General features: G+C 55.1%; 40 protein-coding genes and 1 pseudogene. 14 read left to right on the top strand and 27 right to left on the bottom strand.

Annotated features, from left to right (window positions below):
- Window positions 1-171: 171 nt before the first annotated feature.
- From rpsI to P8O11_RS02535, 3 genes are all read right to left on the bottom strand, one after another.
- The gene (rpsI, locus tag P8O11_RS02525; RefSeq protein ID WP_274961036.1) at window positions 172-663 is read right to left on the bottom strand and encodes a 30S ribosomal protein S9; all 492 of its coding nucleotides are present in this window, start codon (window positions 661-663) and stop codon (window positions 172-174) included.
- Window positions 664-668: 5 nt separating this feature from the next.
- Entirely contained in the window at window positions 669-1,127 is a 459-nt protein-coding gene (gene rplM, locus P8O11_RS02530; RefSeq protein WP_089891299.1) for a 50S ribosomal protein L13, read from the bottom strand.
- 167 nt (window positions 1,128-1,294) lie between these two features.
- Entirely contained in the window at window positions 1,295-1,714 is a 420-nt protein-coding gene (locus P8O11_RS02535) for a PaaI family thioesterase (RefSeq protein ID WP_300291313.1), read from the bottom strand.
- A 56-nt stretch (window positions 1,715-1,770) separates the two neighbouring features.
- On the opposite strand from P8O11_RS02535, the gene P8O11_RS02540 reads away from it, so the two are divergent.
- Window positions 1,771-2,550: an enoyl-CoA hydratase gene (locus tag P8O11_RS02540; protein ID WP_300291315.1), complete on the top strand. Its 780-nt coding sequence runs from the start codon at window positions 1,771-1,773 to the stop codon at window positions 2,548-2,550.
- A 5-nt stretch (window positions 2,551-2,555) separates the two neighbouring features.
- Here the strand turns inward: P8O11_RS02540 and purU are convergent, their stop codons facing one another.
- Entirely contained in the window at window positions 2,556-3,440 is an 885-nt protein-coding gene (gene purU / locus P8O11_RS02545) for a formyltetrahydrofolate deformylase (protein ID WP_300291317.1), read from the bottom strand.
- A 452-nt stretch (window positions 3,441-3,892) separates the two neighbouring features.
- Here purU and P8O11_RS02550 point away from each other — a divergent pair.
- From P8O11_RS02550 to gluQRS, 4 genes and pseudogenes are all read left to right on the top strand, one after another.
- Window positions 3,893-5,146, top strand: a pseudogene (locus P8O11_RS02550) (cytochrome-c peroxidase).
- Between the two features lie 39 nt (window positions 5,147-5,185).
- Window positions 5,186-6,529 (top strand): methylenetetrahydrofolate--tRNA-(uracil(54)-C(5))-methyltransferase (FADH(2)-oxidizing) TrmFO, encoded by a 1,344-nt coding sequence (gene trmFO, locus P8O11_RS02555; protein ID WP_300291320.1) that lies wholly within the window; start codon window positions 5,186-5,188, stop codon window positions 6,527-6,529.
- A 19-nt stretch (window positions 6,530-6,548) separates the two neighbouring features.
- Complete coding sequence (locus P8O11_RS02560) at window positions 6,549-7,157, top strand: class I SAM-dependent methyltransferase (protein ID WP_300291322.1); 609 nt, start codon at window positions 6,549-6,551, stop codon at window positions 7,155-7,157.
- Window positions 7,154-8,017: a tRNA glutamyl-Q(34) synthetase GluQRS gene (gluQRS, locus tag P8O11_RS02565; RefSeq protein ID WP_300291324.1), complete on the top strand. Its 864-nt coding sequence runs from the start codon at window positions 7,154-7,156 to the stop codon at window positions 8,015-8,017. Before P8O11_RS02560 ends, gluQRS begins: the two co-directional genes overlap by 4 nt.
- Here gluQRS and hisI read toward each other — a convergent pair.
- Window positions 8,014-8,376 carry a phosphoribosyl-AMP cyclohydrolase gene (gene hisI, locus P8O11_RS02570; protein WP_300291326.1) on the bottom strand — a complete coding sequence of 121 codons (363 nt, stop codon included), beginning with the start codon at window positions 8,374-8,376 and terminating at the stop codon, window positions 8,014-8,016. The genes gluQRS and hisI overlap by 4 nt on opposite strands.
- Window positions 8,377-8,438: 62 nt before the next feature.
- On the opposite strand from hisI, the gene P8O11_RS02575 reads away from it, so the two are divergent.
- Window positions 8,439-8,879, top strand: coding sequence for an iron-sulfur cluster assembly scaffold protein (locus P8O11_RS02575; protein ID WP_300291328.1), 441 nt, complete (start codon window positions 8,439-8,441; stop codon window positions 8,877-8,879).
- A 195-nt stretch (window positions 8,880-9,074) separates the two neighbouring features.
- On the opposite strand, the gene P8O11_RS02580 is transcribed toward P8O11_RS02575, so the two are convergent.
- The 5 genes from P8O11_RS02580 to P8O11_RS02600 form a co-directional block, all read right to left on the bottom strand.
- Window positions 9,075-9,197, bottom strand: a complete 123-nt coding sequence (locus tag P8O11_RS02580) for a hypothetical protein (RefSeq protein ID WP_271437054.1) — start codon at window positions 9,195-9,197, stop codon at window positions 9,075-9,077.
- A gap of 113 nt (window positions 9,198-9,310) precedes the next feature.
- On the bottom strand, window positions 9,311-11,401 hold the full coding sequence (gene recG / locus P8O11_RS02585) for an ATP-dependent DNA helicase RecG (RefSeq protein ID WP_300291332.1): 2,091 nt from the start codon (window positions 11,399-11,401) through the stop codon (window positions 9,311-9,313).
- Complete coding sequence (ligA, locus tag P8O11_RS02590) at window positions 11,398-13,515, bottom strand: NAD-dependent DNA ligase LigA (protein WP_300291334.1); 2,118 nt, start codon at window positions 13,513-13,515, stop codon at window positions 11,398-11,400. Before ligA ends, recG begins: the two co-directional genes overlap by 4 nt.
- Before the next feature lie 174 nt (window positions 13,516-13,689).
- The gene (gene ctrA, locus P8O11_RS02595; RefSeq protein WP_300291336.1) at window positions 13,690-14,406 is read right to left on the bottom strand and encodes a response regulator transcription factor CtrA; all 717 of its coding nucleotides are present in this window, start codon (window positions 14,404-14,406) and stop codon (window positions 13,690-13,692) included.
- A 95-nt stretch (window positions 14,407-14,501) separates the two neighbouring features.
- Window positions 14,502-14,819 carry a DUF1153 domain-containing protein gene (locus P8O11_RS02600; protein WP_367186821.1) on the bottom strand — a complete coding sequence of 106 codons (318 nt, stop codon included), beginning with the start codon at window positions 14,817-14,819 and terminating at the stop codon, window positions 14,502-14,504.
- Between the two features lie 82 nt (window positions 14,820-14,901).
- Between P8O11_RS02600 and mnmA the strand changes: the two genes are divergently transcribed.
- Complete coding sequence (mnmA, locus tag P8O11_RS02605; protein WP_300291338.1) at window positions 14,902-16,056, top strand: tRNA 2-thiouridine(34) synthase MnmA; 1,155 nt, start codon at window positions 14,902-14,904, stop codon at window positions 16,054-16,056.
- Between the two features lie 257 nt (window positions 16,057-16,313).
- A complete protein-coding gene (gene lexA / locus P8O11_RS02610) occupies window positions 16,314-17,012 on the top strand; it encodes a transcriptional repressor LexA (RefSeq protein WP_300291340.1) in 699 nt (232 codons plus the stop codon).
- Here lexA and P8O11_RS02615 read toward each other — a convergent pair.
- Window positions 17,006-18,319 (bottom strand): ComEC/Rec2 family competence protein, encoded by a 1,314-nt coding sequence (locus P8O11_RS02615; protein ID WP_367186822.1) that lies wholly within the window; start codon window positions 18,317-18,319, stop codon window positions 17,006-17,008. The genes lexA and P8O11_RS02615 overlap by 7 nt on opposite strands.
- 66 nt (window positions 18,320-18,385) lie before the next feature.
- The gene (locus P8O11_RS13760) at window positions 18,386-19,024 is read right to left on the bottom strand and encodes a DUF4131 domain-containing protein (RefSeq protein ID WP_367186823.1); all 639 of its coding nucleotides are present in this window, start codon (window positions 19,022-19,024) and stop codon (window positions 18,386-18,388) included.
- Between the two features lie 75 nt (window positions 19,025-19,099).
- Here P8O11_RS13760 and gltX point away from each other — a divergent pair, with 75 nt between their 5' ends.
- Both gltX and P8O11_RS02625 read left to right on the top strand, forming a co-directional pair.
- Window positions 19,100-20,512 (top strand): glutamate--tRNA ligase, encoded by a 1,413-nt coding sequence (gene gltX / locus P8O11_RS02620; protein ID WP_300291343.1) that lies wholly within the window; start codon window positions 19,100-19,102, stop codon window positions 20,510-20,512.
- Window positions 20,513-20,595: 83 nt separating this feature from the next.
- Window positions 20,596-21,894 carry a citrate synthase gene (locus P8O11_RS02625; RefSeq protein ID WP_300291345.1) on the top strand — a complete coding sequence of 433 codons (1,299 nt, stop codon included), beginning with the start codon at window positions 20,596-20,598 and terminating at the stop codon, window positions 21,892-21,894.
- 157 nt (window positions 21,895-22,051) lie between these two features.
- Here the strand turns inward: P8O11_RS02625 and P8O11_RS02630 are convergent, their stop codons facing one another.
- The 10 genes from P8O11_RS02630 to P8O11_RS02675 all read right to left on the bottom strand — a co-directional run bounded on the left by P8O11_RS02630 (window position 22,052) and on the right by P8O11_RS02675 (window position 33,396).
- Window positions 22,052-22,834, bottom strand: coding sequence for an enoyl-CoA hydratase-related protein (locus P8O11_RS02630; protein ID WP_300291347.1), 783 nt, complete (start codon window positions 22,832-22,834; stop codon window positions 22,052-22,054).
- 69 nt (window positions 22,835-22,903) lie between these two features.
- Window positions 22,904-23,356 carry a cytochrome c-type biogenesis protein gene (locus P8O11_RS02635; RefSeq protein WP_300291349.1) on the bottom strand — a complete coding sequence of 151 codons (453 nt, stop codon included), beginning with the start codon at window positions 23,354-23,356 and terminating at the stop codon, window positions 22,904-22,906.
- Entirely contained in the window at window positions 23,353-25,323 is a 1,971-nt protein-coding gene (locus tag P8O11_RS02640; RefSeq protein WP_300291351.1) for a heme lyase CcmF/NrfE family subunit, read from the bottom strand. The genes P8O11_RS02635 and P8O11_RS02640 overlap by 4 nt, the downstream gene beginning before the upstream one ends.
- Before the next feature lie 73 nt (window positions 25,324-25,396).
- Window positions 25,397-25,981 carry a holin family protein gene (locus tag P8O11_RS02645; RefSeq protein ID WP_300291353.1) on the bottom strand — a complete coding sequence of 195 codons (585 nt, stop codon included), beginning with the start codon at window positions 25,979-25,981 and terminating at the stop codon, window positions 25,397-25,399.
- Window positions 25,972-26,586: a holin-associated N-acetylmuramidase gene (locus P8O11_RS02650; protein ID WP_300291356.1), complete on the bottom strand. Its 615-nt coding sequence runs from the start codon at window positions 26,584-26,586 to the stop codon at window positions 25,972-25,974. The genes P8O11_RS02645 and P8O11_RS02650 overlap by 10 nt, the downstream gene beginning before the upstream one ends.
- A 56-nt stretch (window positions 26,587-26,642) precedes the next feature.
- Window positions 26,643-27,089 carry a cytochrome c maturation protein CcmE gene (gene ccmE / locus P8O11_RS02655; RefSeq protein ID WP_300291358.1) on the bottom strand — a complete coding sequence of 149 codons (447 nt, stop codon included), beginning with the start codon at window positions 27,087-27,089 and terminating at the stop codon, window positions 26,643-26,645.
- Window positions 27,090-27,100: 11 nt separating this feature from the next.
- Window positions 27,101-28,129 carry an N-acetyl-gamma-glutamyl-phosphate reductase gene (gene argC, locus P8O11_RS02660; protein WP_300291360.1) on the bottom strand — a complete coding sequence of 343 codons (1,029 nt, stop codon included), beginning with the start codon at window positions 28,127-28,129 and terminating at the stop codon, window positions 27,101-27,103.
- Between the two features lie 52 nt (window positions 28,130-28,181).
- The gene (locus P8O11_RS02665; RefSeq protein ID WP_300291362.1) at window positions 28,182-28,994 is read right to left on the bottom strand and encodes a glutamate racemase; all 813 of its coding nucleotides are present in this window, start codon (window positions 28,992-28,994) and stop codon (window positions 28,182-28,184) included.
- Between the two features lie 11 nt (window positions 28,995-29,005).
- Window positions 29,006-29,887: a lysophospholipid acyltransferase family protein gene (locus P8O11_RS02670; RefSeq protein WP_300291364.1), complete on the bottom strand. Its 882-nt coding sequence runs from the start codon at window positions 29,885-29,887 to the stop codon at window positions 29,006-29,008.
- 89 nt (window positions 29,888-29,976) lie between these two features.
- Window positions 29,977-33,396: an indolepyruvate ferredoxin oxidoreductase family protein gene (locus P8O11_RS02675; protein ID WP_300291366.1), complete on the bottom strand. Its 3,420-nt coding sequence runs from the start codon at window positions 33,394-33,396 to the stop codon at window positions 29,977-29,979.
- 177 nt (window positions 33,397-33,573) lie between these two features.
- Between P8O11_RS02675 and P8O11_RS02680 the strand changes: the two genes are divergently transcribed.
- A complete protein-coding gene (locus P8O11_RS02680; protein WP_300291368.1) occupies window positions 33,574-34,479 on the top strand; it encodes a LysR family transcriptional regulator in 906 nt (301 codons plus the stop codon).
- A gap of 171 nt (window positions 34,480-34,650) precedes the next feature.
- Here P8O11_RS02680 and P8O11_RS02685 read toward each other — a convergent pair whose 3' ends face one another.
- Entirely contained in the window at window positions 34,651-35,784 is a 1,134-nt protein-coding gene (locus P8O11_RS02685; RefSeq protein WP_300291370.1) for a Xaa-Pro peptidase family protein, read from the bottom strand.
- Complete coding sequence (locus P8O11_RS02690; RefSeq protein ID WP_300291384.1) at window positions 35,781-36,800, bottom strand: pyridoxal-phosphate dependent enzyme; 1,020 nt, start codon at window positions 36,798-36,800, stop codon at window positions 35,781-35,783. The genes P8O11_RS02685 and P8O11_RS02690 overlap by 4 nt, the downstream gene beginning before the upstream one ends.
- 176 nt (window positions 36,801-36,976) lie before the next feature.
- On the opposite strand from P8O11_RS02690, the gene purL reads away from it, so the two are divergent.
- The 3 genes from purL to grxD all read left to right on the top strand — a co-directional run bounded on the left by purL (window position 36,977) and on the right by grxD (window position 39,817).
- Window positions 36,977-39,142 carry a phosphoribosylformylglycinamidine synthase subunit PurL gene (gene purL, locus P8O11_RS02695; RefSeq protein WP_300291372.1) on the top strand — a complete coding sequence of 722 codons (2,166 nt, stop codon included), beginning with the start codon at window positions 36,977-36,979 and terminating at the stop codon, window positions 39,140-39,142.
- A 64-nt stretch (window positions 39,143-39,206) separates the two neighbouring features.
- The gene (locus tag P8O11_RS02700) at window positions 39,207-39,443 is read left to right on the top strand and encodes a BolA/IbaG family iron-sulfur metabolism protein (protein ID WP_273515347.1); all 237 of its coding nucleotides are present in this window, start codon (window positions 39,207-39,209) and stop codon (window positions 39,441-39,443) included.
- A gap of 11 nt (window positions 39,444-39,454) precedes the next feature.
- Complete coding sequence (gene grxD, locus P8O11_RS02705; RefSeq protein ID WP_300291376.1) at window positions 39,455-39,817, top strand: Grx4 family monothiol glutaredoxin; 363 nt, start codon at window positions 39,455-39,457, stop codon at window positions 39,815-39,817.
- A 57-nt stretch (window positions 39,818-39,874) separates the two neighbouring features.
- Here grxD and P8O11_RS02710 read toward each other — a convergent pair whose 3' ends face one another.
- From P8O11_RS02710 to P8O11_RS02720, 3 genes are all read right to left on the bottom strand, one after another.
- Window positions 39,875-40,711 (bottom strand): fumarylacetoacetate hydrolase family protein, encoded by an 837-nt coding sequence (locus P8O11_RS02710; RefSeq protein ID WP_300291378.1) that lies wholly within the window; start codon window positions 40,709-40,711, stop codon window positions 39,875-39,877.
- Between the two features lie 56 nt (window positions 40,712-40,767).
- The gene (locus P8O11_RS02715; protein WP_300291380.1) at window positions 40,768-40,914 is read right to left on the bottom strand and encodes a DUF2256 domain-containing protein; all 147 of its coding nucleotides are present in this window, start codon (window positions 40,912-40,914) and stop codon (window positions 40,768-40,770) included.
- On the bottom strand, window positions 40,911-42,447 hold a 1,537-nt coding region (locus tag P8O11_RS02720; protein WP_367186824.1), incomplete at its 5' end, for a deoxyribodipyrimidine photo-lyase/cryptochrome family protein. The genes P8O11_RS02720 and P8O11_RS02715, both read right to left, overlap by 4 nt.

Below are 42,447 nucleotides of genomic sequence, written 5' to 3' on the forward strand. Positions count from 1 at the left end.
TAAAACGCCAACAGCGCACTCCAATAGCAACCTAAAACGCTACAGATATGCTAAAATCACTAAACCATAACGTCAACACACACAGCGTCTGCTACAATTCTGCTACGCACAAAAAAAGGGCTGCGAAATACGCAACCCTTTGTTTTATATGGTAAATTCGAAGGTTCGAACTTAGCGCTTTGAGAACTGGAAGCTACGACGCGCCTTGCGCTTACCGTATTTCTTACGTTCTACAACACGGCTGTCGCGCGTGAGGAAGCCAGCAGCTTTCAGAGCGCCGCGCAGGCTGGGATCATAAAGCTGGAGCGCTTTAGAAACACCGTGCTTCACAGCACCCGCTTGGCCCGAAAGACCGCCGCCTTTTACCGTTGCAACCACGTCGAACTGGTCTTCCACGCCTGCAACCTGAAATGGCTGTCGCAGGATCATTTGCAGCACGGGGCGTGCAAAATACGTGTTCAGTTCTTTGCCGTTCACAACAACCTTGCCAGAGCCTGGTTTGATCCAGACACGAGCAACAGCGTCTTTACGCTTGCCTGTAGCATAAGCGCGGCCGAGTGCGTCACGCACGGGCTCACGAGGTTCTGCCACAACAGCAGTTGCGGGGGCTGCGTCGCCAGATACGGCGCTCAGCTCTTCGAGTGAGTTCACTTGATCAGCCATGTCGCTCAGCTCCGTGTGTTTTTCTTGTTCATTGATTTTACATCAAGAACGGTTGGGTTTTGCGCTTCGTGGCCGTGCTCTGTGCCTGCATATACGCGCAGATTTGTCATCTGCTTGCGGCTCAGAGGACCACCTGGAAGCATGCGCTGAACCGCTTTGGTCACAACGCGCTCTGGGTATGCGCCTTCAAGGATCTGCTGCTTTGTGCGGCTCTTTATCCCGCCTGGGTGGCCAGTGTGCCAGTAGAAGTGCTCTTCGCGCTTCTTGCCTGTCAGCTGGATTTTTTCAGCATTGATGACAATCACGTTGTCGCCCATGTCCATATGGGGTGTGAACGAAGGCTTGTGCTTGCCGCGCAGGCGCATCGCAATGATCGAAGCAAGACGGCCAAGAACAACGCCTTCAGCGTCGATGATGATCCATTTCTTGTCGATATCTGCGGGTGTCGCAGTAAAGGTTTTCATGTTTGAAATCCTGATAATCGGGTTGGGCAAAGAGAAAACCGCTCTCTGCTTGCGGGATGCGCGGTTTATAACTCGCCCTCGCGCACAGTCAACCGTACAAAATTCTAATTATACCTTTAAAATCAGATACTTGCAAAATAGGTATTATTTTACCCCAAGCAAGGACCCTATTTTGGTGGAATAGAATAGGTCATCGTCGAACGGGCAACAGGCTTTTCTTCGCCCACTGAATACAGCAATACATCCCCCACAGCCAAAACCCGCCCTAGTTTCAGGAGCGTACATTTGGCAAGCAAGTCCCGCCCCGCAACAGGCTTGCGCATGAAATCAAGGCTACAGCTTGTCGTCACAGCCAGTGCCTTCTTGCCAATCATTGCGAGAACTGTGGCATATACAGCCACATCCGCCAGCATGAACATTGTCGGTCCAGAGACAGTCCCGCCCGGGCGCAGGTGCTTTTCAGAAATGGGGATGCGGATCTCACTGTACATTTCTTCGACATGCTCAACGACAAACTCGCCTGCCACTTGCGGAAACACCTCATCCAGAAACGCCTGCAGCGCATCCTTCTCCAGTTCCAAAGCCATCTTTACCTCCCGTTCAGTTGCGCATTAGACTGCCTATAGGATTTGGGGAGAGCAAGATGAACCTTCTGGAACGTAACGACACAAACGCAGTGGCCCATCTCAGGATGAATGCGCCGGAGCGGCTCAATGCGCTGTCCGAGGAAATGCTGACAGCCCTTCAGGCCGAGCTTGATGCGCTCAAAGAAGACCGCTCCATTCGTGCCGTGGTTCTTTCAGGGGCTGGCAAAGCCTTTTGCGCGGGTCATGATCTCAAACAAATGACAGCAGGTCGCCAAGCTGAAGATGGCGGCAAAGCCTACTTTAATGATCTATTCGCCCGATGCGCCCGCATGATGCTCAGCATTCGCGCCCTGCCACAGCCTGTCATTGCCGCCCCTCACGGGATAGCAACAGCCGCAGGCTGCCAGCTTGTTGCCACATGTGACATGGCCATCGCCCAGTCTGGCACGCGCTTCGGCGTTAATGGCGTCAACATCGGCCTCTTCTGCTCTACACCGATGGTCGCGCTCAGCCGCAACATAGGCCGCAAACAGGCCTTTGAGATGCTCACAACCGGCAGCTTCATTGAGGCGGAACGCGCAGCAGAGCTGGGCCTTATCAACCGTGTTTCAGAAGATGCTGTCGTCGATGCACTTGCCCTTGCAGAAACAGTCGCCAGCAAGCTCGCCGCCGCCGTCAAGATCGGCAAGGAAGGCTTTTATAAACAGGCCGAGATGAGCCTCGAAGAGGCCTACGCTTATACTGGTGCGGCGATGGCCGAAAATATGCTCTTTCGCGACACCGAAGAAGGCATCAGCGCCTTTCTGGAAAAGCGCACGCCCACATGGGAGCAATGAGCGGCTCAGCCCATCCGCTCTGATGCATAAGAGCCGGGCGAGGCTGGGAAGACCGCTGTCTTGTTCCCGTTGAGAAACACGCGGCGATGAATATGCGCATGGATCGCGCGCGTAAGGACCTGACTTTCGACATCGCGCCCGAGGGCGACATAATCGTTGGAGGATTGCGCATGTGTCACGCGCACAATGTCCTGCTCGATAATGGGCCCTTCGTCCAAATCCGCTGTCACATAATGTGACGTTGCCCCAATGAGTTTCACACCGCGCTGAAACGCTTGTTTATAAGGGTTCGCGCCCTTGAAGCTTGGCAAAAACGAGTGGTGGATGTTGATAATTCGCCCAGACATTTTCTGACACATCTCATCGGAGAGAATCTGCATGTAGCGCGCAAGGACGATCAGCTCGGCGCCCGCCTCTTCCACCACAGCCATAATACGCGCCTCCGCCTCTGGCTTATTGGCTGGCGTCACCTTGATGCAGTGAAACGGAATATCGTTGTTCACAACAACCTTCTGATAATCCATGTGGTTAGAGATCACCCCGACAATATCAATCGGTAGCGCGCCAATCCGTGAGCGGTACATCAAATCATTCAAACAATGCCCAAAGCGCGACACCATGATGATCACCTTCATCTTCACCGTCTCGTCGTGAAACTCATAGCTCATCCCAAAAGGCTCGGCGGTCTTGGCAAAACTGGCCTGCATGTCCTCCAGCACCACAGCCGCATCGCTCTCAAAGCTGATCCGAATAAAGAAATTACCCGTCTCTTTGTCGTCAAACTGGGCGCTGTCGGTGATATTGCAGCCGCCATCCGCAAGATAATTGGCAATCGCGGCCACGATTCCACGTGTTGATTGGCACGTCACGGTGAGGGCGTATTTGGTCATGGTCTTCCTGTAAAAGTAAGGGCGGGCTTCACCGCCACATCTCCCCACAGCACACGGCCCGTCAAGCGGTGAGACGCTTCTGAAGCTCTGTTTATGGTCCGGATCTGCTCGCGATCGGCCCGAGCGTTTCCGATAATGCACAGTGCCTCATTTTTGCTCACACTTACGGCCTTGGTAAGCCAGTCAATTCACCGCAGTTCCCGTCGGCGCAACTCTGGTGTAAGGCTTTCACAGTCTCGAGTGCCGCTGGCTTTTTATTTTTTGTGTGACCAATGCCCAAATTTTACCGTTTTTGCCATAATCTTGCCACATTTAGGGTGCATTTAAGAAATGAACCGCAGCAGCGGGTGGCTCAGCCCTCCAAGGATCGCCCCCATCTGACTGCGATGAACCTCAAGTGGGTCACCGCCTGCGTCATGTCCCTCCAGGCCACACTCTCTCTGGCCGCAGATATGCCCCCGGTGACCCACTCGGACTTCCCCCAAGATGATATTGAGCAGGTGCTCCTCGGGCGGGATCTCTTCTTTGATCCCCTGTTGTCAGGCAATCGCAACATTTCCTGCGCAAGTTGTCATCACGGGGTGCTTGGTTCTGCTGATGCGGTTGCGCTCTCTGTGGCTGAAGGCGGCAGAGGTCTTGGCAAGCGCCGCCGCGGCACAGCGGACGCCCCCGCCGAACGTCACATCCCACGCAACGCCCCGGCAATCTTCAATCTCGGCGCAAACGATTTCACCACGCTTTTCCACGATGGCCGCGTAGCGCTTGATCCCGATGCCCCCTTCGGCATCCGGATGCCCGAAGGCAATGCGCTTTAGCGCCCCGCCACGAGCCTTTTGTCTGCCCAAGCCCTTCTGCCGATTCTCAGCCATGAGGAAATGGCGGGCACAGACGGCGAAAACGATATCGCCACCGCCGTTTCTGCGGGCCAAATTCGTGGTGCTGACGGTGCATGGGCCAAGATCGCCGCACGCGTAGAGGCTGTCCCAGAATATCGCGCGCGTTTCACAGCGCTCACCCAAAGCGCCGCGCCCCTGCATATCTCAGAGATCGGAAACGCCATAGGCGCCTTCCTCGCCTTTGAATTTCGCGCCGATGAAAGCCCCTTTGACGCCTATCTTCGCGGCGAGGCAAATGCGCTCACAGCGCCTCAAGCCCGCGGCATGGCGCTCTTTTATGGCAAAGCCACCTGTTCAAGCTGTCACGCGGGCCACTTTCAGACCGACAACAGCTTTCACGCCATCGGCATTCCCCAGATCGGCCCCGGTAAGGACCATGAAACACTCGCCGACCATGGCCGCAGCGCCATCACTGGCGATAAAAAAGATGAGTACTGCTTCCGCACCCCAAGCCTGCGCAATGTCGCGCTGACGGCCCCCTATGGACACTCGGGCGCCTACGCAAGCCTTGAGGCCGTGGTGCGCCATCACCTTGCGCCGCGCGAAAGCCTCATGGCATTTGATCCGAGCACAGTCCCCCTGCCCGCGCTTGCAGGCTATGGCGCAGTAACGCCGCAAATGGCTTCGCCCGCAGAGCTTGAGCGCATCAAAGCCGCGATCACGCTCGACATCCCGCCGCTCGGTGAAGCCGAAGTGAGTGACATCATCTCCTTTCTTCACGCCCTGACAGACCCCAGCAGCATCGGCGGCAAGCTCGGCGCGCCCGCGTCTGTGCCCTCTGGCCTGCCTGTCGATTCCATTCTCGACTAAGCCCTTTTCAACGCGCCTCACTTGGCCTAAATGGCAGGCATGACAGAGAGATTACACATCATCGGCGGCGGACTCGCAGGCTCCGAAGCAGCATGGCAAGCCGCCCAAATGGGCGTGCCCGTCACCATCCATGAAATGCGCCCAAAGGTGGGCACATTTGCGCACCAGTCTGGCGATCTGGCTGAGATGGTCTGCTCCAATTCCTTCCGCTCGGACGACAGCGAGCAAAACGCAGTCGGCCTTCTGCACTGGGAGATGCGCGCCGCAGGCGGCATCATCATGGCCACAGCCGACAAGCACCGCCTCCCCGCAGGTGGCGCGCTGGCCGTGGATCGCGAGTCCTTCGCCGCGTCCGTCACAGCCGCGCTGAAAGCGCACCCGCTGATCGAAGTCTCCTATGAAGAAGTGACCGAGCTCCCCACCTCAGGCCACTGGATCATCGCAACTGGCCCGCTGACTTCGGACGCGCTCAGCGCCGCCATTGCCAAGGCCACAGGCGCAGATGCGCTCGCCTTCTTTGATGCCATCGCGCCCATCGTTTACACCGACAGCATCAATATGGATGTCGCGTGGATGCAGTCGCGCTATGACAAAGGCGAAAGCGAAGAAGAGCAAAAAGCCTATCTCAACTGCCCGATGGATGAGACCCAGTACAACGCCTTCATCGACGCGCTGCTTGCAGCCGATAAAACCGAGTTCCGCGAAGGCGAAACCGCAGGCTACTTTGACGGCTGCTTGCCAATCGAAGTTATGGCCGAGCGTGGCCGCGAAACGCTACGCTTTGGCCCGATGAAGCCCGTTGGCCTCACCAACCCCCACGCGCCCGACGTAAAAGCCCACGCGGTTGTGCAACTGCGCTATGACAATGCCCTTGGCACTCTGATGAATATGGTCGGCTTCCAAACCAAGATGAAATACGCTGCGCAAAAAGAAGTTTTCTCCATGATCCCCGGTCTGGAAGAGGCTAGCTTTGCCCGCCTTGGCGGCATTCACCGCAACTCCTTCATCAATTCGCCAACCCTGCTGGACAACCAGCTGCGCCTCAAATCGATGCCCCACATCCGCTTTGCAGGCCAGATCACTGGCGTTGAAGGCTATGTCGAAAGTGCGGGCATGGGCCTCCTTGCAGGGCGCCTCGCCGCCGCTGAAATGCTTGGCCAGAGCCTCGCTGCTCCCGCGCCCGAAACGGCCACAGGTGCGCTCGTCACTCACATCACTGGGGGCGCCGACGCCAAGACCTTCCAGCCCATGAATGTCAACTTTGGCCTCTTCCCGCTGGTCGAAGGCCTTAAGTCAGGCCGTCGTGGACGCAAAGACCGTTACCAAGCCTATACAGACCGCGCCAAGGCTCTCTGGAAAGACTGGCTAGACGCACAGGCATAAGCGTGCATAAACTTCGGCCATGACGGATCGATTTTTAGATAAGGCCTACGGCACAACCGGCGACACGCGTGATCTCTACGCTGCGTGGGCCAAATCCTATGATCAGGAGCTTGGTGAAGGCGGCTATGCCACTCCTGCCCGTTGCGCCGAAGCCCTTGCAAAACACAGCCGCGATCTCACAGCGCCCATCCTCGATTTTGGCTGTGGCACGGGCCTGTCTGGGCTGACTCTAAAGCTCGCTGGCTTTGAAGTCGTCGATGGCGTCGATGTCACGGCCGATATGCTCAGCGGCGCACGCGAGAAAAATCTTTATCGCAGCCTCGAACTGATTGAACCGAACACCCCCCTCAGCCACGTCGCAGGCACCTATGCCGCGATCACAGCCATAGGTGTGATCGGCACAGGCGCCGCGCCGATTTCGGTCTTTGATCTGATCATGAAGGGCCTTGTCTCTGGCGGCCTCACCGTCCTCAGCCTCAATGATCACGCTCTCGAAGAGCCTCTCTTTGAAGGCAAACTCAACGACTACATCGACTGCGGAGCCGCGCGCCTCCTGCACAAAGAATATGGGCCCCATATTCCAGGAATTAACCTGAACGCCAACGTCTACGTGCTTGAAAAAACGTGACATTCACAACGCGCTTCGCCCCCAGCCCGACAGGTCCTCTGCACCTGGGCCATGCCTACTCAGCGCTTCTCGCCTCCGATATGGCACGCGCTGGCGAAGGCCGCTTCCTCTTGCGCATCGAGGATATCGACAGCTCCCGCGCCCGCCCCGAATGGGAAGACGGGATCTACGATGATCTCGCATGGCTCGGCCTCACATGGGAGACGCCTGTGATGCGCCAATCGGAGCGCATCCCAGCCTACCGCGCCGCCCTCACGCGCCTCTGGGCACTTGGGTTGCTTTACCCCTGCACCTGCTCACGCCGCGATATTGTCGCAGCCGCCGAAGCGCCCCAAGAAGGCGTCCCGCCGGCCTTTGGGCCCGATGGTCTCATCTATCCAGGCACCTGCCGCCAAATACCAAACCCGGCCTCGCCTCTGCCAAACGCGGTCTTGCGCCTCAACATGGCCCGCGCATTGCGCAAGCTCCCAGATCCGCTCAATTTCACAGAAACGGGCGCAAGCCCTGTTGGCGAAACAGGCCAGATCATCCTGTCACACGCCATGCTGCGCGAGGATGTTGGCGATGTTGTCCTCGCCCGCGCCGAAATGGGCGCCTCTTATCACCTCTCGGTCGCAGTCGACGACGCAGCCCAAGGCGTCACGCGGGTGACGCGCGGCCAGGACCTCTTCACCGCAACCTATATCCACGTGGTGCTGCAAAAGCTGCTCGGCCTGCGGACACCCACCTATCATCACCACAGCCTCATTCGTGACGAAACAGGCAAGCGCCTTGCCAAGCGCGACGACGCCCGCGCTATTCGTCTTTACCGTGATGAAGGCAAAACGCCTGCCGATATCCGCGCCATGGTCGGGCTTTAGCCCTCCATTGGCCCCATCAGTTCACGCTCCTCGCCATCCCTCACAGAGGTGTAAAAGCATGTGCGCCTGTTCGTGTGGCAGGCAGGGCCAACCTGACGGATGATCATCAAAAGCGCATCGCGGTCACAATCCACGCGAAAGTCGACAAGTTCTTGTGTGTGTCCGCTGGTTTCGCCCTTGATCCAGAACTCTTTTCTTGAACGGGACCAATAGGTTACGCGTCGCGTCTCTAGCGTCTTTTCAACCGCTTCAGCGTTCATCCAAGCCATCATCAAGACCTCGCCACTGGCCTCATCCTGCGCGATCACAGGAATAAGCCCCTGCGCATTATACGTGAGTGACTGTGCATCAAAGCGCATGATCTGTCCTTTTCTTGGCCCGCCAACATGGCTATGTATGCCAAGTTAGCGGGGAAAATACCATGAGCAATGACACCGATCTGATCAAACTCTACTCTGCCCGCATTCTGGCGCTCGCAGCTGATATGCCTGGTCTTGAGCGGCTCAGCGCCCCGTCCGGGATAGCTCACCGCCGTGCGCCGCTTTGTGGCTCTAACATAACTGTCGATGTTACGCTCGAGGGCGGCAAAATCACAGGTTTTGGTCAAGATGTGAAAGCCTGCGCCCTCGGCCAAGCCGCCGCTTCTGTGGTCGCAGCAAATGCCATAGGTTGCACTCGCGCAGAGATCCAGACGGCGCATGACCAGCTCCTCGCCATGTTGCGCAGCGAAGGCCAAGCCCCCGATGCGCCCTTTGACGAGCTCAAAGTCTTGCTCCCCGCGCGCGACTATAAAAACCGTCACGCCTCGATCATGCTCTGCCTTGACGCAACGCTCGACGCGATCGACGCCGCAGCCGTCTAAACCCACCACAACTCACCAGCTGCATAAAAAAACCGCCGCTCTCTTTTTAGAGGCGGCGGATCAAGTGCGTATGCTTGCAAGCTGGCGACGAAAAAGAAAGGCAGGACTAATTCGTTGGAACGGCAGTTTGACTCTCGGCGCGCGATTGGGACAGTGCGCGCCAGAATTTCGCAAAGCATACGAGGCAGAAATCTGTTACATCAGGTTCGGAAGATGAAGAGCAACCACAAGCATCGCCATCAAAGACACAGCCCCAAGTGCATCCGCAAGCAGGCTGGAGTGTGAGCGGGCAATCACGTCTTTGACATCTTTGATCATCGGGAGGCTCCTGTTAAGGGTTTGTTCTCTTTGTTGCCTATTTGTTCTCATTTAATTCAGGTTCTGTAAAGAACTTTTTGAGAACATTTACGAAAAATATGAGAACAAACAGCCTAACCCACTGATATCAAACGGATAGCCTGATCTTGCTCCATCAGCCATAAAAGCGCCCGCGCCGCCTGCCCGCGCGGTGTTTTAAGTGTCGGGTCATCATTCAGCAGCTTGCGCGCATCGCTCTGGGCCACTTTCATGAGCGCGCTCTGGCTTTCCATATCTGCCACTCGAAACCGCGGCATGCCCGATTGTGCCGTGCCAATCAAGTCGCCCGCACCGCGCATTTCAAGGTCCACCTCAGCAATCTTGAAGCCGTCTTCCGTGTCACGCAAGGTCGTCAGACGCCGCTCTGCCCCCTCATTCATGGGCGCGCGATACATCAAAAGACAGGTCGAGGCCCCGCTTCCGCGCCCGACACGTCCGCGCAGCTGATGCAACTGCGACAGCCCAAAGCTCTCTGCACGCTCGATCACCATAATCGTCGCATTGGGGACATCCACCCCCACTTCAATCACCGTGGTCGCAACCAAAACACTCAGCGCGCCCTGCTGAAATGCGGCCATGGCGGCGTCCTTCTCCTCGGGCCGCATCTGCCCGTGTACCAGCCCGACAACACCCTCCCCAAGCCGTGCGCGCAGCGCCTTGAAGCGCTCATCAGCTGCGGCAAGATCCACACTCTCGCTCTCCTCCACCAAGGGACAGACCCAATAGGCCTGTTTCCCCTCCGCCACAGCGCCCTTAAGGTGCTCAATCACCTCATCCATACGCTGCGTGTTGATGAGAGCAGTCTTGATCGGCTGCCGACCAGCTGGCTTCTCATCAAGCACCGAAACATCCATATCGCCATATTGCGCCAACGCGAGGCTGCGCGGGATCGGCGTCGCAGTCATCACAAGCACATCTGCGCTCACCCCCTTCTTGCCCAGCTCCAGCCGCTGACGTACGCCAAACCGGTGCTGTTCATCCACAATCGCCAGCCGCAGATCGGCAAAATGCACGTCCTTTTGAAAGACAGCATGGGTTCCAACAAGAATGTTGATCTCGCCACTGGCCAGCGCCGCCAATTTCTCGGCCCGTGCGCGCCCTTTGTCCCGCCCTGTCAGAAGCTCCAGCCGGACACCCGCCGCCGCCGCCAAGGGCTGCAAGCCCTGCAAATGCTGCCGCGCCAAAATCTCGGTGGGCGCCATCATAACACCCTGCCCGCCCGCCTCGACAGCGACAAGCAAAGCCATCAAGGCCACAAGCGTTTTGCCCGCCCCCACATCCCCCTGCAACAAGCGGTTCATCCGTGCAGGCTGCGCCATATCCTTTGCAATCTCGCTCACCGCGCGACTCTGCGCACCCGTTGGCTCAAATGGAAGACTTTTCAAGACCTTAGCGCGCAGCGCGCCATCGCCCGTGCTCACCCGCCCCTTGCCCTTGCGGCGGTTCATCCGTGCCAAGGCCAGGGTAAGCTGATGCGCAAAAAATTCGTCATACGCCAAACGCTCCCGCGCAGGAGCCGTCGCAGTCAAATCTGCAAGACATGTCGGCGCATGTGCCGCCTGTGCTGAGGCCGCCCAAGTGGACCAGCCCGCTTGGCGCAGTTGTTCGGCGTCCGCCCACTCATCGAGCTCGGGCATCCGCGCCAAGGCAGCCCGCGTCGCCTTATACATCACCTTCTGGCTCACCCCTGCAGTGAGAGGATAGATAGGCTCAAATAACGGCAGATCCCCCGCCTCATCCAACGGCAGGATATGATCCGGGTGGGTCATTTGAATGACACTGTCAAACATCTCCAGCTTGCCCGAAACGACACGCCGCCCACCGACAGGTAGTATCTTCTGCAAATACTCCCCGCGCGCATGAAAGAACACGAGCTCAAATGTCGTCTCCCGATCCTCCACCTGCACCCGCGTTGGCCGTCCCCGTGCCCGCGCTGGATGATGCTGTATCACCTCGACCTCAACAGTCGCCACCGTTGGAAAATCAAGCCCCAGAACACTGGGCCGCACCGCGCGATCAATGCCACTGTACGGCAGCGTAAAAATCAGATCGCGCGGCTTTAGAACATGCAATTGCTCCAGAAGCGCAGCTGTCTTGGGGCCCACGCCCTCCAGCGTCTCAAGACCCGCAAACAGCGGAAAAAGCGCTGTCGGCCGTCCGCTCATAGCCCCGCCACCAGCGCAATCCAGCCGTCTTCATCTATCGTCTCAATTCCAAGCTCTGCCGCCTTTTTGGCCTTACTTCCCGCTCCGGGCCCCGCGATCAGCAAATCAGTCTTCGCCGAAACACTCCCCGCAACCTTTGCACCAAGGCTTTCAGCACGGGCTTTCGCCTCCGCGCGCGTCATTTTTTCAAGCGTACCCGTAAAGACAAGCGTCTTGCCTGCGACAGGGCTGTCATTCGCCACAGCCTCCGCATCCTCAATCTCAAGCTCGCCCACAAGCCGCTCAATGCTCTCGCGCTCGTGCTCCTGCGCAAAAGCCATGACCAGCGCACGCGCCATTACCTCACCAACACCATCAATACTCAAGAGCTCGGCCCAAGCTGCGCCGCTTTCGTCTTCGGCGGCGCGCACCGCGCTCACAAAGGCCTCCCAACTGAGGTAATAATTGGCAAAAAGCTTGCCCGCCTGCTCGCCAACATGACGAATGCCAAGAGCAAACAGCAGCCGTGCAAAGCCGATCTTGCGCTTCTCTTCAATCGCCTCAAACAGCTTTTCCGCAGAGCGTGCGCCCCAGCCTTCACGGTTCTTCAGCTTGGTCAGATTGGCCCCGTCCCGCGCCGCCAGCGTGAAAATGTCAGCAGGCTCGCGAATTGGGAGCTGATCATCGTGATAAAACATCTCGATCTGTTTTGCGCCCAGCCCGTCAATATCAAACGCCTTTCGGGACACAAAATGTTTCAACTTTTCAACAGCTTGCGCAGGACAAATCAGCCCACCTGTGCAGCGGCGCACCGCATCGCCCTCCTCGCGCACGGCCTCAGACCCACACTCGGGGCAAACATCTGGAAAAGCGTATGGCTGCGCACCCTCCGGGCGCTGGCTCAGATCCACATCCGCGATCTTGGGGATCACATCGCCCGCGCGATAAACCTGCACCAAGTCACCCACACGAATATCCTTACCGCCGCGAATGCCCTCGCCCTTGTTGTCGCGCCCCTGGATGTAATCCTCATTGTGCAACGTTGCGTTCGACACAACAACGCCCCCAACCGTCACAGGCACAAGCCGCGCTACAGGGCTCAGTGCGCCCGTGCGTCCAACCTGAATATCGATACCTTCAAGTCTGGTCCAAGCCAGCTCCGCAGCAAACTTATGGGCAATCGCCCAACGCGGTGTTGTGCTGCGAAAGCCGAGGCGCGCCTGCAGCTCCAGATCGTTCACCTTGTAGACGACACCATCAATATCATAAGGCAGATCCGCACGTGCCGCGCCGATCATGTCGTAATGCGCCACAAGCTCTTTGGCCCCCGCGCAAAGCGCTGTCAGCGGGTTGGTCTCAAAGCCAAGCGCCGCAAGGCGCAAAATCGCCTCCATTTGGGTCTCTGCCAAAGGCTGCGAAAGCGCGCCCCAAGCATAGGCAAAAAAAGCAAGTGGGCGTTGCCGTGTGATTTCCGGATCAAGCTGGCGCAGAGACCCCGCCGCAGCATTGCGCGGATTGGCAAAGCTCTTGGCCCCGCGCGCCTCCTGCGCCGCATTAAGCGCCGCAAAATCATCGTGGCGCATATACACCTCGCCACGCACTTCCAAAATATCTGGCGCAAAGGAAAGCTGATGCGGAATGCTCGCAATCGTGCGCGCATTTGCAGTGACATTTTCGCCTGTCGCCCCGTCGCCGCGCGTTGCTGCCTGCACGAGCTGGCCGTTTTCATACCGCAAAGACAAGCTCAAACCGTCAATCTTGGGCTCCGCGGTAAAGCTTAGGCTGGCCTCGGGAACCCCCAGAAACTTGGCCGTTCGCGCGACAAAATCGTTAACATCCGCGTCTTCAAAAGCATTGCCCAGCGAAAGCATCGCCTGCGCATGCGTCACTTTGGAAAACCCGTCAGACGGTGCAGCACCGACTTTCTCGCTCGGGCTGTCCGCGCGCTTCAACTCGGGAAAACGCGTTTCAATCGCAGCGTTACGCTGTTTCAGGCGGTCATACTCGGAATCGGATATTTCTGGCGCATCCTCGGTGTGATACGCCGTGTTGGCCGCAGCCAACGCCTCGGCCAGCCGCGCAAGCTCGTCCCGCGCTGCGGCCTCGGTCAAAGTGTTAACGTCCTGCTCTGCCACACGCGCCCCCAAGTCTCTTGCTTTGTCGCTGCTTACATGCCCCAAGTTTGCCCGTTGTGCCAGTGCGCGGCAACACAGAAAAAAACAGACAAGCACACGTCGTAAACAGCCGCCCAAACTGAAAAAGGCGCAGTGGAAAACACTGCGCCAGTCAGGAGAAACTGTCTCTAAAGCTTATGCGCCAAGCGCGATCGGTGTGCCATCCAAGGCTTCTGGCTGTGGATCACGCAAAACATAGCCACGGCCCCAGACCGTCTCGATGTAGTTCGCACCATCCGTGGCATTCGCCAGCTTTTTGCGCAACTTACAGATAAATACGTCAATAATCTTGAGTTCAGGCTCATCCATCCCGCCGTACAGGTGATTGAGGAACATCTCTTTTGTCAGCGTGGTGCCCTTGCGCAGCGAAAGCAGCTCAAGCATTTGATACTCTTTGCCCGTCAGGTGCACAGGTTTGTTGCCTGCTTCAACGGTCTTGGCGTCCAGGTTGACCAAAATCTCACCCGTTTTAGTCACAGACTGAGAATGCCCTTTCGAGCGACGAATAATGGCATGGATTCGCGCCACAAGCTCTTCACGGTGAAATGGCTTGGTCAGATAATCATCCGCCCCGAAGCCAAAGCCTTTGATCTTGTTTTCAGTGTCGTCCGAACACGACAAAATCAGGATCGGCGTGTCGACTTTGGCAAGGCGCAGCTGGCGCAGCACCTCGTGCCCGTTCATATCGGGCAGCCCCAAATCAAGCAAAATAAGGTCACAATCATAAAGTTTCGCAAGATCGATCCCCTCCTCGCCCATGTCTGTTGTGTAGACATTAAGGTTGGCGTGGGTCAGCATCATTTCGATACTTTTGCTGGTCGTCGGATCGTCTTCAACGAGAAGGACGCGCATATTAATTTCTCCGCAGTTATTCTTTCATTGAGCTTAAACCTGACCAAAATTGGTTAACCTCTGGTTACCATAGCAAAAAAAAGACAGCAAACAACCTAAGAGTGTTTCGCCGACCGCAACTGTGTGACCTTTAAGCCCGCATCCCCGTAGGCGCGGACAGCGTGTACCCATTCAAAAAACTCTTCTTCGCTTACGTCATAGATGCTCATCGCTTCGGCCTGCGTCATAAGCCCGTAAAGAACCGCCCTGACAACAAGCGCTTTGCGCGATGCAACCCAGCGTTGCGTTTTTGCGGGTGGCAAGTCTGCGCGGGTCATCACCTTCCCGTCAGGGAGACGAACAGCCCTTGGACCATCGACTTTCTTGAGATATATGGCATAAACCTTCTTTGTGTCATGGCCAAACTCGGTCAAAGCGCTTAAAGAGGCATGAAGCCAACACCCAAAAAAACATAGAATTTTCCTCATGTTTTCAGAGAAGTTTTCGGAGCCACCCATGTCTGTCGCATCCCATCCTGCGCCCCAAACGAAGCTTAACTCTCTTGGCTTTGCCAAACCCGAGAGTGAAACACGGGTTGTTGTGGCAATGTCAGGCGGCGTTGATAGCTCTGTTGTCGCAGCTATGTTGGCCGAAGAGGGCTATGACGTGATCGGCGTCACGCTTCAGCTCTATGATCACGGCGCAGCTCTGGCCAAGTCGGGCGCTTGCTGTGCAGGTATCGACATCCACGACGCGCGCCGCGTTGCCGAAGAGATGGGCTTCCCGCATTATGTCCTCGATTATGAGAACATTTTTAAAGATGCCGTTATTGATGAATTTGCGGACAGCTATCTTGGGGGTGCAACGCCCGTGCCCTGCATACGCTGCAACGAACGGGTGAAATTCAAAGACCTGCTCGCCACAGCCCGCGATCTTGATGCCGACTGTATGGCCACTGGCCACTACATTCAGCGCATGATGGGCACACAAGGCCCCGAGCTGCACTCCGCCGCCGATGCCAATCGCGACCAAAGCTATTTCCTCTTCTCAACAACGCCAGAGCAGCTTGAGTATCTGCGCTTCCCGTTGGGTCACCTCCCCTCCAAAGACGCAACCCGCGCTTTGGCCGAGAAATACGGCCTCAAAGTCGCCAACAAGCCCGACAGCCAGGACATCTGCTTTGTGCCAAATGGTGATTATGCCGCCGTGATCGAAAAACTGCGCCCTGGTGCGGCCGAGCCTGGCGAAATCGTCGACATGAACGGCAACGTCCTTGGCGCGCACACAGGTGTCATTCACTACACAATCGGCCAGCGCCGCGGCCTTGGGATCGGCGGCCTGGCCGATCCACTCTATGTTGTAAAGCTTGATGTGGACAACAAACGCGTCGTCGTTGGCCCAAAAGAAGCCCTCGCAACGCGCATCGTGCCCCTCGCCGAAATCAACTGGCTGGGCGATGAACCATTCGAGGCCACACCTGAGCGCCGGATCGCCGTGCGGGTCCGCTCGACGCGCGCCCCCCGCGAAGCGATCCTGCGCGCCACTGACCCGAACACAGGCGAAGTCGAGCTTCTCACCCCAGAAGAAGGCGTCAGCCCCGGACAGGCCTGCGTCTTTTATGATCCCGAGGGCAGCCGTATCTATGGCGGCGGCTGGATCGTAAAGGGTTAAGCCCGCCTCACGGCAGCGCACGGCACGTTCAGTTAATTTCGCTTAACACTTCGCGTTTCAGGCGGTGCACGCATTGTGCACGGGGTGTGCACGCATATCACCCCCCTAGAATCAGCCGTTTTAGGCCTCATTAATATTGCGGGGCGCAGCTTTAAGGCTTTGGTGTTCTCGTTGTGCCGCTCAAAAACAGAACAGTTGACACAAAAAGAGAACATGAGTAGAACAAAAATAAGTTTAACTCATAAGAGGGCCAGCGGATGCTCACCAAGAAACAGCTCGATCTGCTCGATTTTATCAACAAAAGGGTGCAACGCGACGGCGTACCACCCAGCTTTGACGAGATGAAAGAGGCCCTTGATCTGCGCTCCAAGTCTGGCATCCACCGCCTCATCACAGCACTTGAAGAACGCGGCTTTATCCGCCGCCTTGCGCACCGTGCCCGCGCCATTGAGATTGTCAAACTCCCCGACAGCATGGCAGGCAAGTCAGGCGGCTTCACTCCTAAGGTGATTGAGGGCGACAGGCCCGATGGCCCTCGCCCCGCAAGCGCCATGTCCGTGGGCCATGTCTCTGCACAGGAAGTGCCTGTGATGGGTCGTATCGCGGCAGGTGTGCCCATCGCTGCAATTAGCGAAGTCTCCTACAACGTGGCCGTGCCCACCAGCATGATGCGCGACGGCGGAGAACACTACGCCCTTGAAGTCAAAGGCGACTCCATGATCGAGGCCGGCATCAATAATGGTGATGTTGTCGTCATCCGCGAAAGCCAGACAGCCGAAAACGGCGATATTGTCGTTGCGCTCATCGAAGATCAGGAAGCCACGCTCAAGCGCTTCTTCCGCCGTGGCAACGCGATCGCTTTGGAAGCCGCAAACCCGGCCTATGAAACGCGCGTCTTCCCTGAGGACCAAGTCAAAGTACAGGGCCGCCTTGTCGGGCTGATCCGCACTTACTGACGCTCCCACCGCGTATTCCAAAGTCTTCGGCCCGTGCTCTCGCGGGCCGTTTTCATTTTGAGCTCATCCCCCACAAAATAAAGCGCCACAGCGCCTGTCTCCCTGAGCCGCCTCTCATCAAAGACAAGACAAGGCAGTTCGCGCTCAAGCATACCAGCTACGACAAGGATGTGCCCCGCTGCGCAATCTGCCGCCACAACAGAAGCCTTTCCGCGGGCATGAAGAAGCGGATATGCCGCCACAGACGAAGCCTCCTCCCAGAGTTTTGCCGCCGCTTCCTGCGAGCGCATATCACCATCATTCTCTAGCCAGCCGCGCGCCACAAACCCACTGCCCGACTTGACACTGAGAACCCGTCCCGCCTCAGTCATCACCCCGACAAGCTTACCCGTATCTGAGATCAAGACATCAGGCCGTGTTGTCTGCGACCAAAACCCGGCAGCCACAAGCATCGGGAGAACACCAATTAGCCGGGCTGTCCCCCGCCAGAGGGCCACGCCCAATGCACCCAGCATCATCATAGCCAGAACATAAGGATCAGGCGCAACAACAGTGCCACGCGCACCGTCAAGTGCAGCAAAGAAGCCTGCAACGGTGAGGATCCACGAAATGCCAAGCTCCATAACAAAAAAGCCCAGCGTCGAGAGCCCAAGCCGCCAAAGCATTAGCGCAATCACCCCGGCAGGGATCACCACTGCGCCCATCAAGGGCACCGCCAGCAAATTGGCCAAAAGACCATAGTGCGCGAAGTGGTTAAAATGCGCTGCCGCGACAGGCGCCGTAGCCAAGCCCGCCACAAAGGACGTGACAAACAACGTAGAAAACGGGCGCAGCCATTTCGGGCCGAGAGATATATTGTGGTCCCGAAGGGCGGCAAACACAGCGACAAGCGCCGTTGTCGCGGCAAATGACATCTGAAACCCGGGGCCGAGCAGCGCCTCTGGCTGCCACAAAAGAACAATCAGCGCCGCCGTTGCAACGGAGCGCAAGCTGATCACACGGCGCTCGAAGAATACCGCTCCAAGTGCCACCATCGCCATAATGAAAGCACGCTCTGTCGCAACAGAGCCGCCCGAGAGGAGCAGATAGAAAAACGAAACCACAAGCGCGCCCAAGGCCGCTGTTTTTCGGATGGGGAGACGGTGGCGCAAGCTCGGACTGAGTACAAGCCCGTAGCGGATCGCCGCATAGATAAAGCCACTCAGTAGCCCCATATGCAGCCCCGAAATGACCAAAAGATGCGCCAGATTGGTGTGGCGTAGTGCGTCGACCGTCTCTTGTGACATGCCCGAGCGGTCCCCCGCCATAATTGCCGCGGCAAAAGCACCGTTTTCGCCTTTGATTTTGGTGCGAACGAAATCGGCAAAAGCATATCAGGCCTGACTGATCAGGGCCGTATTGCGCGCGGGTTTAAGCAACATAAGAGGCGTGCGGCTGTAGCCGATCGCACCAAGCCCTTGAAACCAAGCATGGCGCTGGAAATCAAACCCGTTTGGTTCAACAGGCCCTGAAGGGGGAGACAAATGCGCTGTGATCAGAACTGTGCTGCCGGCTTGCGGCACTGCGCTCTCTGCTCCGTGCAAAGCAACGCGCACCCGCGTTCGCGTTTTGTTCGGCGGCAAGCACTCAAGAATTACCTGATCCAACGTCAGCCGCAGCGCGCCACTGGCCGAACGGTCGATTAAAACAATCCGCCCCTCCACTGGTCCATAATAACGCCACCCCAAAACAGGCCCCGAAACCCAACCCCCCCGCGCCCCCGCCAATCCAAACCCGACGGAGACAAGGAGACAGGCCCAAACCAAAGGAGCAAAGAGGCTGCGATACAATGAAAGGAGAACACTCCCTGCAACAGTTGCCGCTAAAGCCAGTGCATAGGCCGCGAGAGGTGGCTCGTTTGGCAAGGCAAAGTAAAGACTGATCCCGAATGCAAGAAAAACGGGCGCCCAAGGGTAAAGCGCACCGCGCTGCCCGAGCAAAACACGCTCGCAAGAGGCCTTGAGCCACGTCACTTGTTCTTACCCATGGAGATAGTTAGACAGGCCTAAATCCTAACCAATTGATGGTTACCGAAAGGTTAATTCTCCATGTCACAGCCCTCAGAAAAACCCGTCGTCACCCGTATTGCCCCGTCGCCCACGGGCTTCATGCACATCGGAACGGCCCGCACAGCGCTCTTTAACTGGCTCTATGCCCGCGGCCGTGGCGGCAAGTTCCTCCTTCGCATCGAAGACACCGACCGCGCCCGCTCAACACCGGAGGCCACCGAGGCTATCCTGCGCGGCATGGACTGGCTGGGCCTTGACTATGATGGAGAATCCGTGAGCCAGTTCGAGCAAGGCGCGCGCCACGCAGAAGTGGCCAATCAGCTCCTCGCCGAGTGCAAAGCCTATAAGTGTTTCGCAACGCAGGACGAAATCGAAGCCTTCCGTGAGGCCGCCCGTGCCACAAACTCCAGCACACACTACCATTCGCCTTGGCGAGAGGTACCAGAAAGCGAACACCCTGACGCGCCCTATGTGATCCGCATAAAAGCCCCCAAAGAGGGCCAAACCGTGATCAAAGATCAGGTACAGGGCGATGTAACAATCCAGAACAGCCAGCTTGATGACATGATCCTGCTGCGCTCCGATGGCACGCCAGTCTATATGCTTGCTGTGGTCGTGGATGACCACGACATGGGAGTCACACATGTGATCCGCGGCGATGATCATCTCAACAATGCTGCGCGACAAATGATGATCTATGAGGCGATGGGTTGGCCCCTGCCCGTTTATGCCCATATTCCACTGATCTTTGGCCCTGATGGCAAAAAGCTATCCAAGCGTCATGGCGCAACAGGCGTCGAAGAATATCAACACATGGGCTACCCTGCCTCAGGCATGCGCAACTACCTCGCCCGCCTTGGCTGGAGTCACGGCGACGACGAGTTTTTCACAGACGCTCAAGCACTTGAATGGTTTGATCTTACCAGTATTGGAAAATCCCCAGCTCGGTTCGATTTCAAAAAATTGGAGAATCTCTGCGGACAGCACATCGCCGCTACAGAAAATGCTGCACTGCTGCATGAACTTAAGACTTTTTTGGCAGCCACAGGACAAAGCGGCCTCCAAGATTCAAAAATTTCACTTTTTGAAGCAGCCATGCCACAGCTAAAAGAGCGTGCGAAGACATACGGAGAACTAATTGATAAAGCTCACTTTATCATGGTCGATCGGCCCGTCTTTCCCGATGAAAAAGCTGCTAAGACACTCGACACGGTATCCCGTGGCATACTGAAAGAATTGACGCCGCATCTGCAAAATGTTAGCTGGACACGTGCAAACTTGGAAGCGCTCCTCAACGGCTTTGCCGAAGAGAAAGGCACAAAGTTTGGACAACTTGCAGCACCGCTCCGAGCAGCTCTTGCAGGACGAGCAGCAACGCCCAGCGTCTTCGACATGATGCTGGTTCTTGGTCCGGACGAGACTCTCGCCCGTATTCAGGATGCAGCGGCATAAAGGCGTTAACTGCTTTTATAGCCAGATAAGATACAGACACTCTTGGGCGATCCGCGCTCAAGACTTCAGAGGATGAGGCCAAGATGACAGACAGCACCAAAACAGCGACATTGACGATTGATGGGCAGAGCTTCGAGCTCCCCATGTACTCAGGCACCACTGGGCCCGATGTCATCGACATCCGCAAGCTTTATGCGCAAGCGGGTGTTTTCACATATGATCCAGGCTATACCTCTACAGCCTCCTGCGAGAGCACGATCACGTTCATTGACGGTGAAAAAGGAGAGCTTTTGCACCGCGGTTACCCGATTGATCAGCTCGCTGAGAAGTCACATTACCTCGAAGTCTGCTACCTCTTGCTCTATGGTGAACTCCCAACAGCGGCCGAAGTCGAAGATTTTGAAAACCGCGTCACGCGCCACACCATGGTGCACGAGCAAATGCACAACTTCTTCCGTGGTTTCCGTCGTGATGCTCACCCAATGGCCACGCTTGTGGGCGTTGTAGGCGCGATGTCTGCCTTTTATGCTGACAGTGCTGACGTCAATGACGAATGGCAGCGCGAAGTAGCCTCGATCCGTATGATTGCTAAACTTCCGACAATTGCGGCCATGGCCTACAAATACTCGATCGGTCAACCGTTCGTGTACCCACGCAATGAACTGGATTATGCGTCAAACTTCCTGCACATGTGCTTTGCCGTCCCTGCAGAAGACTACAACGTAGACCCGATCCTGAGCCGCGCGATGGACCGCATCTTCACACTCCATGCCGATCATGAGCAAAACGCCTCAACCTCAACAGTGCGTCTGGCCTCTTCTTCTGCGGCAAACCCCTTCGCCTGTATTGCGGCGGGCATTGCATGCCTATGGGGCCCTGCCCACGGCGGCGCAAACCAAGCCTGCCTCGAAATGCTCAAGGAAATCGGAACGAAAGACCGTATTCCAGAGTATATCGCGCGTGCTAAAGACAAGAACGACCCCTTCCGCCTTATGGGCTTCGGTCATCGCGTCTATAAAAACACCGATCCACGCGCCAAGGTTCTAAAGCAATCAGCTGACGAAGTCCTTGAACTGCTCGGCGTTGAAAACAACCCGATCCTCGAAGTCGCAAAAGAACTTGAGCAAGTTGCGCTCAATGATCCGTACTTTGTTGAGAAAAAGCTCTTCCCGAATGTCGACTTTTACTCCGGCATCATTCTCGAAGCGATGGGCTTTCCAACGTCAATGTTCACACCGATCTTTGCTGTTTCGCGCACAGTCGGCTGGATTTCACAATGGAAAGAACAGTTCGAAGACCCACAACAGAAAATTGGTCGCCCGCGTCAGCTTTACCTCGGCGAGACAGAGCGCAATTACGTAGACGTCGAAAAGCGCAGCTAAGGCCAACTGCTTGGAAAGCTTAAAATACGAGAAAGGCCCGCTCAAAAGCGGGCCATTTTTTTGGGCAATTTTTACTAAAATCCCAATAGTATATTCGGTTTCAGTGAGGTTTGGCGCGCTCTGAGCAAGATCTCTCGTACTGCAAAACTTAAGACGCTTAACGGCCCTCGAAGTGTGCCTTACGCTTCTCAAGGAACGCCATCACACCCTCTTTAAAGTCTCGGCTCTTGCCTGCGCGCCCTTGTTCGCGAGCCTCAAGGTTCAATTGGTCCTCAAGACTGTTACCAAGACTCGCACGCAGCGCCTTCTTGGTACGTCGGTAGGCCTCTGTCGGCCCATGCGCCATATGCGCTGCCCGGGCGCGCCAATGCGTCTCAAACTCTGTATCTTCCACATGCTCCCAGATCAGCCCCATTTTGTCAGCGTCTTCAGCACTAATTCTCTCTGCAAACAACGCCGCTCCCATAGCTTTAGCAGGCCCAACCAACCGCGGCAGAAAGTATGTGCCACCCGCATCAGGAATTAGCCCAATACGCGTGAAGGCTTCCATGAAATACGCACTCTTGGTCGCGATCACGACATCCGCAACCAAAGCGAGATTGGCACCCGCACCTGCCGCAGCGCCGTTTACAGCGGCAATCACAGGCACAGGTGAGGACACTAGATTTTGTACCATAGGATTATACTCATCCCGCAGAACACGCTCTAAATCTATTTCGGCAGCGTTCCCGCCGTCACCCAAATCTTGGCCCGAACAGAACGCCTGTCCATGCCCTGTAAGAACAACACAGCGTGCACCAGCCTTGATTGCTTCAGCTAAAGCTACAGGAATTTCAGCACGCATCTGTGCTGTCATCGCGTTCATCTTGTCAGGCCTATTGAGCCCGATGACCGCGTATCCGTCTGCATTCAACTCATAGGTAACAGTTTGAAATTCCATGATATCCCTCGCGCTACAGTGGTATCAGACAAAACCGATTTCGCCAGCTAAGGAAAGTGAAACGAAGCGTCACTCGCCCATAATCTGCTTGAGGCGCTTAGTTTCGTCATCACTCAAGCTGTTACTGCCTTCGGGCGTCGCTCGCGCGCGTGTTCTTAAATAAAGCCCGCCGATTAACAACGCGAGCAAGAGCATTCCAGGACCAGCATAGTACAATATGACGTTGCTGCCGCCTTTGGTTGGATTGAGCAAGACATACTCACCGTAACGGCTCACTACAAAATCAAGCACTTCTTCATCGGTGTCGCCCTCGACCAAACGTTCACGCACCAAGAGGCGCAAATCGCGTGCCAATTCTGCGTTGCTGTCGTCGATGTTCTCGTTGCGGCACACAAGGCAGCGCAGCCCTTGGCTCAAATCACGGGCGCGCTCTTCAAGCTTTGGGTCGCTCAAAACCTCATTCGGTTGAACTGCAAAGGCAGGCAGCGCCCAGAGTATAAAAAATAAACTAAGCCACTTCATTCTGCAGCCACTCCAACTGTTGTCGAGGGCGTCCGCCGAGCGCCAGCTGCAACGCGATAACGACGATCTGACAGGCTTAGCGCTCCGCCAATTGCCATCAAAATCGCACCGCCCCAAATCCAGTTTGCCAAAGGCTTATAGTAAGTTCTAAAGGCCCAACCACCGCCCACTTGTGCATCTCCTACGACGACATACACGTCGCGGAAAAACCCAATATCGATTGCGGCTTCTGTGGTTGGCATCCCGGCGACTGGATATACTCTTTTTTCAGGGTTCAGCGTTGCAATTTCACGCGTGCCATTTAGCAGCGTTACATCTCCCATCGTCGAGAGATAGTTAGGCCCTTGAACTTCTTCAACGCCGTTCAACACGATGGTGTAACCCGCGATGTCAAACTGCTCACCGTTTTTAAGGACGCGGATATCTTCTTGTTCCCAAGCGATCAAACCAGCGATGCCAGCCATTGTGACGCCAAGACCAGCATGCGCCACGGCCTTACCCCAATCGGCTCGCGGTAAATTGCGAAGCCTGTTTAGCACCTCGCCTTTGCGTCCGCGGCTCAAAATGTCTGTGGCAGACCCAGCAATCAACCAAGCGCCAAGGAAAAGACCAACAGGTCCAAGGGATGATCGGCCAGTCTGTACGGCCCAAAACAAAGCCCCAATGGCGACTGCAAAAACAAAGCCAACCCGCAACTTCAAGGCGACACGCCCAAGTTTGCCTCTCTTCCAAGGCAGCATTGCGCCAAGTGGCAGAACGAGCCCAAGCAGCACCATAATTGGCGTAAATGCTGCGTTGAACCAAGGTTCTCCAACAGACAATTTACGGTCAAAGAACATCTCACTGAACAGCGGCCACATTGTCCCGATGAAAACGATAAAAGCAGATACGGCAAGCAGGATGTTGTTCACCACAAGAGCGGATTCACGGCTAACCATACCGAAGACGCCTTTCGCCTCCATCACACTCGCGCGCGCAGCATAGAGCACAAGAGCGCCGCCGGTAAACACGCCCATAATGAGGAGCAAAAACACACCGCGTTCAGGGTCGGTGGCAAATGCATGGACTGATGTGATAATGCCAGACCGCGTAATAAACGCGCCCAATAGTGAAAAACTAAACGCGATAATGGCGAGCAGAATAGTCCAGCTCTTAAGGCTTTCACGCTTCTCAACCACAATCGCGGAATGCAGCAACGCAACGGCCAAAAGCCACGGCATAAAGCTGGCGTTTTCAACGGGATCCCAGAACCAGAACCCACCCCAGCCAAGTTCGTAATAGGCCCACCATGAGCCGAGTCCAATTCCGATTGTAAGAAAAATCCAAGCGGCCAAAGTCCAAGGGCGCACCCAACGCCCCCAAGCAGCATCGACGCGCCCCTCGATAAGGGCAGCTACAGCAAAGCTGAAGGCCATTGAGAGGCCGACATAGCCAAGGTACAGAAATGGAGGATGAAAGGCGAGGCCCGGGTCTTGCAACAGCGGGTTCAAATCCTTGCCGTTCAAAGGCGCAGGATCAAGCCGCAGAAACGGATTAGACGTGAAAAGAACAAATGCCATAAAAGCTGTTGTGATTGACGCCTGAACAGCGAGAATTCGGGCCTTGAGTGTCGGCGGCAGGCCATTTCCAAACCAAGAAGCCATGGCGCCAAACAATGTCACAATCAAAACCCAAAGCAACATCGAGCCTTCGTGGTTTCCCCAGACGCCCGTTATTTTATAGAGCATTGGTTTGGCAGTATGACTATTCATCCATACAAGCTTTACCGAAAAATCGGACACAACAAACGCATAAGTCAGCGCGCCAAATGATGTCACCGTTAGTAAAAACAGCGCATTGGAGCCCGCTTCTGAAAATCTCATCCACCCGGGCCAGCGCATATATGCACCAACGAGCGGCACGATTGTCACCAAAATGGCGACAACAAATCCAAGGATGAGGGCGAAATGTCCGAGTTCTGCTACCATAGTATCTTGATAGCTATTTCCGCTGGCTTCGCCAATCGGAATCGACGCCCCCAACGGATCACATTGTCGCGGGTTAGCGCCCTGCAGAGCCTTGCTCTTGGTCCCAGTCATTCAAAGCTGGGTTCTTATCTTGCACGCTGGCCTCCTCCCCGGAAACTAGCTGCTCAGCAGATAGCATATGACCAGTGCCTACCTTTAACGCCTGTAAATCTGCAAGATCGCGCATAACATCTGGCACACGCGCCAATGTCTGAGCGATCTCGCGTTGAAAGGCCTGTCCTTTGACCTGATGGCGCGCACCGAAGTAAAACGAAACGATGGCACCTAACAACCACCACAAAGGTTGTGGAACAAGCGCAATACCCTGCATCCGACTGGCAAACCAAACAGGCTCAATCATTGCTGAGACAAACAGTCCGATCGTACCGAATGCTAACATAGGGCGGGGAAGCCTATTTAGCCCATCAATAAAGCGATCAAACCGATTGTAAGGCGGCTTAGAAAACTCGTCTTGAAACTGTCCCAAAGCTGCTGAATGCAACACAGCCTCGCGCTGCGCTTGCCGCTCCGCATTTTCACGAAAGACTTCCGCTGTTTGGGACAGAGCGTTGCGCGCGTCCCCGAACATCAGTGACAGAAAGCGCTCGATCAATCCCATTGCTTTGTCCTTTCTTGAAACTCGACCTCAGTCAGGTGAAACTCTGGCCGAATAAAATCCTCGGCTCGTCGTATCCATCCGCCCTTGCCACCCGCTCTCGTGCGGGCAAATTTACGACTCTCAATCCGACGGTCAGCGATGCGAAAGTAGTAATTTCGGCGCGCAATTCCGTAGGCATCAACAAAACTTTTGGGTGCGCGTAAGGCAGCGTCATGAGCCGCAGCCAAAGTTTGAGGACCTACGATCCCATCAACAGAAAGCACATAGCCCATATCCCGAAGAAGTCTCTGGAGGATTTTTACAGCGCTTGAACCAGCATTCACGTACATATCAAAAACGCTTGCATGCAAAAGCTCAGGCAGTGCCGCAAGGCCAGGCGCAACAAAATAGTGCTCAATAAATAGATCAACGGCTTGATCGCGCCGCAACGCCTTTACATCCTCGATGTTAACATCGCCATCACCATCAAGATCTAGACCGAGCCGCCGCATTGTATGAATTGTGACACCAAAGTTTGTTGCCCCCCCTAAGTCATCAGGGTCATTCACGAAGCCGCCCTCGCGTAAAACAATTCCTTTCGCGATATCACGCACCGTCTTTGACATAAAAAGCTCTCCACACTGGGTGTGAAGAGCTTGTTCAAACTTAATTAAGACAGTGCTTAGCTACCGTTCGGATCCTGATAGACACCCTGCTCTTTTAGGGCGTCGACGACTTCACGGGGCATGTAGGTTTCATCGTGCTTTGCCAAAATTTCCGATGCAATAAACACGCCGTCCTGCAATTTACCTGTGCCAACCATCCCTTGGTTTTCTTCAAACAGATCAGGCAAAATCCCCGTGTAGCTTACCTTTACACTGGCGCCACCATCGGTGACGCTGAAGGTCACAGCCTTACCTTGACCGCGTGTGAGACTGCCCTCCTCCACAAGCCCGCCAATACGAAATGTCTCCGTCGGCGACGGTGGATTTGCCGCGATCTGGCTGGGCGCACGAAAATAGTTGATCCCGTCCTTCATCGCAAACCCGATGAGTGCGGTCGCCGCAACAAGCGAAACAGCCGCCAAAGCCATAACTTGAACCCGCCGCTTTTTCTTCAAACTTTTCATGCCATGCTCCCTTAAGGAAAGACGGGGACGCCCATCAAACCAGATGTCTCTTCTTCACCTAACATCAAGTTTGCATTCTGCAAGGCCTGCCCGCTGCTACCTTTTGTTAAGTTATCCAATACAGCAATTACAATTGCACGGCCCGCGATCCGGTCGCCCGTGACACCTATGTGACAAAAATTGGAGCCACGCACATGATGCGTGCTAGGTGTTTCGCCAAACGGCAGCACCTGCAAAAAAGGCTCATCCGCATATGCGTCTGCAAGCGTAGCGTGTATTTCTTGCGCATCCCCTTTGACATAGACTGTCGCCAGAATACCGCGGTTTACAGGCATCAAATGAGGTGTGAACTGGACCTTCACATCCCGTCCAGCGAGCTTGGAAAACTCTTGATCAAACTCACCAAGATGGCGGTGGGTGCCCCCCACAGCATAGGCGTTATAGCCTTCACTCAACTCAGCATGCAGCAAATTTTCTTTCAGCGACCGCCCTGCTCCTGACACACCACACTTCAGGTCCATAATGATCTCATCAAGGTCAATAACACCCGCTGCAATCAGCGGCCGCAAAGCAAACTGGCCTGTCGCAGCGTTGCACCCAGTGCCAGCGACAAGCCGGGCTTTGGCAATCTCGCCGCGATAAAATTCGGTCAAACCATAGACAGCCTCACCCTGCATCTCAACCGCGCCATGAGCGTTGCCATACCACTGCGTATAAGCGTCTGGATCCCGAAGACGGAAATCGGCGCTGAGGTCGACAATTTTCAAGTGCTTGGGCAAATCTCGAATGACTTCCTGACTCGTTTTATGCGGCAATGCGCAGAAGCACAGATCGATCTTGTCAAAATCGATCTGATCAAAGCTCACGAGCTCAGGTAAATTCAAATGGCGCAGATGCGGAAACACCTCAGCCATGCGTTGACCCGCTTTTGAATAGGCACCAAGTGCCACAATTTCATACGCAGGATGCCCAGCCAAAAGGCGAATAAGCTCAGCACCTGTGTAACCAGACGCGCCAAGGATTGCGATTTTATGGGTCATGACAGACCTCACTTTCAGTCGTTAGAGGTATTTAAGAGATCACACAGCCAAACTAGGCGGCTTCGAAAGTGATCTGTCGTCGCAAAAATTGCGTTGCACGGTCGGAAACGCGTTTTGCGTCTCCCGTGGTCAAGAACATATTGGTCTCACCTGGCCCGCGCATCTCTGGGCGGCGGTCCAGATAGTCTGCAAGGCTCGCGGCAACAAGCGCAGGCTGACTGAAAACTTGGACATCTGCACCCAAAGCATCCTGAAAGACGGATTCGACCAAAGGATAGTGCGTACACCCGAGGATTGCTGCTTGAGGCTGAGGCATCTTGCGCTTCAGCGCGTCAACATGACTGCGCACAAGAGCTTCAGCCAGGATCATATCGCCATCTTCGATCGCGTCGACCACACCGCCACAAGCCTGTGCCTCTACATCCACGCCGACTGCGCGGAAGGCCAACTCTCGCTGAAAAGCACGGCTGGACACGGTTGCAGGCGTCGCAAACAGAGCCACGTTTTTAACTTCGACTTCTCTAGGTGGAGAATTATCGCCCCAATCACGCTCTGTCAGCGCTTCAATAAGAGGCACGAAGACACCAAGAACCCGCTTGCCCTCAGGCACACCCGCTTCCTGCATCCGTCTGAGTGCAGCTGCACTTGCCGTATTGCAGGCCAATATGACAAGATCACAGCCAGAAGCCCACAGCCGTTCAACAGCTGCTTTCGTCAAGGTGTGAATATCGTCAGCATCACGCACCCCATACGGCGCATGGGCAGAATCCGCTAAATAGTGAATGGGTAAATCAGGCATGCGCTCGCGCACCGCCCGCCAAACAGTGAGCCCGCCGAGCCCAGAATCAAAAATACCAACAGCCATGTGTGACGCCCTCAAGCGCGATGTTTCTCTTCAAATTCATGGCCGTACTCACGCGTTGCAAGCGGCCTTGGAGAAAGCTCATACGTCGATTGGCGCAGGAAATCCATCATTGCTTTGCTGTCGCTCGCGCGCGCCTTAAGTTCGACAGCATCGATGGGCGCTCCGATCACAACATCGACTAGGCTATCAACTCGTTTACTGAACTCTTTAATCAAAAGCCCCATGCGCAAATTAGAGTGCATATGACTGGCAATCTGGAAAAGTCGACTTGTCGTTCCATCAAAGAACACAGGTACAACAGTTGCGCCAGACTTAGCCACCATACGCGCTGTAAAGTTTCGCCAGCTCGGATCAAGCGGCGTCTTGCGAAAGGGCTTTGCCGCTGTACTTACCGTGCCTCCAGGGAATATTCCGATCGCACCCCCCTCGCCCAGATAGCTCAGGGCCTCACGGCGCGTCTCAAGGTTCTGTCGCATAGCCTCTTTGGTCTCATCAAATGAGATTGGTAAAATAACGCGATTTATATCTTCAGCCTTGTTGAAAACAGAATTGGCCAAAATACGAAAATCTCCGCGCGTATGGCGCAGCATATGCCCCATCATCAGGCCATCCAAAATGCCATAGGGATGGTTCGCGACCAAGATCAGAGGCCCCTCACGCGGTATGTTTTCGAGCGCACCGCCAACTATGTTCAGCGACAAGCCATAGCGCGCCACCATCACGTCCCAGAAGTCCTGCCCGTTGGCAACGTCAAGTTCATAACCTTGCGCGCGCCTTATGAGACCCAAACGTCCGGTAACATTCTCAATCGTGCGGATCAAAGCGCGCCCACCTCGCGTATGAGCGGAATAAGCGTATGAAATTTCTCGGGCTGCGCTAGGGTGTTTGGCCATCTGTTACTCACCAGACTACGGGTTACGCAGCTTCATACTGCGTCACCTTTAATCTGGCTAGTGTTTATGACAACGCTATGACACGCTGCTTACTCAGCAGCTTTTAAGAGTGGCGCCCCACCGCTGCGCAACTGCTGCAAGAGCGCTTCTCTTTCCTTGGCAGCCTTGGCTTCGTTCTGCGCCTTCACAGGGCCAAATCCGCGAATTTTGAGCGGCAATTCTGCCAGAGCAACAGCAATATCAAAAGTTTCTGGGCTCAGCTTCTCCAAGACTTCCCCCATGTCCCGCTCGTACTGCGCAATCAAAGACCGCTCCATTTTGCGCTCTTCAGTACGACCAAAAAGATCAAAAGACGTGCCGCGCAAACCCTTCATCTTCGCCAGAAGTTTAAGCCAGCGTTTCATTCCTGGTCCGAACTGCCGCTTCTGCGGGCGCCCGTCGTGCCCAAGCTTGGAAAGAAGTGGTGGAGCCATGTGGTAACTCATCTTAAAGTCGCCATCAAACTCAGCCTCCGCTTTCTCCTGTGAGCTCAAAAGCAACCGAGCAACTTCGTATTCATCCTTATAAGCCAAAAGTTTATGATAGCCTTTGGCAACAGCTTCCTTCAGGCGCTCGTCCTGAAAACGGTCGATAAACATTCTGTATCGTGAAGCCAGAGCCGCATTCTGGTAGCCCACTAACTTATCCGCACGAAAATCAATTTTTTCTTTTAAGGATAACGGCCTATCATTCACAGCTGAGGTTATAAAACGTTGCGCCTGATCCGGATAAAGTACAGCCCAACGACCTAAATCAAAGGCCCCCTGATTGCGCTCAACGGCAGCCCCATTGAGCCCGATGGCAGCCATAATCGCTTCATAGCTAACAGGTACAAATCCACGCTGCCACGCGCCACCAAAAACCATCATATTGGAGAAAATACTATCCCCCAACAGTACTTTGGCGAGATCAGATGCGTCAAAAAGACTGAGCCGATCCTTGAGGCGCGCTTCGAGCTGCAGCTCAAGGCGATCAAAGGGAAGTTTGAATTCAGTATCACGGGTAAAGTCGCCCGTGGTTGTCTGGTGTGCGTTGACCACAGCCCCAGTCTGTCCCACGCGCGTCAAACCGAGCGTCTTTGCGCCTGCGCTCACCACCATATCGCCACCAATGAGAACATGTGCCTCACCCGTCGCCACACGGATCGCAGTGATGTCACTCGGTTTCTCAGCGATGCGACAATGAATATGCACTGCACCGCCCTTTTGAGCGAGCCCAGCCATCTCCATCATGCCAGCACCTTTACCATCAATCTGCGCTGCTTGAGCGAGAACCGCACCAATGGTTACAACCCCTGTTCCACCAACCCCTGTGATGACAACATTATGAGTGCCAACAATTGTTGGCAGTTCAGGCATCGGCATATCGGGCAATTCAAGGGTCGCGGTTGCCGCTTTCTTGGGTGTGGCGCCCTCCAGGGTCACAAAACTAGGGCAAAAGCCCTTTAGGCAGCTAAAATCTTTATTGCATGCCGATTGATCAATGGCTCGCTTTCGGCCAAGTTCAGTTTCGACAGGTGTGATCGCAACACAGTTAGATTGTACACCACAATCGCCACAGCCTTCACAAACATCTGTATTGATAAACACCCGCTTATCAGGGGCTGGGAACAGCCCACGCTTTCTCCGGCGGCGCTTCTCCGCGGCACAGGTTTGAATATAGACAATCGCCGAGACACCCTCTGCAGCCTCCATCCGCTCCTGCACTTCCATCAAGTGCTCTCTGGATTTAATTTCAATGCCTTGTGGAAATAAGTTCATGTCGACATCTTCTTTGTCGTCATAAACAATTGCCAAATCCTTGACGCCCATTGCTTTCAACTCGGCTACAATCTTGGGCGCATCAAGCTCGCCCTCATTTGACTGACCACCCGTCATCGCAACTGCGTCATTGTAGAGTACTTTGTAAGTAATATTCGTGCCTGCCGCGAGAGCCGCGCGGATCGCCTGAATACCTGAGTGGTTATAAGTTCCATCGCCTAGGTTCTGGAACACATGTGCACGGTTTGAAAATGGCGCCTCACCAATCCAGTTCGCGCCCTCTCCACCCATCTGAGTTGATCCAAGGGTATTTCTGTCCATCCATTGAACCATGTAATGACAGCCAATCCCTGCATAAGCACGGCTCCCATCGGGAACTTTCGTAGAAGAGTTATGCGGGCAACCCGCGCAAAAATATGGCAGCCGCGCAGCAATATCTTCGGCGTTATCCGCGCGTCGCGCTTCAGCGATCCTCGCCAAACCCGCCTTGACGCCGTCGGTTCCGCGCCCCTCTTCAACCAAAATATCACCGAGCTTCTCGGCAATCCAAACAGGATCAAGCGCGCCACGTGTCGGGAAAAGCTCCTCGCGGTGAATGCCGCCTGCCCCGCCCTTATACCAGCCGTAGACACGGCGGCCTTTGCGCACATCAAACAGAGCTTCTTTGATCTGAACCTCAATCAATTTACGCTTTTCTTCTACGACAACAATCAAATCAAGCCCATCGGCCCAGTCACTAAAACCACGCATATCAAGGGGGAAGGTTTGCCCGACTTTATAAGTTGTCACACCAAGCCGCTCGGCCTCCGCTTCGTCAATCCCAAGCAGCGATAGCGCATGACAAAGATCAAGCCAGTTCTTGCCCGCCGCCACAAATCCGATCTTCGCACCAGCTTTGCCCCAGACGCGCTTATCCATCTTGTTGGCATGGCTAAACGCTTCCGCCGCAAAACGCTTATAATCAATGATCCGCGCTTCTTGCTCATGCGGTGTGTCGACAAGACGAATGTTCAGCCCGCCTTGGGGCATATCAAATTCGGGCAAGACAAGATTGACACGGTTCGGATCACCATCAACGACTGCGGTCGCCTCAATGGTATCCTTCATGGTCTTAAGCCCGACCCAGAGGCCCGCAAAACGGCTCAGCGCCCAACCATACACACCATAATCGATAACCTCCTGCACACCCGCAGGTGAGACGATCGGCATATAAGCATCAATCAGCGCCCATTCGCTTTGATGTAAAACAGTTGAGCTTTCGCCTGTGTGGTCATCGCCCATCGCAACGAGAACACCGCCTTTGGCACTCGTGCCCGCCATATTTGCATGACGAAATACATCGCCAGAGCGATCAACGCCTGGACCTTTACCGTACCAAAGGCCAAATACCCCGTCGAACTTTCCTTCGCCGCGCAGCTCGGCCTGCTGACTACCCCATAGCGCAGTGGCTGCCAAATCTTCATTCAAGCCCGCCTGAAACTTTACATCGTTCTCTGACAGAATTTTTTCGGCGCGGCTCATGTGCATATCTACAGCGCCGAGAGGAGAGCCACGATACCCTGTTACATAGCCAGCAGTCGTAAACCCAGCTGCACGATCACGCTCTTTTTGGGTCAGCATCAAACGGACAAGCGCTTGTGTGCCATTCAACAAAACAGGTGACTTTGTTAGGTCAAACCTGTCGCTTAAAGAAACTTCCTGGTTGCTCATCGTGCGCCTCCCAACACATGACAATATTGCCAATGTAGGCAAGTTATCCCTCATGTTAGGTCATAAAAGTTGACCTATCAATGCAAATTCGTGTTTCATGCGAAGTTTCGTTACGTTACGGTTACGTGAATATCATTCTTGCACAGACAAGACAGAAAAGAGCAGAAAGTTTTTAAAATGGATTGGGATAAACTCAGGATATTTCACGCGGTCGCTGACGCAGGAAGCCTCACGCACGCTGGGGAGACCCTCAATCTGTCCCAATCTGCCGTCTCCCGTCAAATGCGGGGACTAGAAGAATCCCTAAACACAACACTGTTTCACAGGCACGCACGTGGTTTGATCCTCACTGAGCAAGGCGAGCTGCTCTTTGATGCCACGCGCGCCATGATCAAGCGTCTCGATGCGGCCACAGCGCGTATCAAAGACAGCGAAGAAGAAGTCTTTGGCGAGCTGCGCGTCACAACGACAATCGGCTTTGGGTCGCTTTGGCTCGCACCGCGCCTTGCGCGACTCTATGAAAAGTATCCAGACCTGAAGATTGATCTGATGCTTGAAGAACGCGTGCTTGATCTTCCTATGCGAGAAGCTGATGTGGCCATCCGCATGAAAGAGCCAAGTCAGGCAGATCTTATCCGCAAGCGCCTGATGACTGTTCGGATGCGTCTATTTGCGACGAAAGAATATCTTGACCTGCGTGGTGCACCAAAACGCATGGAAGATCTGGCTCATCACCGTCTCATTTGTCAAAATGTGCGCTCGACACAAGTGGGCGCTGCGGCAAGCATGGTAAACGCCCTGATGAGCTACGAGATCGACTCTTTGCTCACCGTCAACAACTACTTTGGCGTGCTGCAGGCCACTCTCAACAATTTGGGAATCGGTGTTCTCCCAGAATACGTCGCCAATGACTTCCCTCAGCTTATTCCGCTCTTAGAAGAAGCTGACAGTGGCGACATCCCAGTTTTCCTCGCCTATCCTGAAGAGCTTCGGCACTCAAAGCGCATCGGCGCCTTTAGAGATTTTGTCCAAGACGAGATCTCCGCATATCGTAAACAGGTTAAAAATCAGCAGCTTGAGTAAAATTTGGGCAAGCCATGCATAAGACGCATATCGGCCATGCTGCACCTGCGGCATTTTTTACCTTGATCGAAACAGGCGTGAGGCCTAAATCCACTTCTGACAGCGATGATTTATCGCTTTCATACCTCCCTGTTGGACTTCGGCCGAGCTTTGCGCTCGGCCTTTTTTTGCCTAAAGAACAGGCATCGCTCCACTTGCCCAGGGTGACAAGATTTGAGCGCCACCTTCACGGATCACGATGTTTTCCTCATGCACCAGCATCATTCCGTCGCCCGTCTCAATCCCTGGCTCAAGTGTGATCACCATCCCTGCTTCCAGCACCGTATGATCACGAGCGGTCAAGGACAGCCCCTCTGTCAACTGCATTCCAAGTCCGTGTCCCAGCCGTCCAGCCGTTTCCCCCGTGCCAACGACAGATGCCATCGCACGCCACACATCCGCAGCTTCCGCGCCCGGTTTTGCCGCCTCAAATCCAGCGAGCGCGGCTTCCAGCAACTGACTCCAAGATGCGGCCGATCTGCGTGCAGGCACTCCTATTGAAAAATTACGGTCAAAATCGCAGAAGTAACCATCCCAAACAGCCCCTGTATCAAGCATGAGCACATCTCCCATCGCTAAGGGTTGCGGCCCCGCAGGCGAGATCACATCGCTATAGCCCGTCGGTCCTGCACCGCCCGCAAGATAAGGAACCCAATCAGCCCCCTCCTCCAGCAAAAGTCCCTGGAAACCACGGAACACACTGTCAAGCTTCGCACCTTGGCGTGCGACTTCTCCAACACGGTCAAAGGCGCGGCCCGCAATACTGCAAGCTTTCGCAATTTTCTCAATCTCGGCTTCAGTCTTTACAGCGCGTAGCTGCGCAATTATGCCCGCATCATCGCCAAACACGAGCCCGGCTGCCTGCAAGCGGCCAAAGTCGGCGAGCGGCATTCGCAAGTGACTTTCCATACCGGACGGCACGCCAATCTTACCGCCACTCGCAATTTCCCAAAGCGCTTCAGTCAATAGAGAAACCCCGTCATCAATCGGATCAGGCGCGCTCCATGTTCGAATATCACTCACCCAAGTGCGCCTCATCAAAGCTTCACCAATCGACGGGATAACAGCAATTGGGTCGCCGCTTTGAGGAATAATGACAAACCAAGGTCGGCTTGGGCTCTCCCAAAATCGCGTTTGGAAGCCAGTAAAATAGCGCACTTCAGGCTCTGTTGTCAGCAAAATCGCGGCAAGCTCGTGGCGCGCCATGGCGAGTTGCGCCGCTTTTACGCGCGCCTTGAATTCACCTACATCAAATCCGCGTCTCATCCTTCTGGTCCTTCGCTCACAATACACAACACGCGCGCCTCAGGCCCGAGCGGAGCAAGGCCCATAAGCCCCGCCAGTCCCGCGCCGCCAGAAGGTGTCGTTTGTAACCCGAGATCCGCCAAAAGCGGCAGTGCGGCCACGGACTCTTCCTCAGTGATCGTCATAAAAGCGTTTGCGTCGCGCGCCAGTCCGTTCAAAGCAATCAGAGAGGCTTCTTTGCAATCCAGACGGCCCATGCAAGACTCGGGTCCTACAGCTGTTACAAACTTACCCGCTGCAATACAGTCTTTTAGCGCAGGCGCAGCCTCTGGTTCGACGACGATAATCTTTGGGCCATCGCCCCAAACCTTGCGGAAATATGCAGCGCAGGCGGCCGCCAGGCCTCCAACACCTGCTTGCAGGAATATATGAGTGGGCGGCTCTGCCATCGCCTCAGCCGCTTCATCTGCCATCGCAAGATATCCTTCCATCAGGCGAAACGGATATTCGGTGTAACCCGGCCACGAACTGTCAGACAAAAGCTTAAAGCCTTCCACAACAGCCGCTTTGGCTGCAGCCCCCATGCTCTCTTCATAGCTCCCATCCACACGTCGCACTTCTGCTCCTCGGGCGCGAAGGCGTTCCGCGAAAGCTTCAGGCACAGTGCGGCTCAAATAGATCACCGCCTTCGCCTTAAAGGCCTGCGCCCCTGCAGCAACCGAAAGCCCATGATTGCCCGCACTCGCACAAACAAACGTTTGCCCTTCAGCACGCCCAGCCGCCGCTTCACAAGCAATCACATAGGCCGCCCCCAGTGCCTTGAATGACCCAAGCCCCATGCGGTCCCGTTCGTCCTTAACAAAAACAAACCCCGCACCAGCAAAAGAGCCAAGGGCGACAAGTGGCGTTGGACCAGCCTCGGGGCATCGCTCGAGCAATTTGTTAGGCGCCGTCGCATCAACGCTCGGCATCGGAATTTCTGCGAGAGAAACATCATTCAGGCCCACGCCCAGAAAGGGATTTTCGATCAATTTCAGCTCCTAGATATGTGGAGGCTATCAAAATGCCATATTCAACCTCAGGTCAAGCGGCTCTGCGGCGCAAAGCCGCCTCTGATTTGGTCAAAAAACAATGTTTTCAGCTTTTACATTCTGAGGATTTCGCCTATGACAAACCGCAAGAATAATACCTCTGCCTTGCAAGGATTGCTGCCATGACCGAGCCCGCCATCACCCCAGACCTGATCAAAGCGCATGGCCTTTCGCCTGACGAATACGAGCGCATCCTTGAGATCATTGGCCGCGAGCCGACCTTCACGGAGCTTGGCATCTTTTCGGCTATGTGGAATGAACACTGTTCTTACAAGTCTTCCAAAAAATGGCTGCGAACCCTCCCTACAGAAGGGCCACAAGTCATATGCGGTCCAGGAGAAAACGCAGGTGTGGTTGATATTGGCGACGGACGGGCCGTGATTTTCAAAATGGAAAGCCATAACCACCCGAGTTATATCGAACCCTACCAAGGCGCAGCCACAGGTGTGGGCGGCATCCTGCGAGACGTATTCACGATGGGCGCCCGCCCTATTGCCGCGATGAACTCTCTTAGTTTTGGCGAAAAAGATCACCCCAAAACACGCCAGCTCGTGCACGGCGTCGTCGAGGGCATCGGTGGCTACGGCAACTGTTTCGGCGTCCCCACCGTGGGCGGCGAAGTCCGCTTTGATCCTGCCTATAACGGCAACTGCCTAGTGAATGCTTTTGCCGCGGGCCTCGCAGATGCAGACAAGATTTTTTACTCCGCCGCCTCTGGTGTCGGTATGCCAGTTGTTTATCTCGGAGCCAAAACAGGCCGCGACGGTGTTGGTGGCGCGACGATGGCCTCAGCCGAGTTTGATGAGACGATTGAGGAAAAACGCCCGACTGTTCAGGTGGGCGACCCCTTCACAGAAAAGCGCCTCATGGAGGCAACTCTCGAGCTGATGGCCACAGGAGCTGTGATCTCAATTCAAGACATGGGCGCCGCTGGCCTCACCTGCTCAGCTGTTGAAATGGGCGACAAAGGCGGTCTTGGTGTGCGCCTCCAGCTCAACGATGTGCCACAACGCGAAAAAGATATGACAGCCTATGAGATGATGTTGTCAGAATCTCAGGAGCGCATGTTGATGGTTCTCAATCCAGCGCTGGAAGCTGAAGCGCGCGCTGTCTTTGTAAAGTGGGATCTTGATTTTGCCATTGTCGGCGAAACCATTGCTGAAGACCGCTTCATTATTATGCACGGCAACGAGCTCAAAGCAGACTTGCCTCTCGCCACACTCTCAGGGTCTGCACCCGAATATGATCGCCCATGGGTTGCGACACCTGCTGCAACACCGCTCGTCAACAGCGATGTGCCGCAGGTTGACCCAGTCGATGGCCTCAAGGCTCTTCTCGCCTCGCCAAACTACGCAGGCAAGCAATGGATCTATGAGCAATATGACACAATGGTTATGGCCGATACAGTTCGCACGCCAGGTTTTGGCGCAGGCGTTGTGCGTGTTCATGGCACTGACAAGCTACTGGCCTTCACCTCGGATGTCACACCTCGTTATGTTATGGCCAACCCCGTTGAGGGCGGCAAACAAGCCGTAGCTGAAGCCTATCGAAACTTGACAGCTTCAGGCGCAAAGCCTCTTGCCAGCACCGACAACCTCAACTTCGGCAACCCCGAGAAGCCAGAGATCATGGGCCAATTCGTTGGCGCAATCCAAGGGATCGGCGAAGCGGTTCTCGCACTTGATATGCCAATCGTTTCAGGCAATGTCAGCCTCTACAATGAAACAGACGGGACAGGCATTCTCCCCACCCCGACGATCGCGGCTGTAGGCCTCATCGCTCACGAAGACCAAGCCATTTTGGGCCAAGCTCGCGAAGGCCATGTTGCGCTTCTGATCGGCGATACTGAAGGCCACCTTGGCCAATCGGCCCTTCTTGCCGAAGTGTTCAACCGCATAGAAGGGGACGCCCCAGCCGTTGATCTTGCAGCCGAAAAGCGCAACGGTGATTTCATCCGCGATCACCACGAATGGATCACAGCCTGCCTTGATCTTTCTGACGGTGGCCTCGCCATGGCGGCTTTCGAAATGGCCGAAGCTTCAAATGTTGGTGTTCAAATCGATAGTGAAAACACGCAAGAACTCTTTGGCGAGGATCAGGCGCGCTATCTTGTGGCTTGCAACTTTGATCAAGCAGAAGCCCTCATGGGCGCGGCTATGCGGGCGGGTGTGCCAATCACATCGGTAGGCAAGTTCACTGGCTCTGACATAACGTTCGGCGCAATCACAGCCCCACTCGAAGAGCTGCGCAACATTTACCGCAACAGCTTCGCGGAAACCTTTGCCTGAGCCGCTTGCGCAAAAGCGACATCGAGCTTACATCTTTTGTGAAGCGACCTAAGGAGAGAAAGACATGGCGATCCACGCAGACGAACTTGAGACAATCCTGCGCGCAGCCTTTCCAGATGCGGAGATCACAGTCGCGGGCAGCGACGGTGTTCATATGTCTGCTATGGTCATTGACGAAAGCTTCCGCGGGAAGAACCGCGTTCAGCAACAACGCGCTGTCTATGCCGCCCTACAAGGCAAAATGGACGGTCCCAATGGCGAGCTCCACGCGCTTGCCCTCACAACAAAAGCCCCCGAATAAGCGAGACAATCATGACCGATGCAAAAACCCAGATTGATCAAACCGTCAAATCCAACGATGTTGTGCTCTACATGAAAGGGACAAAAGAAATGCCGCAATGTGGCTTTTCTTCACGCGTCGCGGGCGTGCTTAATTTTATGGGCGTTGACTATCAAGACGTAAACGTTCTGGCGGATGAAGCCATTCGCCAAGGCGTTAAAGACTACTCTGATTGGCCAACCGTTCCACAACTCTATGTCAAAGGCGAGTTTGTCGGCGGTTGCGACATCATCACCGAGATGATGCTCTCAGGTGAACTTGATACGCTGTTTGAAGACAACAGTGTAGTGTTTGACAAAGACGCAGCCAACAAAATCCGTGAAGCCAACGCATAAACTCCACGCATTTTTAGATCGTAAAAACGCGGCCCCTTTGGGCCGAGTTTTCTTATTTCAAATCACTTCGGTGCGCTGGCGACCAAGCCCGTCGATTTCAAGTTCCATCACATCGCCCACGCGCAAGAAGCGCTGTGGATTCATACCCATGCCGACCCCTTCAGGTGTCCCGGTCGCGATGACATCACCCGGCACAAGCGCCATAAACTCGCTCATATGTGCAATAATTTCAGCAACCGAAAAAATCATATCTGAAGTGAAATTATTCTGCACCATTTCGCCGTTAAGAATCAACCTTAGCCCAAGCGCCTGCGGATCAGGCACCTCATCCGCTGTGACCAAATAAGGTCCCACAGGTCCAAAGCCAGGAGCCGACTTGCCCTTCGTCCACTGCCCCCCACGCTCAATCTGGTAGGCACGCTCTGACACGTCATTGATCACACAGTAGCCTGCCACATAACTCAGAGCCTCTTCGACGCTGACATTCTGCGCACGTTTGCCAATAACGACCCCCAGTTCAACTTCCCAGTCGCTCTTCTCAGAACCCTTGGGCAAGGTCAGCGCATCATTCGGCCCAGCAAGGCAAGAAGCGGATTTATTAAACAAAATGGGCTCTTTAGGCGGCTCCATACCGGCTTCAGCCGCATGTTGCGCATAGTTCAAGCCGATCGCATAAAACGTTTCGACCCGCGCAACAGCCGCACCAATCCTTGGGTTGCCCTCAACGGCAGGAAGTGCTGACAAATCGACGCCCTTCAAAGCTTCAAGCGCGTCGAGAGATACTCCCTCACCTTCAAAATCTGCAGTCACGCCTGTTAGATCACGGATCACACCCGTCGCATCCAGACAGGCAGGTTTTTCTTGGCCCACAGGCCCAACGCGCAAAAGCTTCATATCAATTCTCTCCCTTTTGTGGCCAGGCTAGCGCCCCGAGCGGTCAAGGCAACGCCTCATTTCTTACGGCGTTCTCTCTTACACCGCTCAGAGCAATACCGAACTTCCGCCCAGACTTTTTCCCATTTTTTTCGCCAGTCAAACGGCTTCCCGCAACAGGCACAGATTTTCTGGGGCAGATCCCCCTTGCGACGCATCTTCATTCTTTATCGCCCCCAAAGGAGAAACTCATTTGCGTCTTGTCCATAGCCTTCTTTGCGCTCTTACCGCGCCCGCGCGCAGGCTTGCGAGACGCATGTTTAACCAAGAGCCGCTGCGCCTCTTCCCGAAACGAAGGCCCCTTGCGTACCGCCCAGACGGCCTCTCGCGCAGCCTTTGAAGCTGCGCCCGGCTCCACCACAGGCTCAGGATAAGCCCGCCCCAAAATCTGCGCCGCATTTGGCGCACGCCACGGCTCTTGCAAATACTCATCGTCAATATCGACAAGTTCAGGCAGCCAACGCCGTGTAAAAGCCCCAGTCGGATCTTGATCATACCCCTGCTTTACTGGGTTATAAATCCGCACAGTGTTCATCCCGGTTGTCCCAGACTGCATCTGGACTTGGCTCCAATGAATGCCTGGCTCATAGTCTGTAAAGAGGCGCGCCAGAACAGCTCCACTTTCTTGCCACGGAAGCCAAAGATAATAACTCGCAACAGCCTGCACCATGGCCCGCATCCGAAAATTGAGCCAGCCTGTTGCGCGCAAACTGCGCATACACGCATCCACAAAAGGCAGACCTGTTTCGCCCTCGGAAAAAGCGCCTAAGCGTGTCGCATCCGCCGCCTTTGGCCGCAGCCCGTCATAAGCACGATGCAAGTTCTCATACTCAAGCCTGGGCGCATCTTCGAGCTTTTGAATGAAGTGACAGTGCCAATGGAGCCGCCCTGAGAAGGCCTTGAGCGCGCCATTTAGGCGCCTGTCAACTGACGGCAACACCGCTATGTCAGCACGCCGATGCTCGTTCGCCTGATGTACCTCTCGCATCGAAAGCGCACCCCACGCCAGATACGGCGAGAGACGCGAGCAATGTTGCGCACCGGCAAGCGGCGAAGACATAGCTTTACGATAGGGTGGCGCGCGCTCAGTCAGAAAACTACTGAGTATCCCAAGACCCTCGCGGCGTGTGCCTCTTTGCCGTCCGTCGCAGCGGTCAGGCGCAAGCCCCAAGTCCTTTGATGACGGGATATGTCCAAGATCAACACCTGCCAAAGGCTGAAGTTTGGGGGCAGTTGTAAGGGGTTCGTTCATAAAGCTGTCCCATGAGGTCGCCCAGCCGTTCCGTGTGGCCATAGCGCGCGTGACACCGTGGTTCTTCAACTCATAAAACGGCATGCCAGATGCGCGACACCATCCAGCAACGCGCCTGTCACGTGCAAAGGTCCAGCCATTGCCCGTTTCTTCATGCGCCCAAAGCGTGAAGTGACCATGCTCTGTTCTGATCCTATCCAAAACCTCACACATGGTTCCGCGACGCACGACAAGCCCCTGCCCAAGCTTTGCCATATCCTCCCGAAGCTCCACGAGTGTTTCAGCAATAAACTCCCACTGCCGCGCGGACATATCCCGCTGCGCCCAAAGCTCTGACTCCACCACATAAAGGGGCAGCACAGGCCCACGCGCTGCTGCAGCCGCCAAAGCTCGGTTATCAAAGGCCCGCAGATCACGCTTGAACCAGACAACTTGCAGGTCTTGC

Source organism: Lentibacter sp., assembly GCF_029254145.1.
Taxonomy (GTDB): Bacteria; Pseudomonadota; Alphaproteobacteria; order Rhodobacterales; family Rhodobacteraceae; genus Lentibacter.

Excerpts from the sequence above, each read along its gene's own strand:
- ccmE (WP_300291358.1), bottom strand. The coding sequence starts at position 27,089 with ATGAAAAGTTTGAAGAAAAAGCGGCGGGTTCAAGTTATGGCTTTGGCG.
- hisI (WP_300291326.1), bottom strand. The coding sequence starts at position 8,376 with ATGCGCTTTGATGCACAGTCACTCACGTATAATGCGCAGGGGCTTATT.
- P8O11_RS02580 (WP_271437054.1), bottom strand. The coding sequence starts at position 9,197 with ATGATCAAAGATGTCAAAGACGTGATTGCCCGCTCACACTCCAGCCTG.
- P8O11_RS02700 (WP_273515347.1), top strand. The coding sequence starts at position 39,207 with ATGGCGATCCACGCAGACGAACTTGAGACAATCCTGCGCGCAGCCTTT.
- P8O11_RS02640 (WP_300291351.1), bottom strand. The coding sequence starts at position 25,323 with ATGGTAGCAGAACTCGGACATTTCGCCCTCATCCTTGGATTTGTTGTC.
- purU (WP_300291317.1), bottom strand. The coding sequence starts at position 3,440 with ATGACCAAATACGCCCTCACCGTGACGTGCCAATCAACACGTGGAATC.
- trmFO (WP_300291320.1), top strand. The coding sequence starts at position 5,186 with ATGACAGAGAGATTACACATCATCGGCGGCGGACTCGCAGGCTCCGAA.
- P8O11_RS02715 (WP_300291380.1), bottom strand. The coding sequence starts at position 40,914 with ATGAAGATGCGTCGCAAGGGGGATCTGCCCCAGAAAATCTGTGCCTGT.
- P8O11_RS02625 (WP_300291345.1), top strand. The coding sequence starts at position 20,596 with ATGACAGACAGCACCAAAACAGCGACATTGACGATTGATGGGCAGAGC.
- gltX (WP_300291343.1), top strand. The coding sequence starts at position 19,100 with ATGTCACAGCCCTCAGAAAAACCCGTCGTCACCCGTATTGCCCCGTCG.
- P8O11_RS02635 (WP_300291349.1), bottom strand. The coding sequence starts at position 23,356 with ATGAAGTGGCTTAGTTTATTTTTTATACTCTGGGCGCTGCCTGCCTTT.
- P8O11_RS02685 (WP_300291370.1), bottom strand. The coding sequence starts at position 35,784 with ATGAGACGCGGATTTGATGTAGGTGAATTCAAGGCGCGCGTAAAAGCG.
- P8O11_RS02540 (WP_300291315.1), top strand. The coding sequence starts at position 1,771 with ATGAACCTTCTGGAACGTAACGACACAAACGCAGTGGCCCATCTCAGG.
- mnmA (WP_300291338.1), top strand. The coding sequence starts at position 14,902 with ATGTCTGTCGCATCCCATCCTGCGCCCCAAACGAAGCTTAACTCTCTT.
- P8O11_RS02675 (WP_300291366.1), bottom strand. The coding sequence starts at position 33,396 with ATGAGCAACCAGGAAGTTTCTTTAAGCGACAGGTTTGACCTAACAAAG.
- P8O11_RS02710 (WP_300291378.1), bottom strand. The coding sequence starts at position 40,711 with ATGAAGCTTTTGCGCGTTGGGCCTGTGGGCCAAGAAAAACCTGCCTGT.
- P8O11_RS02535 (WP_300291313.1), bottom strand. The coding sequence starts at position 1,714 with ATGGCTTTGGAACTGGAGAAGGATGCGCTGCAGGCGTTTCTGGATGAG.
- argC (WP_300291360.1), bottom strand. The coding sequence starts at position 28,129 with ATGACCCATAAAATCGCAATCCTTGGCGCGTCTGGTTACACAGGTGCT.
- P8O11_RS02645 (WP_300291353.1), bottom strand. The coding sequence starts at position 25,981 with ATGGGATTGATCGAGCGCTTTCTGTCACTGATGTTCGGGGACGCGCGC.
- recG (WP_300291332.1), bottom strand. The coding sequence starts at position 11,401 with ATGAGCGGACGGCCGACAGCGCTTTTTCCGCTGTTTGCGGGTCTTGAG.
- ctrA (WP_300291336.1), bottom strand. The coding sequence starts at position 14,406 with ATGCGCGTCCTTCTCGTTGAAGACGATCCGACGACCAGCAAAAGTATC.
- P8O11_RS02615 (WP_367186822.1), bottom strand. The coding sequence starts at position 18,319 with ATGGCGGGGGACCGCTCGGGCATGTCACAAGAGACGGTCGACGCACTA.
- P8O11_RS02575 (WP_300291328.1), top strand. The coding sequence starts at position 8,439 with ATGAGCAATGACACCGATCTGATCAAACTCTACTCTGCCCGCATTCTG.
- grxD (WP_300291376.1), top strand. The coding sequence starts at position 39,455 with ATGACCGATGCAAAAACCCAGATTGATCAAACCGTCAAATCCAACGAT.
- rplM (WP_089891299.1), bottom strand. The coding sequence starts at position 1,127 with ATGAAAACCTTTACTGCGACACCCGCAGATATCGACAAGAAATGGATC.
- P8O11_RS02665 (WP_300291362.1), bottom strand. The coding sequence starts at position 28,994 with ATGGCTGTTGGTATTTTTGATTCTGGGCTCGGCGGGCTCACTGTTTGG.
- P8O11_RS02680 (WP_300291368.1), top strand. The coding sequence starts at position 33,574 with ATGGATTGGGATAAACTCAGGATATTTCACGCGGTCGCTGACGCAGGA.
- P8O11_RS02560 (WP_300291322.1), top strand. The coding sequence starts at position 6,549 with ATGACGGATCGATTTTTAGATAAGGCCTACGGCACAACCGGCGACACG.
- P8O11_RS02650 (WP_300291356.1), bottom strand. The coding sequence starts at position 26,586 with ATGTCAAAGACGGTGCGTGATATCGCGAAAGGAATTGTTTTACGCGAG.
- lexA (WP_300291340.1), top strand. The coding sequence starts at position 16,314 with ATGCTCACCAAGAAACAGCTCGATCTGCTCGATTTTATCAACAAAAGG.
- purL (WP_300291372.1), top strand. The coding sequence starts at position 36,977 with ATGACCGAGCCCGCCATCACCCCAGACCTGATCAAAGCGCATGGCCTT.
- P8O11_RS02670 (WP_300291364.1), bottom strand. The coding sequence starts at position 29,887 with ATGGCCAAACACCCTAGCGCAGCCCGAGAAATTTCATACGCTTATTCC.
- rpsI (WP_274961036.1), bottom strand. The coding sequence starts at position 663 with ATGGCTGATCAAGTGAACTCACTCGAAGAGCTGAGCGCCGTATCTGGC.
- P8O11_RS02630 (WP_300291347.1), bottom strand. The coding sequence starts at position 22,834 with ATGGAATTTCAAACTGTTACCTATGAGTTGAATGCAGACGGATACGCG.